Source organism: Streptomyces sp. cg40, from assembly GCF_050320165.1.
GTDB lineage: Bacteria > Actinomycetota > Actinomycetes > Streptomycetales > Streptomycetaceae > Streptomyces > Streptomyces hokutonensis.
In genome coordinates, this window is record NZ_CP190128.1 from 10289160 (window position 1) to 10346008 (window position 56849).

51 protein-coding genes (2 of these 51 cut by a window edge) are annotated in these 56849 nt (G+C 70.1%); 21 read left to right on the plus strand and 30 right to left on the minus strand.

Annotated elements, in window-relative coordinates:
* The 6 genes from ACQHII_RS46345 to ACQHII_RS46370 form a co-directional block, all read left to right on the plus strand.
* A protein-coding gene (locus ACQHII_RS46345; RefSeq protein WP_427924947.1) for a GSCFA domain-containing protein crosses the window boundary here: on the plus strand, positions 1 to 928 show its 3' portion. The gene continues 134 nt to the left of window position 1, outside the view; only the last 928 of its 1062 coding nucleotides appear in the window; the start codon falls outside the window, past its left edge; the stop codon is at positions 926 to 928.
* A complete protein-coding gene (locus ACQHII_RS46350) occupies positions 873 to 1574 on the plus strand; it encodes a hypothetical protein (RefSeq protein ID WP_427924948.1) in 702 nt (233 codons plus the stop codon). Before ACQHII_RS46345 ends, ACQHII_RS46350 begins: the two co-directional genes overlap by 56 nt.
* Before the next feature lie 31 nt (positions 1575 to 1605).
* Positions 1606 to 2484 (plus strand): TauD/TfdA dioxygenase family protein, encoded by an 879-nt coding sequence (locus ACQHII_RS46355; RefSeq protein WP_427924949.1) that lies wholly within the window; start codon positions 1606 to 1608, stop codon positions 2482 to 2484.
* Positions 2485 to 2487: 3 nt separating this feature from the next.
* Positions 2488 to 3159: a hypothetical protein gene (locus ACQHII_RS46360; RefSeq protein ID WP_427924950.1), complete on the plus strand. Its 672-nt coding sequence runs from the start codon at positions 2488 to 2490 to the stop codon at positions 3157 to 3159.
* A gap of 81 nt (positions 3160 to 3240) precedes the next feature.
* The gene (locus ACQHII_RS46365; protein WP_427924951.1) at positions 3241 to 4113 is read left to right on the plus strand and encodes an LLM class flavin-dependent oxidoreductase; all 873 of its coding nucleotides are present in this window, start codon (positions 3241 to 3243) and stop codon (positions 4111 to 4113) included.
* A gap of 73 nt (positions 4114 to 4186) precedes the next feature.
* Entirely contained in the window at positions 4187 to 4960 is a 774-nt protein-coding gene (locus ACQHII_RS46370) for a maleylpyruvate isomerase family mycothiol-dependent enzyme (protein ID WP_427924952.1), read from the plus strand.
* A gap of 18 nt (positions 4961 to 4978) precedes the next feature.
* Here the strand turns inward: ACQHII_RS46370 and dacB are convergent, their stop codons facing one another.
* On the minus strand, positions 4979 to 6298 hold the full coding sequence (dacB, locus tag ACQHII_RS46375; RefSeq protein ID WP_427924953.1) for a D-alanyl-D-alanine carboxypeptidase/D-alanyl-D-alanine endopeptidase: 1320 nt from the start codon (positions 6296 to 6298) through the stop codon (positions 4979 to 4981).
* A gap of 142 nt (positions 6299 to 6440) precedes the next feature.
* Complete coding sequence (locus ACQHII_RS46380; protein ID WP_427924954.1) at positions 6441 to 9413, minus strand: SpoIIE family protein phosphatase; 2973 nt, start codon at positions 9411 to 9413, stop codon at positions 6441 to 6443.
* 332 nt (positions 9414 to 9745) lie between these two features.
* Between ACQHII_RS46380 and rutA the strand changes: the two genes are divergently transcribed.
* Positions 9746 to 10819, plus strand: a complete 1074-nt coding sequence (gene rutA / locus ACQHII_RS46385) for a pyrimidine utilization protein A (protein WP_427924955.1) — start codon at positions 9746 to 9748, stop codon at positions 10817 to 10819.
* A gap of 103 nt (positions 10820 to 10922) precedes the next feature.
* Positions 10923 to 11555, plus strand: a complete 633-nt coding sequence (locus ACQHII_RS46390; RefSeq protein WP_427924956.1) for an isochorismatase family protein — start codon at positions 10923 to 10925, stop codon at positions 11553 to 11555.
* A gap of 17 nt (positions 11556 to 11572) precedes the next feature.
* On the opposite strand, the gene ACQHII_RS46395 is transcribed toward ACQHII_RS46390, so the two are convergent.
* Positions 11573 to 12340, minus strand: coding sequence for a transglutaminase domain-containing protein (locus ACQHII_RS46395; protein ID WP_427924957.1), 768 nt, complete (start codon positions 12338 to 12340; stop codon positions 11573 to 11575).
* A gap of 140 nt (positions 12341 to 12480) precedes the next feature.
* Here ACQHII_RS46395 and ACQHII_RS46400 point away from each other — a divergent pair, with 140 nt between their 5' ends.
* Entirely contained in the window at positions 12481 to 13119 is a 639-nt protein-coding gene (locus ACQHII_RS46400) for a hypothetical protein (RefSeq protein ID WP_427924958.1), read from the plus strand.
* Between the two features lie 9 nt (positions 13120 to 13128).
* On the opposite strand, the gene ACQHII_RS46405 is transcribed toward ACQHII_RS46400, so the two are convergent.
* Together ACQHII_RS46405 and ACQHII_RS46410 are read right to left on the minus strand one after the other, a co-directional pair.
* Positions 13129 to 15147: an ATP-binding protein gene (locus ACQHII_RS46405; protein ID WP_427924959.1), complete on the minus strand. Its 2019-nt coding sequence runs from the start codon at positions 15145 to 15147 to the stop codon at positions 13129 to 13131.
* Between the two features lie 147 nt (positions 15148 to 15294).
* Positions 15295 to 16335 (minus strand): AsnC family transcriptional regulator, encoded by a 1041-nt coding sequence (locus tag ACQHII_RS46410; protein ID WP_427924960.1) that lies wholly within the window; start codon positions 16333 to 16335, stop codon positions 15295 to 15297.
* Positions 16336 to 16489: 154 nt separating this feature from the next.
* Here ACQHII_RS46410 and ACQHII_RS46415 point away from each other — a divergent pair, with 154 nt between their 5' ends.
* On the plus strand, positions 16490 to 16657 hold the full coding sequence (locus tag ACQHII_RS46415; protein WP_427924961.1) for a hypothetical protein: 168 nt from the start codon (positions 16490 to 16492) through the stop codon (positions 16655 to 16657).
* A 107-nt stretch (positions 16658 to 16764) separates the two neighbouring features.
* Here the strand turns inward: ACQHII_RS46415 and ACQHII_RS46420 are convergent, their stop codons facing one another.
* Entirely contained in the window at positions 16765 to 17259 is a 495-nt protein-coding gene (locus ACQHII_RS46420) for a peptidylprolyl isomerase (RefSeq protein WP_019074196.1), read from the minus strand.
* A gap of 254 nt (positions 17260 to 17513) precedes the next feature.
* On the opposite strand from ACQHII_RS46420, the gene ACQHII_RS46425 reads away from it, so the two are divergent.
* Positions 17514 to 18833, plus strand: coding sequence for a DEAD/DEAH box helicase (locus ACQHII_RS46425; protein ID WP_427924962.1), 1320 nt, complete (start codon positions 17514 to 17516; stop codon positions 18831 to 18833).
* Between the two features lie 44 nt (positions 18834 to 18877).
* Here ACQHII_RS46425 and ACQHII_RS46430 read toward each other — a convergent pair whose 3' ends face one another.
* Positions 18878 to 19195: a hypothetical protein gene (locus ACQHII_RS46430; RefSeq protein ID WP_381256981.1), complete on the minus strand. Its 318-nt coding sequence runs from the start codon at positions 19193 to 19195 to the stop codon at positions 18878 to 18880.
* A 265-nt stretch (positions 19196 to 19460) separates the two neighbouring features.
* Here ACQHII_RS46430 and ACQHII_RS46435 point away from each other — a divergent pair, with 265 nt between their 5' ends.
* Positions 19461 to 21428 (plus strand): hypothetical protein, encoded by a 1968-nt coding sequence (locus ACQHII_RS46435; RefSeq protein WP_427924963.1) that lies wholly within the window; start codon positions 19461 to 19463, stop codon positions 21426 to 21428.
* Between the two features lie 18 nt (positions 21429 to 21446).
* Here the strand turns inward: ACQHII_RS46435 and ACQHII_RS46440 are convergent, their stop codons facing one another.
* Positions 21447 to 22463 (minus strand): LacI family DNA-binding transcriptional regulator, encoded by a 1017-nt coding sequence (locus ACQHII_RS46440; RefSeq protein ID WP_427924964.1) that lies wholly within the window; start codon positions 22461 to 22463, stop codon positions 21447 to 21449.
* Positions 22464 to 22730: 267 nt separating this feature from the next.
* On the opposite strand from ACQHII_RS46440, the gene ACQHII_RS46445 reads away from it, so the two are divergent.
* Positions 22731 to 23309, plus strand: a complete 579-nt coding sequence (locus ACQHII_RS46445) for a cysteine dioxygenase (RefSeq protein WP_427924965.1) — start codon at positions 22731 to 22733, stop codon at positions 23307 to 23309.
* 354 nt (positions 23310 to 23663) lie between these two features.
* Here ACQHII_RS46445 and ACQHII_RS46450 read toward each other — a convergent pair whose 3' ends face one another.
* Positions 23664 to 23951, minus strand: a complete 288-nt coding sequence (locus tag ACQHII_RS46450; protein ID WP_427924966.1) for a hypothetical protein — start codon at positions 23949 to 23951, stop codon at positions 23664 to 23666.
* A 420-nt stretch (positions 23952 to 24371) separates the two neighbouring features.
* The gene (locus ACQHII_RS46455; protein WP_427924967.1) at positions 24372 to 24638 is read right to left on the minus strand and encodes a transposase; all 267 of its coding nucleotides are present in this window, start codon (positions 24636 to 24638) and stop codon (positions 24372 to 24374) included.
* 217 nt (positions 24639 to 24855) lie between these two features.
* Between ACQHII_RS46455 and ACQHII_RS46460 the strand changes: the two genes are divergently transcribed.
* Genes ACQHII_RS46460 through ACQHII_RS46470 form a run of 3 tightly spaced genes read left to right on the plus strand, consistent with a single transcriptional unit; the run spans position 24856 to position 28131 of the window.
* A complete protein-coding gene (locus tag ACQHII_RS46460) occupies positions 24856 to 26379 on the plus strand; it encodes an FAD-dependent oxidoreductase (protein ID WP_427924968.1) in 1524 nt (507 codons plus the stop codon).
* Positions 26376 to 27503 (plus strand): hypothetical protein, encoded by a 1128-nt coding sequence (locus tag ACQHII_RS46465; RefSeq protein ID WP_427924969.1) that lies wholly within the window; start codon positions 26376 to 26378, stop codon positions 27501 to 27503. The genes ACQHII_RS46460 and ACQHII_RS46465 overlap by 4 nt, the downstream gene beginning before the upstream one ends.
* 4 nt (positions 27504 to 27507) lie before the next feature.
* Positions 27508 to 28131: a TetR/AcrR family transcriptional regulator gene (locus ACQHII_RS46470; protein WP_427924970.1), complete on the plus strand. Its 624-nt coding sequence runs from the start codon at positions 27508 to 27510 to the stop codon at positions 28129 to 28131.
* A gap of 466 nt (positions 28132 to 28597) precedes the next feature.
* Here the strand turns inward: ACQHII_RS46470 and ACQHII_RS46475 are convergent, their stop codons facing one another.
* Both ACQHII_RS46475 and ACQHII_RS46480 read right to left on the minus strand, forming a co-directional pair.
* Complete coding sequence (locus ACQHII_RS46475) at positions 28598 to 29065, minus strand: hypothetical protein (RefSeq protein ID WP_427924971.1); 468 nt, start codon at positions 29063 to 29065, stop codon at positions 28598 to 28600.
* Positions 29066 to 29431: 366 nt separating this feature from the next.
* Complete coding sequence (locus tag ACQHII_RS46480) at positions 29432 to 30481, minus strand: helix-turn-helix domain-containing protein (protein ID WP_427924972.1); 1050 nt, start codon at positions 30479 to 30481, stop codon at positions 29432 to 29434.
* A gap of 143 nt (positions 30482 to 30624) precedes the next feature.
* On the opposite strand from ACQHII_RS46480, the gene ACQHII_RS46485 reads away from it, so the two are divergent.
* Positions 30625 to 31149 (plus strand): peptidoglycan-binding domain-containing protein, encoded by a 525-nt coding sequence (locus ACQHII_RS46485; RefSeq protein ID WP_427924973.1) that lies wholly within the window; start codon positions 30625 to 30627, stop codon positions 31147 to 31149.
* Between the two features lie 92 nt (positions 31150 to 31241).
* On the opposite strand, the gene ACQHII_RS46490 is transcribed toward ACQHII_RS46485, so the two are convergent.
* From ACQHII_RS46490 to ACQHII_RS46520, 7 genes are all read right to left on the minus strand, one after another.
* Positions 31242 to 33125: a glycoside hydrolase family 5 protein gene (locus ACQHII_RS46490; RefSeq protein WP_427924974.1), complete on the minus strand. Its 1884-nt coding sequence runs from the start codon at positions 33123 to 33125 to the stop codon at positions 31242 to 31244.
* A 208-nt stretch (positions 33126 to 33333) separates the two neighbouring features.
* Positions 33334 to 34167 carry a PIG-L family deacetylase gene (locus ACQHII_RS46495; RefSeq protein WP_427924975.1) on the minus strand — a complete coding sequence of 278 codons (834 nt, stop codon included), beginning with the start codon at positions 34165 to 34167 and terminating at the stop codon, positions 33334 to 33336.
* Positions 34168 to 34415: 248 nt separating this feature from the next.
* The gene (locus ACQHII_RS46500; RefSeq protein WP_427924976.1) at positions 34416 to 35282 is read right to left on the minus strand and encodes a hypothetical protein; all 867 of its coding nucleotides are present in this window, start codon (positions 35280 to 35282) and stop codon (positions 34416 to 34418) included.
* Between the two features lie 98 nt (positions 35283 to 35380).
* A complete protein-coding gene (locus tag ACQHII_RS46505; RefSeq protein ID WP_427924977.1) occupies positions 35381 to 38182 on the minus strand; it encodes a LamG-like jellyroll fold domain-containing protein in 2802 nt (933 codons plus the stop codon).
* A 136-nt stretch (positions 38183 to 38318) separates the two neighbouring features.
* Positions 38319 to 39152: a carbohydrate ABC transporter permease gene (locus ACQHII_RS46510; RefSeq protein ID WP_427924978.1), complete on the minus strand. Its 834-nt coding sequence runs from the start codon at positions 39150 to 39152 to the stop codon at positions 38319 to 38321.
* The gene (locus ACQHII_RS46515) at positions 39152 to 40123 is read right to left on the minus strand and encodes a carbohydrate ABC transporter permease (RefSeq protein WP_427924979.1); all 972 of its coding nucleotides are present in this window, start codon (positions 40121 to 40123) and stop codon (positions 39152 to 39154) included. The genes ACQHII_RS46510 and ACQHII_RS46515 overlap by 1 nt, the downstream gene beginning before the upstream one ends.
* A 7-nt stretch (positions 40124 to 40130) precedes the next feature.
* Positions 40131 to 41423: an ABC transporter substrate-binding protein gene (locus ACQHII_RS46520; protein ID WP_427924980.1), complete on the minus strand. Its 1293-nt coding sequence runs from the start codon at positions 41421 to 41423 to the stop codon at positions 40131 to 40133.
* A gap of 656 nt (positions 41424 to 42079) precedes the next feature.
* Between ACQHII_RS46520 and ACQHII_RS46525 the strand changes: the two genes are divergently transcribed.
* From ACQHII_RS46525 to ACQHII_RS46535, 3 genes are all read left to right on the plus strand, one after another.
* Positions 42080 to 43120 (plus strand): LacI family DNA-binding transcriptional regulator, encoded by a 1041-nt coding sequence (locus ACQHII_RS46525; RefSeq protein WP_427924981.1) that lies wholly within the window; start codon positions 42080 to 42082, stop codon positions 43118 to 43120.
* A gap of 2 nt (positions 43121 to 43122) precedes the next feature.
* Positions 43123 to 44163 (plus strand): LacI family DNA-binding transcriptional regulator, encoded by a 1041-nt coding sequence (locus tag ACQHII_RS46530; protein ID WP_427925554.1) that lies wholly within the window; start codon positions 43123 to 43125, stop codon positions 44161 to 44163.
* A gap of 133 nt (positions 44164 to 44296) precedes the next feature.
* The gene (locus tag ACQHII_RS46535) at positions 44297 to 45814 is read left to right on the plus strand and encodes an alpha-N-arabinofuranosidase (RefSeq protein ID WP_427924982.1); all 1518 of its coding nucleotides are present in this window, start codon (positions 44297 to 44299) and stop codon (positions 45812 to 45814) included.
* A 6-nt stretch (positions 45815 to 45820) separates the two neighbouring features.
* Here the strand turns inward: ACQHII_RS46535 and ACQHII_RS46540 are convergent, their stop codons facing one another.
* From ACQHII_RS46540 to ACQHII_RS46590, 11 genes are all read right to left on the minus strand, one after another.
* Positions 45821 to 46174: a DoxX family protein gene (locus tag ACQHII_RS46540; RefSeq protein ID WP_427924983.1), complete on the minus strand. Its 354-nt coding sequence runs from the start codon at positions 46172 to 46174 to the stop codon at positions 45821 to 45823.
* Between the two features lie 103 nt (positions 46175 to 46277).
* Positions 46278 to 47051: a TIM barrel protein gene (locus ACQHII_RS46545; protein WP_427924984.1), complete on the minus strand. Its 774-nt coding sequence runs from the start codon at positions 47049 to 47051 to the stop codon at positions 46278 to 46280.
* Complete coding sequence (locus ACQHII_RS46550; protein WP_427924985.1) at positions 47048 to 47986, minus strand: sugar phosphate isomerase/epimerase family protein; 939 nt, start codon at positions 47984 to 47986, stop codon at positions 47048 to 47050. Before ACQHII_RS46550 ends, ACQHII_RS46545 begins: the two co-directional genes overlap by 4 nt.
* Positions 47983 to 48594, minus strand: a complete 612-nt coding sequence (locus ACQHII_RS46555) for a nucleoside deaminase (protein ID WP_427924986.1) — start codon at positions 48592 to 48594, stop codon at positions 47983 to 47985. The genes ACQHII_RS46550 and ACQHII_RS46555 overlap by 4 nt, the downstream gene beginning before the upstream one ends.
* Before the next feature lie 14 nt (positions 48595 to 48608).
* Complete coding sequence (locus tag ACQHII_RS46560) at positions 48609 to 50150, minus strand: GMC oxidoreductase (RefSeq protein ID WP_427924987.1); 1542 nt, start codon at positions 50148 to 50150, stop codon at positions 48609 to 48611.
* 34 nt (positions 50151 to 50184) lie between these two features.
* Positions 50185 to 51315 (minus strand): ROK family protein, encoded by a 1131-nt coding sequence (locus ACQHII_RS46565; RefSeq protein ID WP_427925555.1) that lies wholly within the window; start codon positions 51313 to 51315, stop codon positions 50185 to 50187.
* A gap of 26 nt (positions 51316 to 51341) precedes the next feature.
* On the minus strand, positions 51342 to 52235 hold the full coding sequence (locus ACQHII_RS46570; protein ID WP_427924988.1) for a carbohydrate ABC transporter permease: 894 nt from the start codon (positions 52233 to 52235) through the stop codon (positions 51342 to 51344).
* Positions 52232 to 53185 (minus strand): carbohydrate ABC transporter permease, encoded by a 954-nt coding sequence (locus ACQHII_RS46575; RefSeq protein WP_427924989.1) that lies wholly within the window; start codon positions 53183 to 53185, stop codon positions 52232 to 52234. The genes ACQHII_RS46570 and ACQHII_RS46575 overlap by 4 nt, the downstream gene beginning before the upstream one ends.
* A 7-nt stretch (positions 53186 to 53192) precedes the next feature.
* On the minus strand, positions 53193 to 54494 hold the full coding sequence (locus ACQHII_RS46580) for an extracellular solute-binding protein (protein ID WP_427924990.1): 1302 nt from the start codon (positions 54492 to 54494) through the stop codon (positions 53193 to 53195).
* A 222-nt stretch (positions 54495 to 54716) separates the two neighbouring features.
* Positions 54717 to 55760 carry a sensor histidine kinase gene (locus ACQHII_RS46585; protein ID WP_427924991.1) on the minus strand — a complete coding sequence of 348 codons (1044 nt, stop codon included), beginning with the start codon at positions 55758 to 55760 and terminating at the stop codon, positions 54717 to 54719.
* Positions 55757 to 56431, minus strand: coding sequence for a response regulator (locus tag ACQHII_RS46590; RefSeq protein WP_427924992.1), 675 nt, complete (start codon positions 56429 to 56431; stop codon positions 55757 to 55759). Before ACQHII_RS46590 ends, ACQHII_RS46585 begins: the two co-directional genes overlap by 4 nt.
* Before the next feature lie 229 nt (positions 56432 to 56660).
* On the opposite strand from ACQHII_RS46590, the gene ACQHII_RS46595 reads away from it, so the two are divergent.
* Positions 56661 to 56849, plus strand: partial view of an alpha/beta fold hydrolase gene (locus tag ACQHII_RS46595; protein ID WP_427924993.1) — the start only. It continues 858 nt past the right edge of the window; only the first 189 of its 1047 coding nucleotides appear in the window; it begins with the start codon at positions 56661 to 56663; its stop codon lies off the right edge, out of view.

The following is a 56849-nucleotide window of genomic DNA, read 5'->3' on the forward strand; positions in this document are numbered from 1 at the left end:
CGGATCCTGCTTCGCCGCCCACATCGGACGGGCCCTCCTGGAGGAGGGCATGCACTGGTACGACGCCGAACCGCCGCCGCCGGGTCTCACCCGCGCGGAGCGGTCGGCGCGCGGCTACCGCCGCTTCTCCTTCCGCACCGGCAACATCTACACCGCCGCCGCCCTGCGCCAGTGGATCGCCTGGGCGCTCGACGAAGAGAAACCGCCCGAGGAGATCTGGGCGCAGGACGGCGCCTTCCACGACCCGTACCGGCCGAGTGTCGAACCGGACGGCTTCGCCTCGCCCGCCGACCTGCTGCGCTCCCGCGACACCACCCTCGCCGCCGTCCGCACCGCCCTCACCAAGGCCGACGTCCTCGTCTTCACCCTCGGTCTGACCGAGGCCTGGCACGACATCCGCACCGGGACGGTGCTGCCGATGTGCCCCGGAACCGTACGCGGCACCTTCGACCCCGCCCGGCACGTACTGCGCAACCACACGGTGGCCCAGGTGCACGACGACCTGACGTCCCTGCTCGCCCTGGCCCGCACCGTCAACTCCCGGCTGCGTATGATCCTCACCGTCTCCCCGGTGCCCCTGACGGCGACCGCCACCGGCCGCCATGCCCTCGTCGCCACCACCCACTCCAAGTCCGTCCTGCGCGCGGCGGCCGGCCAACTCGCCGACGAGAGCACCGACATCGACTACTTCCCGTCGTACGAGATCGTCACCGGCCACCCCTACCGGGCGGCCTTCTACGAACCCAACCTCCGCACGGTCAGCCCCGACGGGGTGGCCTTTGTGATGCGGCACTTCTTCGAGGCCGTCCAGGGCCGGACCACCACCACGCCCATCACCCCCACCCTCGTCGACGGCGGAGAGGACAACCGGTGTGACGACGCAGTACTCGACTACTACAACCCCCGCCCGCTTCCTTCTGCTCGGTGACTCCCACGCCGGTTGCATCGGCCGCGCCGCCCAGGCGGCCGAACTGTCCTTCGTGGGAGGCCCGTTGGGATCGGGGCGCGACTTCCTGGGGCCCTTCTTCGACACCGATACCGACACTGACGACCTCACCTTCCGGCAGTCCGAGACACAGCGGCTGTACCGCGAGTTCCTCGACACTCTCGACGTGCCCGCGCTCGCCGCACTACGGGTCCCGCTGGTGTGCACCTTCGGCCTGAGCGCCCACACCGTCGCCACCCGGCAGAACTGGGACCTCTACCGCGACCGGCACGGCACCGTCGCGACCACCTTCCTCCGCAGCACCCTCTTCGCCGACCTGATCCGCGCGACCGTCCGGGGCGCGCTCGCCTTCTACGACCATGCCGCCGCCCTGGGACTGCGCGTACTGGCACCCCTGCCGCCGCAGCGCGTCCCCGGCATGTCCGACCCGGACGTCTTCTTCGCCGCGCAGGACATCGTCGTAGACGAACTCAACTCAAGAGGCGCCGAGTTGGTGGATCTGCGTTCCCGCGTCACCGATGCGACCGGCGTGCAGCGCCCCGCCTTCTGCCAGCCCGACGACACCATCCACGGCAGCCTCGCCTTCGGCCGGCTCGTCGTGTCCGAACTCCTCGACCGAGGCCTGTAAACCCCCCTCACCCACGTCACGGAGGTCCCTCATGGAGGACTACGCGCTCAAGGCCGTCGAACGGCTCACCACCCGCCCCGCCGAGCCCTACGACACCCTGTCCGTCGAGCCGATCACCCCGCTGCTGGGTGCCGAGGTCACCGGCCTCGACCTCTCCCAGGAGCTGACGCCCCAGCAGGAGAAGGAACTCAAGCACGCGTTCCAGACCCACCACGTCCTGGTCTTCCGCGACCAGGACATCACCCCCGAGGAACACAAACGCTTCGCGGGCGTCTTCGGCGAACTGCACCCCGTCGCCCTCGCACCCGAGGGATCCGACCCGTACATCCTGGACATCAGGGCGACCAAGGAGTCCAAGGCCGTGGCCGGCAACGGCTGGCACGCCGACGGCACCGCGGACCCCGAGCCCTCCCTCGGCTCACTGCTCTACATCACGACCATCCCCGAGGGCGGCAGCGGCGGCGACACCGTCTTCGCCAACATGCACCTCGCCTACGACCTGCTCTCACCGACGCTGCGCGGCTTCCTCGACGGTCTCACCGCCCTCCACGACGGAGCCCTTCCCTGGACCGCCGCAGGTCAGACCCCGCCGCCCGAGTACGAGGTGCCGCGCACCGAACAGCCGGTCGTCGTCCGGCACCCGGAGACCGGCCGCAAGCTGCTCTTCGTCAACGCCCCCTACACCTCCCACATCACCCAGTTGTCCCGCGCCGAGAGCGACGCCCTCCTCGACCTGCTGTACGCGCACATCGCCCGTACCCCGCTGCTGCACTGCCGGGTCCGCTGGCAGGAGCGCACCCTCGTGCTCTGGGACAACCGCAGCGTCCAGCACCACGCCGTCTGGGACTACTTCCCGCACACCCGGGAGGGCCGCCGCGTGGCCGTCAACGGCAGTTCCCTTCAGGCCTGAGCCGTGCCCACGACCGACATCGCTCCGGCTTGGCTGCGGCAGGTCGCCACGGACCTCGCATGGCAACTGCCGACGGACGTCCGCGACGTCTGGACGGCTCGTCTGCACGACCTACTGGACGAAGTCCCGTACACAGGAGGCCTGTTCGCCGTCCATGTCTGGCAGGCCGGGACGGTCCTGCCGCTCCTCGCGGAGGCGGCGCGGGACGGGGAGGCCGCCGTGTTCGCGGCACCGGGAGACCTGCACCGTGCGGCGGCGCTCGGCAGGACGCCGGACCAGGACACCTGGAGAGCGGCGCTCACCCCCATGCTCCTGCGCCTCTACGACGCGGCCTACGACCGGGCCGGCGCGTACACCGAGGCCCACACGGGCGCCCGCGATTACGCGCTGGCCAACGGCTTCTCCGCGACCGAGGCCGACGAATACGGCCACGAATACGCGCAGTTGAGCAGCGACGCGAACGCGCGCGCCTGCGCAGAGGCCCACGCGCTGGCACTCGGGCCGGCGCTGGCACGGGCGTACGCGACCGGCGGATGCGAGGCGTACGCCGAGACGTTTCCCGCCGCCCAACTCCGGGCCGTCGTACGGGCCACCACGACAGAGCGGGGCGATACGGTCCCCGCCACGCGCCTGGCGGAGGGGCTGATCTCGGCGCTGGTGGCATCGCGGCCGTAGACACTCGGGCCGGTGATCGCGGAGAGTGTTGATGCGTATGCAAGATCGGCGGCGCTCCACGACGGGAAGAGGCCACACCTCATGACACAGCTCCGGATCGGTGTGATGTACAACCGCGACTGGGCCCCGGAGGAGTTGCCCGGATTCGCCCGGCAGGTCGAGGCCCTGGGCGTGGACGATCTCTGGGTGGTCGAGGACCTGGGATGGAACGGAGGGATATCGGCCGCCGCCATCGCACTGGGAGCGACACAGCGGCTGCGGGTGGGCATCGGGATCATGCCGGCCCCGTTGCGCAGTCCGGCACTGCTGGCGATGGAGGTGGCCACGGTGGCGCGGGTGTTTCCCGGCCGGCTTGTCGCCGGGATAGGCCACGGGGTGGCCGAGTGGATGGCCGACGTCGACGCGGTCGCGCGGTCGCCGCTCGCCCTGCTGGAGGAGACGATCCGCTCCGTGCGCGCCCTGCTCCGTGGGGAGCGCGTTGTCATGGAGGGGCGGGAAGTGCGGCTGGCGGGCGTGCAGTTGGTCCATCCGCCGACGGAGCCGCCGCCCGTGGTCGCGGGTGTGGTGCGGCCCCGCTCGCTGGAGCTGTCCGGGCGGGTCGCGGACGGGACCGTGATCGCCGAGGGGCACGGCCCGTCAGATGTCCGGAGCGCTCGGGCCTCGGTCGAGAAGGGTGGCGCCTCCGCGGACCACACCATGATGGTGTTCGCCTTCTGCTGTGTGGGGGACAGCGCCGATCAGGTGCAGCGTGAGTTGCAGCCGCATGTCGACGGGCACGGTGCCTGGCTCGGCCGCCCGGCGGAGCGGGTGTACACCGTCTCCGGCACGGCGGAACAGGCTGCCGAACGGGTCCGTGAGTTGGAAGCGGCCGGAGCGGACACGGTGGTGCTGCGCATGATCGGCCCCGAGCCGGCGGAACGACTGGGGGACCTGCTGAAGGCCCTCGGCCGCTGACTTCGGTGGCGGCGGGTCGGTCATCCCGGTCCGGCACTGGACACGGCGGCCGGGTCCGTACACGATCCCCTGCATGACAGTCGAGGACGCCATCGCCACCACCGCCGACCGGATCGCCGCGCTGCTCCCGGCGGGGACCGACCCGGGGACGCCGCTGCGGGGTGCCGAGTGGACGGTGGGGGAGGCGGCGGCGCATCTCGCGCTGGCCGGGAAGCTGATGCGGGACATCGGGGCGGGCAAGATACGGCCCTACGGCGACGGGACGCCCGGTGGGCTCGCGGTGGCCAACAGCGCGTCCCTGGCCGCCTTTCCGGAGCGGGATCCGGTGGTCCTCGGCACGATGATCGCGGACCAGGCCCGGGCCTTCGTCACGGACAGCGCGGGCCGCTCTCCGCAGGAGCAGGTGCTGACACCCATGGGACCGATGGATCTGGCCACCCTGGGCTCGTACCTGCTCACGCATCTGCTGGGGCACGGCTACGACATCGCGGTCGCGCTGGGCCGGCCGCACATGGTGAGCCGGGACGTCGTCCCGTTCACGGTGCCCTTCCTGCGGCTCGCCATGCCGCGCGTGGTGAGCGCCGCCGCGGCCGGTCACCACGCGTGCTACGTGGTACGGACCGGCCGCGACCGCTTCGCCGTCACCTTCGCCGACGGGGTCCCCACGGTCAGCGACGAGCCGCCCCGGCGTCCCGACTGCACGATCGCCATCGACCCCGTCGCCTTCCTCCTGCTCGCCCTCGGCCGCTGGAGCGCCCCCGCCACCATGGCCCGCGCCAAGGTGATCGCCTGGGGGCGCAGACCGTGGCTCGGGCCGCGCTTCCCGGGGCTCTTCACGGCGCCGTAGCCGACGGCCCGAACGCCCTTACGCCCAGCAGCCGTTGACGGTGGCGGCGAGGCCGTCGAGGGCGTCCTTCGTGGCGGCCGGATCGGCGGTGGAGTTGTTCTCGATGAAGGAGAAGATCTTCCAGTTCCCGTCCGCCGCCTTCGTCAGACCGCTCAGCGCGATCGCGCCGGTGAGCGTGCCCGTCTTGGCCATCACCTTGCCTACGGCGCACTGCGAGTCGGCGGTGTCGAACCGTCCCCACTCGGGTCCCAGCGTCGAACCCGCCTCACCCGCGACGGGCAGTCCGTCGATGATGTACTTCAGCGTCGGGGCGTTGGCCGGGTTGTCGGCCACGTCGAGGATGTCGGCGATGGTCTGGGCCGGGATGCGGTTGGAGCGGGACAGCCCGCTGCCGTCGTGGATCTCGTAGTTGGTCAGCGAGATGCCGTACTGCGTGAGGACCTGGCGGACGACCGCCGTGCCGTCCTCGAAGGTGGCCGGGCGGCCGGAGGCGAGCGCGGTCATCCGGAGCAGGGTCTCGGCGATATCGTTGTCACTCACCTTGAGCATGTGCTCCACGATGGTGGACAGCGCCGCGGACTGGTGCTCCGCCACGGGGACGGCTCCGGTGCCCGCGACGCCGTGCGTGACACTGCCGGTGACCGTGACCCCCTGCGCGGCGAGGAGCCTCGCGAAGGTCTGGCCGGCGTCCAGGGACGTGTCCGTGACGTGGTGGCCGTCGACCACCAACGCCCGTACGGGAGCGATGGAGTCGGGGTAGTAGCCGTCGTTCCAGCCGACGGCGAGGGAGGGCTCGGGGAAGAGGCTGTCGTCGACCTGGACCTTCACCGAGGTCAGGCCCGCGCTCTTCAGGCCCGCGACGACGGTCGTGACCATCGCGCTGAGGTCGGCGGAGGTCAGCGTCCGGTCCCCGCCGCCGACCAGGGTGACCGTGCCGGCGTCGTAGACGACCTTCGTGGTGAAGCGGTGGTCGGGGCCGAGGACCGTGAGCGCGGCCGTCGAGGTGCCGAGCTTGGTGTTGGACGCCGGCATCAGCGCGGTGGTCGCGTCATGGCCCCACACCACGTTGTTGGACTGCGCGTCGATGACCACACCGCTGAGCGTGGTGCCCAGCCGGGTGTCCTGGATGCGGGTGTCGAGGTTGGTCGCGATCTGCTGCTCGGCGGGGTCCAGCGTGGCGGCGGTCTGCCCGGCGGCGAACGCGGACGTGCCGAACAGGATCGTCCCGGCGACGGGAGCGGTCACCGCGATGACGGCGACCCGGCGGAACATCGGACCGACCGTTCTGCTCTTGCGGTGGCGTCCGCTCACGTGGTCGGTGGCGGGGGAGTTGGGCATGGCGGCCTCGGTACGGGGGAGTGCGAGTGGGGGCATACGAAAGATCCGGGGATCTTGAAAGGGGAAAGTAACAGTTCCAACTCACGTTACCCATGGGTACGTTGTGAAGAACGGGAGCCTGGCTGATTTGCGACGGTGCCCGTCAGTCCTCGTCCCCGAAGGGCAGCGAGTCGAGGTCCCCGGCGAAGTCCTCCAGGCTCGGGAACATCAACTCCATTGCGTCGTCCGGGAGTTCCTGCCGGGCGCCCGAGGCGGTCAGCGCCTGCTCCGTCCAGATGCACTTGCCCGTCGAGGTGTACCGCGTGCCCCAGCGCTGGGTGAGGGCGGTGATCAGCTGGAGGCCCCGGCCACCCTCGTCCGTGTCCGTGGCGCGCCGTATGCGCGGCATCGTCAGGCTGCCGTCGAAGACTTCGCAGATCAGCTCGGCGCCGTGCAGGAGCCGCAGACTGACCGGGCCCTTGGCGTGCCGCACCACATTGCCCACCAGCTCGCTGGCCAGGAGTTCCGTGGTCGGCGTCAGTTCCTCCAGACCCCAGGTGCTCAGCTGCTCCCGGACGTGACGGCGGGCCTGGCCGGCCGCTCGCGGGTCGTCGGGGAGCGACCAGGACGCGATCTTGTCGGGGGTCAGGGCGTGCAGCCGGACGACAAGGAGGGCGGCGTCGTCGGCCGTCGGCTGCTCGTCGGGCAGCAGGCCGTCGGTGAGGGTGTCGCACAGCCGCTCCAGCGCCAGCCGCTCCGAGCCCGCCTCCACACCGGAGCCGGACCGGTGCGCCGCGCTCAGCAGCCGCGCCAGATCCGACATGCCCTCGTCCATCTCACGCTTCGACGACTCCACCAGACCGTCGGTGTAGAGGACCAGCAGACTGCCCTCCGGCACCTTCAACTCGACCGTCTCGAAAGGCGGTTCGGCCGCGCCGAGCGGCGGGTCGGCCGACAGCTGAGGGAAGTGCACCGTGCCGTCCGGATGCACCACGGCCGGTGGCGGATGACCGGCCCCGGCGATGGAGCAGATCTGGGTCGTCGAGTCGTAGAGCGCGTACAGACAGGTCACGTACGACTCCTCGCCCATCCCGGCGACGAGTTCGTTCAGGTGGCTCATGATCTCGTCGGGCGGCAGCTCCAGGTCGGCGAGCGTGTGCAGCGCGGTGCGCAGCCGGCCCATCGTGGCCGCCTCCGGCAGGCCGTGGCCCATGACGTCGCCCACCACCAGCGCCACCTGGCCGCCCGAGAGCGGGATGATGTCGTACCAGTCGCCGCCCACGTCCATGCCCTGTCCCGCCGGGAGGTAACGGGCGGCCGCCGTGCACGCCGGCAGTTCGGGCAGCACCCGGGGGAGCAGACTGCGCTGGAGCTCGCGGGAACGGTCGTGCTCGGCGTCGTAGAGGCGGGCCCGTTCCAGGGCCTGGGCGACGAGGGCGCAGATCGTGGCGAGGAGGGTGCGCTCCTCGTCGGTGAGCCGGCGGGGGTGGTCGAAGGCCACGACGCAGACGCCGAAGGTGTGGCCGGACGCGGTCAGCGGCAGGAAGGCCCACGCCTGCTTCTGGGCCCTGGCCGGTCTGGCGGCCAGCTCGGGGTAGCGGGCCGCGTACTCGCCGACAGAGGAGAGGAACAGCGGCACACCGGACGCGATCACGTCCCAGGACGGCTCGCCGGGGGTCCGGGCGCGGCCGTCGACGACACCGAGGAATTCCTCCGGATAGCCGTCCGCTCCCACGGTGTGCAGCCGGTCGCCCTCGATGGCCTGCACCAGAAGCCCGGTGGCGGCGAACGGCGGCAGCACCCGGCGCGCGACCGCCGCCACCACGTCCTGCGAGGTCGTCGCCTTGGCGAGAGCGGCCGTCAGCTCCCCGATCCGGGCCGCGCGCCGGGCCACCGCCAGCTCGGACGCCCTGCGCTCCTCCTCGTGCTGACGCTTCTCGGTGACGTCGGTGAGATAGAGGGTGACCCCGTCGGGCCCCGGCACCAGCCGCAGGTGGTGACGGCGGCCGGTGCCCTCCAACTGGGCGTCGAAGCCGACCGGTGTCTCCTCGGCCGCGGCCTTGCGGCAACGGTCCTCCAGGCCGGGGACGTTCCGTACCGTGGGCAGCTCCCACAGGAGGCGCCCGAACAGCTCCTCCTCGGACAGGCCGAGCGTGCGCTCCGCCTCCAGATTGGCGAAGGTGATCCGCCAGTCGTCGTCCACCGCGAGGAAGCCGTCGCTCATGTGGCGCAGGGCCCGGCTGAGGGAGTCCCGCGCGGACCGGGACTCGTTGCTCTCCCAGCCCACACCGATCATCCGCAGGGGCTCGCCCTGTTCGTCGTAGGTCGCCCGGCCGCGGGCCCGGGTCCAGCCGTACGTGCCGTCCAGGCGGCGCACCCGGTACTCGGCCTCGAACACGTCGTGCTCCCGGATCGCCCGGTCCACCGCGTCCAGCGTCGGCGGCAGATCGTCCGGATGGACGCACACCATCCAGTTCTCGACCCTCGCGGTGTAGTCCTCGGGGCGGGTGCCGTAGAGCTCCAGGGCCGCCTCGTCCCAGATCAGCTCGCCGCTGCGGATGTCCCAGTCCCACGAACCGACGCTGACCTCCTTCAGCGCCTGCCGCAGCCGTTCCCGGTGGCCGGCGGGCTCAGCCGTGGACGGGCCGGAGGGCGGGGGTGCCTGGCTCATGCGCTCCTCGGTCCAGGCGACCAGGTCCCGGAGGAAGGCCCACTGCCGCGGAGTGGGCTCACCCTGCTCGCCCATCAGGACGGTGAGCGCGCCGATGCTGCGGTCCCCACCGGACACCGGCACGGAGGCCAGACCGGTGCCGGGCCACGAGCGCTTCTGGCCCGCGGACCCGCTCACCGGCGCGGGCTCCACCGGAACCCACGGAACCCACACACCACTTCCCTGGTGCAGCGCCCTGGCCGGGGCCGTCGGGCCCTCCTGGTCGATGATCTCCCACGGGCGGGTCAGGGCGGGAGGCAGACCGGTCGATGACACCAGCCGCAGCGCGGACATCGGGCCGCGCAGATGAATCGCTCCACCGAGGGCTCCCAGCTCGCCCACCGCATGCTGCAGTGCCAGCCGGAAGACTTCGCTCTCGGTGACGCCGGGGTCCACAGTGCCGAGCAGAGCCAGACGTGCGTTCATACCGTAAATTTTACCGTTCCCGCCTCACATGACACTGGCTCCGCAGGACTCCCACCCTTGACTCAAGCTGTCGCCCAAGGCACCCAACAGCCAGCATTCCAGGCCGAGTTGCATCGGAGTTCCGCCGACGTTCCCTCGGGTGACAATACTCGGCATCCGGGGCACCCGCGCCCTGTGCGACAGCAGGGACCGCGGACATCGCGCAGTTCACGGAAGGGGTGGGGAGCGGTAACGATCGACGGCTACCTTTGTGGCCGTCCCGGAAACCCTTGATCATGCCCGCGCGTTGTCACCCCGTCAGGCTCACCGCCCACCCGCCAACGAGGAGCGGCATGGACATCGGCGTATTCATCCCCATCGGCAACAACGGCTGGCTCATATCGAAGAGCGCGCCCCAGTACCGACCGAGCTTCGAGCTGAACAAGGCCATCGTGCAGAAGGCCGAGGAGCACGGGCTCGACTTCGCGCTGTCGATGATCAAGCTCAAGGGATTCGGCGGCGAGACGGAGTTCTGGGACCACAACCTGGAGTCGTTCACCCTGATGGCGGGCCTGGCCGCCGTCACGGAGCGGATCAAGCTGTACGCCTCCACCCCCATCCTGGTGCTGCCCCCGGCGATCGTCGCGCGCATGGCCACGACGATCGACTCCATCGCCCCCGGCCGCTTCGGCATCAACATCGTCACCGGCTGGGCCCCCGGCGAGTACTCCCAGATGGACCTGTGGCCCGGCGACGAACACTTCGGCAACCGCTACGCCCGCGCCGCCGAGTACGTCACCGTGATGAAGGAGCTGTGGAGCGAGGGCGTCAGCAACTTCAAGGGCGAGTTCTACGAGATGGACGACTGCGTGCTCTCCCCGCGCCCCGCGGACGGCCACATCGACATCGTCGCCGCCGGACAGAGCACCACCGGGATACGGTTCGCCGCCGAGCACGCGCAGTACAACTTCATCCTGGGCAGCGGCGTCAACACCCCCCTCGCGCTGTCGGGCACCACGGCCACGCTCGTCGAGGCGGCCGAGGACACCGGCCGTGACGTCGGCGCGCTCTCCCTCTTCATGGTCATCGCCGACGAGACCGACGAGGCCGCCCACGCCAAGTGGCAGGACTACCACGACAACGCCGACCACGCGGCGCTGGCGTACATGGCGGGGGAGACGGCCACCGACACGACCTCCGACGGCACCTCGACCGCCCGGACCATCGCGCTGCCCGAGGGCGCGGTGAACTTCAACATGGGCACACTGGTCGGCTCGTACGAGACCGTCGCGAAACTGCTCGACGAGGTCGCCGAGGTCGAGGGCACCAAGGGCATCATGCTCGTCTTCGACGACTTCCTCGAAGGCCTGGAGAACTTCGGCACCCGCATCCAGCCCCTGATGAAGTCCCGGGCACAGTCCAGCTGACCCCTTTCCACGCTGACCCCTTTCCACGCGAAGGCGGCCCGGGAGGGTCGGACACCCCCACTGTCCGACCGCTCCGGACCCGCCAGGACAGGAAGGACGCGCCGTGACCCGCCGTTCCCAGCAGGAGGACTACGAGCGCGCCGGGCTCGACGGGCGGCTCAGCCCCGGCAGCTCCCCGGCGCTGATCCTGGTGGACCCCGCCCGGGCCTACGTCGACCCCGACTGCCCGCTCTACGCCGGCGTCGAGCCGGCGGCCGACGCGATGAGGACCCTGCTGGCCGACGCGCGCCGGGCCGGGATTCCGGTCGTCGTCACGCGGGTGCTGCTGAGGGCGGACGGCAGTGACGGCGGGGTCTTCCTACGCAAGGTGCCGAGCCTGCGCGTATTCGCCGAAGGCAGCCCCTTCGGCGAGTTCATCGACGGACTGGCCCCGACGGCGGGCGAACTGACCATCACGAAGCAGTGCCCCAGCGCCTTCTTCGGCACCGGGCTGGCCGAGCACCTCACCGCCGCCCGCATCGATACGGTCCTCATCGGCGGACTCTCGACGAGCGGCTGCGTCCGCGCCACCGCCCTGGACACCATGCAGCACGGATTCGTCCCGATCGTGGTCGAGGAGGCGGTCGGCGACCGGGATCCCGACATCCACGCGGCGAACCTCTTCGACATCGCGCACAAGATCGGTGAGGTCTGGCCGATCGGGCGCGTCCGGGAGTACCTGGAGTCCTTCGGCTGACCGGGGCGCCGGATGCGCTACGCCGCTCGGTGCCGCCCCATGACGGGTTCGGCCAGCGCTCTCGCCACCGGGCACAGCGTCTGACCGTGCCGCGCGAAGAGTTCGTCACGCGAGTCGAAGCGGCCCAGATCCGCCATGACGTAGGCCGAGAGGTCGCACCCGGTGCCGGCTGTGGGGCAGACCGTCGCCCCGTCCCAGTCGATCGCCGTTCGCGACAGCGCCTCGAAGAGAGTCTCCGAGCCGGAATTGGTGAAACCTGCCTCGCCGTCCTTGCTCAACTCCCCAAGGCTGCCGAAGAGTTCGGACACCGCCAGCCAGGAGCCGGACGTCGCGTCGTCAAGACGGAATTCCGGCCAGGCCAGCAGAACCTGGTCCGGGACGATTCGCCGCAACCGGGGAAAACGCGGATACCAGAACGTCCCGTCCACCAGCAGACCGCGCACCCGGGTGGCCGTCCCGGTGGCCCGCGCCACGGCTTCGAGTACGGCGAGCCGCTGACTGCACGAGCCACGGCCCCGGCGCAGCACCTCGGACACCGGCCGCTCGTCCTGCACCGAGTAGACCGGCCGCACCGCTTCGCTGATCCGGCGGTGGGCCAGGCGCAGGGCCTCGATCCGGCGGACGGTTTCCGACTCCGCCGTCACGTCGATCCCGTCGAGCAGCGAGGCGACGAGCGGATCCCGCCAGTCGAGGATCCGCGTCGGGGCCATACTCCCCGTCGCCGCCACACCGCCGGTCGTGCCGACACGGGAACGCCTTCGCGGGGTGAGCAGCGAACTGGTCATGATCGTGGTCCTCTCGTCGGACACCCTCGACGGTCAGGGGTTTCCTTCAGCGGTGACCATCATGATGGAGAAATTGAACGTGTTCAACTCTGTGTGCGTAACCCGCCCGGAGTTGATCTAGGGTCAGTGCCATGGTTGCCATGAAGCTCTCCGCATCCGCTCGCCGCGTCGTCGAGGCGGCGGAACGACTCGCCGCCACGCTCGGGAGCGACCCGAACCACACCGTGGCCGCGGCCGCGATGGACACGGCCGGGCGGATCCATGAGGCGGTGAACGTCTACCACTTCACCGGCGGGCCGTGCGCCGAGCTGGTCGCGCTCGGCGTCGCCGCCACGGCGGGGGCGGGCCCGCTCGTCACCATCGCCGCCGCGGGGGACCGGGGTCGGGGTCTCATCCCGCCGTGCGGTCGCTGCCGTCAGGCGCTTCTCGATCTGCATCCCGATGTCCAGGTCGCCGTACCGACCGACGACGGGCCGGTGCTGCGCCCCATCCGGGAGCTGCTGCCGGACACCTACTTCTTTCCCGACGCGGACGCGCGCCGCATCGTCCGGCTCGACGGGCACGACTACGAGGCCGTCGCCACCGCGCGGAAGACCACCACCGTCCGCCACGACGGAACGATCGCGCCCGGTCCCGCGATCTTCTTCTTCGAGGGCGACTTCGAGGGCGACGAAGCCCACCGCACACTGAACGGCACCGTCACCGCCGTCGAACGCCGACGGCTCGACGACGGTTCGACCGTCGACCAGTTGACGTTCACCGTCGAAGTACCCGAGTGAGGCCCGTGGTCAGGAGGCCAGCGGGCCTTGCATCACGAGGGCGAGGCCCTGTTCCGCGTCGTCGTTGAGGGCGATGCGGAACGCGCTGTCGTAGGCGTCGTCCCCGACCGCCTTGCGGGCCTGGAGCTCCCATTCCTCGCGGACGGCGGAGAGTTCGGGGGTGCCGTGGTTCGGGTGGCCGAGCATCCGCCAGAAGGTGTTTCCGGTACCGGAAGTGCGCGCTGCCGCGATGCCGTTGCCCTGTACCGCGTTGGCCCCGGTGAGGAGGTCGAGCGCGAGGGCGATGCCGAGATTGTCATGGAGGTTGTGCTTGCTGGTAAGCATGGCCCGGGCATGCAGTTCGGCGTCGTGCGCGCGCCCCTGGAGGAGGTCTATGAAGGCGAGTTGGTGGAACGCGTACGACCGCGCCCAGTGCTCGCCGTACCGCACACTGAGCCGGCGCAGCGCGATGGCCGCCTCGTAGGCCTCGGCGAGTCGGCCCAGCGCGGAGTGGGCGAAGGTGCGGATCACCATGCAGCAGAGCTGCGGCGCGCCCGACGGCGGCGACTGGCCGTGGGTGATCAGGGCGTGGTCGCACACCTCGAACGCGTCCTGGGGGCGGCCGGCCATGAGGTGGGTGAGGCCGACCGTGTGGGCGGCGAAGAGTTCGGACTGCGGGTCGCCGTCCTGGTGTGCGGCGGCGGTGCATTCCTCCCCGACGAGCAGGGCGCTGCGGTGGTCGCCCTGGAGCGTGAGGGTGATGCCCAGGGCCCACAGGGCGCGGGTGCGGGAGGGGCCCTTGGGCGTGTCGAGGGCCAGGGCGCGTTCGAGGTAGTCGCGGGACTCGTGGAGGTGCCCGCAGCAGGGCCAGAACAGGCCGGTGCGGCCGGCCATCTCCACGGCGGTCCCGGGGTCCGTCTCGATGAGGTGGTCGAGCGCCGCGCGTACGTCGCTGTGGCTCGCCGAGATCCGCGCGTACCAGGCGACCTGCTGTTCGCTGAGCCAGCCCGCCTCGGCCTCGCCCAGCATGGTGGCGAAGTGCGCGGCATGGAGGTGGACGAGCGTCTGGTCCTCGCCGAGTTCCGCGAGCCACATGGCGCCGTACTCGCACAGCGTGTCGAGCATGCGGTAGCGGACGCCGGCCCGTTGGAGCACGGACTGGTCGGCCAGCCGGTCGAGGAGCCGGGGGACGGCGTCGGCGTCGAGTGGGCCGCCGGCGCACACGGACTGCGCGTCCGCCGCGTCGAACGGGCCGCGGAAGACGGAGAGTCTCGCCCACAGCAGGCGTTCCAGCGGGGTACAGAGTTCGTGGCTCCAGCCGATCGCCGTGCGCAGCGCCCGGTGTCGCCGGGGCCAGGCGGTCTCGTCGACGAGCGTGTCGAGGCGTGAGGCGAGGCGCTCGGCGATCTCACCGAGGGTGTTCTCCCGCAGCCGCGCGCAGGCCAGCTCGACGGCGAGCGGGATTCCCTCCAGGCGGTGGCAGATGGCGGCCACGGTCTCGGCGGAGGCGGGGGAGTCGAGGGACACGTCCGGTGCGGCCGTGGCACAGCGGTCGCGGAAGAGGTGTACGGCGTCGCTGGCACCGCCGTCGTCCATCGACAGCGGCGCCACCTCGACGAGCTGTTCGCCCCGGACGCCGATGGGCCGTCTGCTGGTGGCCATGACCGTCAACCCCGGTGCGGAGGCGAGGAGTTCGCTCACCAGGAGGAGGCAGGCGGGCAGCACGCGCTCGCAGCAGTCGAAGACGAGCAGCACCTGCCGGCCGGACAGCCACTCGCACAGCGCCTCGACGGGAGCGCGCGGATTGTGGTCCAGGAGATCGACGGCGTCGCAGACCGTGGCGGTGAAGAGCCGGTCGTCGTAGAGGTTCGACAGGTCGACCCACCAGACCCCGTCGGCGTACTCGTCCCGGACCTGCTCCGCGACGCGCAGCGCCAGGCGGCTCTTGCCCACACCTCCGCCACCGGTGAGAGTGACCGACCGATGCTGCGTCAACGCCGTTCTGACTGCGTCGAGTTCGCTTGCGCGGCCGACGAAGCTGGTCGTCACGACGGGGAGGTTGCCTACCACGGTCCCATCCTGCACGGCCCGGGCACGGCGCCAAACCCTCTCGCGGGAAACGGTCACAGGTGATCGGGCTTGGTAATTATTCGGTCGTACCGTTCGTCGCGGCCGGTCCGCCGCGAAGCCGTCGGTTCAGAGGCTGCCGGGGCGGACGAGTCCGGTCCGCTTGACCCCGCTCAGGATTGGGGTCACCTCCAGGGTGGAGATGTGGGGGAGGGCTCCGATGGTCTCGCTCACGAAGCGGTAGAGCGCGTCGAGATCGGTGGCCGCGACCGCCACGAGGAGGTTGGCCGCACCGGTGGTGGCGGAGGCGAAGCGGACCTGTGGGTGGCGGCTCAGTCGGCGACCCGTCTCCTCCAGGCCGCCGGGTGCGACGGTGATCCACAGCAGTGCCTCGGTACGGATGCCCAGCCGGGCCAGGTCGACCTCGGTCGCGAGCCTGAGCACCTGGTTGTCGACCAGCGCCTCCATCCGCCGCCGGGCGGTGAGCGGGGTGGTGTCGGCGCGGCGGGCGAGATCGGCGTAGGAGGCCCGCCCGTCCTCGATCAGGGACGCGACGAGCGCGTGGTCGACGGGTTGAAGTCCTTGGCGGACGGCCGGGGTGGAGTGCTCCGTCCGCAGGCCGGCCAGCTCGCCCTCCGTCAGCAGGCCGCCGCTCCAGTCGAAGGCGGCCGGGAAGACCCGCAGGAGGAGGTGCGAGGTCCACGACTGGACCGCGGGAGTGGCCGGAAGGTCGCGCAGCAGCAGCGAGTTGCGCGCGTCCGGCCCGTCCAGGAACAGGATCGTGCAGATCTCGTCGCCGCCGCCGAGGACGTCCACCCAGACGGTGTCGGCACGGCGGGCCAGGGTGGCGGCGATGGCGCCGATCCGGCTGGGCCGGCACTTGATGCGCAGGGCCAGCGGAATCAGATCGGGAAACCACAGGGGATTGCGTACGGCGGTGGCGCGCAGCGTCCGGTCGTGGAACAGCGGCGCCGCACGACGCACCACGGTGCGCTCCGAGATCCCCAGGACCTGCCCGACCGTGCGCCATGACGCCCGCGGGGAGGCGAGCAGCGCGGCCGTGATCCGACGGTCCGTCTCGTTCAGCGGTTGGTTTGCTTTCGCCGGATTCCCGGGTCTGCCGTCTTCCACTCGTCGTTCCAGCCTCTCCTTCTGGCCCAGGGTGCGCATTAATCCACTTTGTTGCGGCTGGCACTGTCCCAGTCGTGCGCCCGCCCGCTGGGATGGACCCGTCTCCCGCCGCACGAAGCGGTATGAAGCCGTTCAAAAGGCCTTCGATGATCATGCCGCGCACCCGATCGTCAGCGCCGGCCACCCCGGTCTCGTGGACACGGTCCTCGTCGCGGGCCGCGTGGTGAAGCGCGACGGGGTTCTCGTAGGAGTCGACCTGCCCGCCCTGCGGTCCCGCCTTCTCGCCTCCCGCAACCGGATCGCCGAGGCCGCCGGCATCCCGCTCGACGGCACCTGGCGCCCACGCCCGGAGGCGCAGTAGGAGCGTTCAGGGGAGTGTCGAACGACACCCTCCGAGCGCGGAGACAACCCGGGCCCCGGGGACGGACATCGTCCCCGGGGCCCGGTCGTGCGGTTGCCGAGTGCTGCTCAGCCCTCGACGACGCCGGAAGCGGCGATCTCGATCTTCGCCTTGGTGGCGCCCGACTGCGAGCCCAGGGACTCGATCTTGTCGATGATCTCCTGGCCCTCGACGGCCTCGCCGAAGACGACGTGCTTGCCGTCGAGCCACGAGGTGACGACGGTGGTGATGAAGAACTGCGAGCCGTTGGTGTTGCGGCCGGCGTTCGCCATCGACAGCAGGTACGGGCGGTCGTGCTTCAGGTCGAAGTTCTCGTCAGCGAACTTCTCGCCGTAGATGCTCTTGCCACCAGTGCCGTTGTGGTTGGTGAAGTCACCGCCCTGCAGCATGAACTGCGGGATGACGCGGTGGAAGCCGGAGCCCGCGTAGCCGAAGCCGTTCTGTCCCGTGGCCAGCTCGCGGAAGTTGCGGGCGGTCTTCGGGACGACATCGTCGAAGAGGTTGAAGACGATGCGGCCTGCGGGGGCGCCGTCGATGGTGATGTCGAAGTAGACGTTGCTCATAATAAATTCTGTCACTTTCGGTGTGATGCACACTGCCCGGCGCGGCCGTGTGCCGAACGCCGGACCGTTACCTCAGATAGCCCTGATAGCAGAACTCTATCCACAGACCCGGCGTCCTCACTGTCGGTACCGCAGTGAGGACGCCGGGTCTGGGGCCGCTGATAAAGTGGACGAACGCTTCGAGATCGCCGGGGCCCGTACCAAGGGGTGCGGGCCCCGGCGCGTTGCGGGCATCAGACCGAGGAAGGTTCCCCATGAACGCGAAGCCGCCGACCGCTTCCTTCGCCACGCTCGGACTGCCGTCCGAGCTGGTCGGGACGATGACGGACCTCGGGGTGACGGAACCCTTCCCGATCCAGGCGGCGACGCTCCCCGACGCACTGGCTGGCCACGATGTGCTGGGCCGGGCACGGACCGGCTCCGGCAAGACGCTCGCCTTCGGGCTCCCGCTGCTCGTACGGACCGCGGGCCGGCGGGCGGAGCCGAAGCGGCCGCTCGCGCTGATCCTGGTGCCGACCCGGGAACTCGCACAGCAGGTGGACGACGCGCTCACCCCGTACGCGCGGACGGTCGGTGTGCGGCTGGCGACGGTGGTCGGCGGCCTGTCGATCAACCGGCAGACGGCGCTGCTGCGCACCGGTGTCGAGCTGGTCGTCGCGACGCCGGGGCGCCTGACCGACCTGGTGTCGCGCCGCGACTGCCACCTGAACCACGTACGGATCACGGTGCTGGACGAGGCGGACCAGATGTGCGACCTGGGCTTCCTGCCGCAGGTCTCGGACCTCCTGGACCAGGTCCCCTCGGACGGGCAGCGACTCCTGTTCTCGGCCACGCTCGACGGCGACGTCGACCGGCTGGTGCAGAACTACCTCCACGACCCCGTTCTTGCCTCGGTCGACGAGGCGGCGGGCTCGGTCGCGACGATGGAACACCACGTGCTGAACATCCACGGCGCCGACAAGTACGCCACGGCGACCGAGATCGCTGCGCGGGACGGCCGCGTGCTGATGTTCCTGGACACCAAGGCCGGAGTGGACCAGTTCACCCGTCACCTGCGGGCCGGCGGGGTAAGGGCGGCTGCCCTGCACAGCGGGAAGTCGCAGCCGCAACGCACGCACACACTCGCCCAGTTCAAGAACGGCGAGGTCACCGTCCTGGTGGCCACCAACGTCGCCGCCCGCGGCATCCACATCGACGCGCTCGATCTCGTCGTCAACGTCGACCCGCCCGCCGACGCCAAGGACTACCTGCACCGGGGCGGTCGTACGGCACGCGCGGGGGAGTCCGGGAAGGTGGTCACCCTGGTCACGGCCGGCCAGCGGCGCGAGGTGAACCGCATGATGACCGAGGCCGGCATCCGGCCCACCGTCACACAGGTGCGCTCCGGCGAGGAGAAACTGACGGCCATCACCGGGGCCAAGCGCCCGCCGGTGGGGACGAAGCCCACCGGCAACGCCCCCTTCCGCGGCATGGGCACCCGTCCGGGCCGCCCGGCCAAGGAGTCCCGCAAGGCCGCCGAGGCCCGCAAGACCGCGGAAGCCCGCGCGGCGGCCCGGGTACGCAAGGGCCGCTGACCCCATGGACGACGGTGCCGGGCCCGTGAGGCCCGGCACCGGGTTCACGCGCCGCCGACGACTCCCGGTGGGACGAAGCGGCGGTGCAGTGGCCGGAACTCACTTTCGGGCTGACCACTGATGCCGGCCTTCTCGACGGCGGGAGCCAGCCGTTCGGCGAAGAACGTCTGGAAGGCCTCCTCGGAGTCCCAGACATCGGTCACATTGAGCGCCTCGTCGTCGAACCAGGCCACATGCACCTGTGAGCCCGCGGGGGCCGCCTCCTCCCAGCCCACGGTGTCCCGCACGGCGTCGTACTGCTCGGGGGTGACACCCGTCCAGCGCATGAACATCACCACAGCCAATGTCCGCTCCTCGCTCATGTCGTGTACGACCGGCCACCGGCGCCCACGTGCTTCGTTCACCGGTGGTGGCCCGGCCATCGTCCTGCGCGAGAGGGACGGGGCGAAGAGCGTACGGAGGCGCGGCACGGCTGCCGTTCACTCCTCACGCCTGGTAGGCGGCAGTCCGCATGTACGTGCGGACGTCTCCTTCGGCGGCGGGTAACGGTGACCTGTCTGGGATTCACTCGTTTGACGCAACGGCACCTCGCCGCGTCCTCTCCCGTCCCGGAAAGCGTCCCGTTCCATGAATCTTCGTTCGCTCCGACCCCGTACCGGGGCTGTCAGGTCGCGGGTCCGGGAGACCGAGTCCGTCCTCGTCGAGCAGTACGGCGACCTGGTCCGTCTGGCGCACCTCGTCCTCCCGGCCTCGCTCGGCCGGCACCGACGGGTACTCGTGGCGCACGCCCTCGTCCAGCGGGCGCTGCGCCGCGCGGGCACGGCACGTTCCGCGCCCGCCGTCCCCACGCCGCGCGGGGAGTCCGGTGCCGGAGACTCCGTAGAACGCCGTCTCCTCGTCGAGGTGCTGCGCGCCGCGCTTGCCCATGGGCGGCGCCCGCGCATGTGGCCCGCACGGCTCGTCCCGCCGGGAGTGCTACGGCCCCGGCTGCCTCTGGTCCTGGGGCTGCGGCTGTTCCCGCGTTCGGGCGGGGCGGACGAACTCGCCCTGGCCCAACGGTTGTCCGCGGCCCCCGCTGCGGCCCGCGCCGCCTTCCTGCTGCGTACGGTCCACGGACTGCCCCTCGACGCCGTCCAGGATCTGCTGGAATCGGCGGACGCACCGGACCCGGCCGCCGCCCTGCGCACCGCGGCCCTCCTGGAGGAGAGCTCGCGCAGATCGCCCGCCGCCCTGCTCGCGTCGCAGGAGTTCGACGCCTGCGCCCTCCAGGCCGGCCCCACCGACCTGCTGCGCCGCACCCGCCGGACCCGGCTGCTCCTGGGGGCCGCCGCGATCGGACTGCTGACGGTCGTGACCCTGGCCGTTACAGGTGACGGTACGGTGCACCGGCCGGCCCCCGGGACACCGGCGGCCCACAGCATGCCGCGTACGGCGGACCTGGTCCGCACCGCCGCCGGGGTGTGGGACAACACCTCGCGGGTCGACTTCACCGCCTGGCCGACCAGGGGCTCCCGCGCCCACGACCAGGACCTCCTGGACCGCGCTCTGAGCGCGTGGACGCACCCGCGGTCCGGTACCCGCCTCCACCTCGCCCCCGCCACGACGGCGGTCCCGCCGGCGACGGCACCGCAACTGCTCTACGCGGGAGACGTCGGCGACCGCGAGGTGGTGCTGTTCTACGACGGTCAGCGCCTCGCCCGTTACAGCGAGACCCGCTCTCCGGCGCGGGACGCTGAGTTGAGCGTCGCCCGCGTCGACGACGCGGACGTCACCACGGCGGCGGCCGTGACCCTCACCCGGGCGGGCGGCACCGCCCGCTACCTGCTGGCCCCCTGGGTGGCCGAGGCGGGGACCCGCGACTTGCTGCGCCCCGACGTCCTGGCTCACGCGCTGCACGTCTCGAAGGACGGCGTCACGGACCCGGTCCCGACCGTGCCCGCGACAGCGAGCTGCGAGAGCCGGCCGGTCCTGCAACTACGCTCCTCGCCGCGCGTCGCCGAACACCACGCGTTCCTGCTCGCCCCCCTCGGCGACCTGTCGCCGGTGCACCTCACCTACACCCCCTTGCCCGGCCACGGCTCACCGCCCGCCCGCCAGCCCCGCGAGGCCACCGGCCCCCAGGCACTGCTGGCCTGGGCCCACCAGGCCTGCGCTTTGCCGTCGCTGCGCGACACCGGCGTACGCGCCGTCAACAACTGGGACTTCGCCGAACAGGACCTGCCCGACGGAGGCGGCCACGCCGTATGGACCTGCGCCCGCGCCGACACCTGGCGCGGACCCGGCGACGTGACGGTCTCCTTCCGTACCAGCGGCTACGCGCCCGCCGTACCGGCCCGTACGGTCGCCCGGGCCCGTGCGACCGCGGCGTGCAGCCGGTTCGGGCAGCATGTCGTCGCCGCGAGCGGCTGGCGCTCCCCGAAGGGTCACTGGTATGCGCTGGCGGCCGGCAGCCGCGCCGTCATCAGCCTCTCGGTGAGTGGAGACGTGACGGCCACGAAGCAGTCCCGCACCCTCGCCGTACCGGCGTCCCGCAACCCGCGCATCACCGTGCGGGCGCGACTCGCCACGGGCGAAGACCTGGACGCCGTGGGCTGAGCCCTGTGGCCCTCGGCCCTAGGGGCGTGCGGTCCTCGGTGGCGCGACCGACCCGCGAGGCTTCGCCGCCGGAGGCAGGACCTTGCGGCGGCTGAGCTTGTTCTCGTCGATCGCTCTGACCGTGCGTTTGACCACCAGGTCCACCAGCAGGTCGGCCGGCCACCGGTAGCTGGACAGCGGCGGGGTCAGCAGCCGGGACAGCGGGTGGTCGTCGAAGCCCATGACCGAGACGTCGTCGGGTACGTCGAGTCCCAGCTCGCGGGCCCCGGCGTAGACGCCGTAGGCCATCGAATCGGCCAGGCACAGAAACGCGGTCGGCGGATTCGGCGAGCCCAGGACGGTCCGCGCCACGGCCGTGGCGCCGTCCAGGTCGTGCGGTGAGGGGTGGAGTGTGACGTCCAGCCCGAGACTCCGCGCGACCTTGTGGGCGATCACCTCGGCGGGGCGGTCGGGGGTGGTGGGCCGGCTCGGGGTCATGACGGCGATCCTGCGGTGACCACAGTCGACGAGCCGGTGGAAGGCGTCAGTGACCCCGGCCTCGTTGTCGAACACGACCTCCGCCGCGGTGGCCGCCCCCGGCAGTCCGTCGCCGATGGACGTCAGCACCGTCCGCCGGGCGACCTCCTTCCAATGCGCGGCGGCCGGGTCGACCGGCAGGACGATCAGCGCGTCCACCCGCTGGTCGGCCAGCTGGGAGGCGAGCGTGGCCTCGAGTTCGGGGTCGTTGGAGGCGTCGACGATCAGTGCGTGCCGGCCGACACCGAGAAACCTGCGGCCCAGGGCGGCGGCGAGGTCCTGCTGCCAGACGTCGGCGAGCGACCCGCACAGCACGCCGACATACCCCGTGCGGCCGGAGGCCAGGGCACGGGCGATCGGATCCGCCTGATATCCGAGCCGGTCGGCGACCTCGCGGACACGCCGTTGGGTCTCGGGTGGTACCTGAAGTCCGCGGAGCGCGTACGACACCGCGGCGGCGGAGAGCCCGGTCTCCTCCGCGATGTCGCGCAGGGTGATCCGCCGCGGCTGTTTTGGCACCTCGTCAGTGTAACGACTCCATGAACTGGGGCGCCGCTCCTGCCTGTCCGGGGCGGAGCGGCCCTCCGGAGCACATTGACACCGGCTCGACTTAAGCGCTTCACTGGAACGCATCACTGAAGCGCTTAAGCGAAGGGACGGCGTGGGCGAGCACGGTGCGCGGCGGCGGTCGGTCCGGTGCGACACGGTCGCCCGTACCGGTGCGGGTCGCAGACCGGCCGTACCCGCCGGCAATCCACATCACCTCCCACTCGAAGGAGTACGACCATGACCGCGCCGCTGCCGTCCCACGACCTCGACACCGCAGCCGCCCGCGATGCCGAGCCGTGGCGCGGGGTGCGGGCGGCCGTCACTCTCGACACGCTCCCGGGCCGCGACCTGGACAAGCGGGAACTGCTGGAGCTGGCCGCGTCGATCGCAGCCGACCCCGGCAGTTGGCGTGAGCACGTTGCCTACGACGACGACAACCGGCACTACGTCTCTCTGTATCGGGACGCCCATGTCGATGTGTGGGTGCTGTGCTGGACGCCGCGGAACGACACCGGCTGGCACGACCACGATGTCTCGTCCGGTGCCGTGGCGGTGGCCGAGGGAACACTCGTCGAACACAATCTGGCCGTCGGCGTGCCGAGCCTGGCGACCGAGGTACCGGCGGGTCAGGTCTTCTGCTTCGGCCCCGACCACATCCACCGGCTCACCGGACGCGACGCCGGCAGCGTGTCGATCCACACCTACTCGCCGCCGCTGTGGCGGATGGGCCAGTACACGGTCGCCCGCAACGGCATCCTGCGCCGCACCTCGGTCTCCTACGCCGACGAGTTGCGCCCGCTGGACGACATGGTCTGACCCGGGCCGGTCGAGTTCGCCACCGATCCCGTCCCGCAGCATGTCGTGCCGCGGTCCCAGTTCCCCGGGATCTCCCGGTACGCGGCGCTGGGGCGGAACATAGGGCGGGACATGGGGAGCGGAACAGCCGTGTCGGACGGACGAGGTCCGTGGTACGGACATCTGTGGATGGCCGGCGAGCGGGCGCGGAGCCCCTCGTGCTTCGCGAGGCCAGAACGGGATGGTCCCCGTGGCGTTGGCGCGGCAGCGGCTCATCTCGTCCGCGTTGTGCCGAGTGGCGTGCTCGGGCTCAGTCCGGTGGGAGCGCCGGTACTCGTTCGCGGCTGCCGCCCCCGCAACGCGCGAGGCTCTTTGTCAGCCCCGGGAGACGATCCGGTCCGTCTGGTGAATGAAGGACTCGTCTTTGGACCGACCGGCCACGAAGAAGTGCGAGGCCGCCGCATTCTCGGCCTGAGCGTGGATGGCGGCTGTGGTGCCGGCGGCCTGGCTGAAGGGCTGCGGCAGTGTGGTCTCGCCGAGGGCCAACGTCCCGGCATGGATCTGCGTGGCCGGGCCGCCGAGGTTCACTGCGACCACTTTGCCCGGCACGATCCCGGAGGCCGCAAGACCGACCACACTCGAAGCGGACAGCACGAGGTACACCGAGGTGGGGACTTGAGCCGAGGACGATGATGCGGGCGATCGTCGACCGAGCGGACTGTCCAGGTAGCGGCCACAGCAGACCCTGCTGCCGGTCGTGGAGTTCCACACCTGCCGGGCAGACGCCTGTAGTAGCCGATCCACGTCGTCGAACCTGTCTCGGGTGGAGCTGTACTTCGGATTGCTATCGGCTGCGTGTGCAACAGGGGGAGGGGGGAACGCTCTCAACCCTCAACGGAAAGGGATTGTTCAGCAACGCGTTCGCACGGGTGATCAATACGTTCGGGGTCGGGGACTCCCACCGGCCCGGGGTAGTTCCAACCCAGTGTGCTCAACGTGTGACCCAACGGCGGGGCTGAGTCCCAGGCGTCGGCGCACTCTTGACGACAGCCTGCAAGGAACGATCTAGCGGGTGCAGACCGGCTACCGCGGTCCGTAGCGTTCCGGCAGGTCGCGCCAGGAGATCCCGGTCCGGATCTTGTAGACCATCCCGTTGCCGGCTTGCCAGTCCGGCACCCGCGGCCTGGCGGTTGCGGCCCGCCGTATCGGTGGAGCGAGTAACTCCCAGTCCTGATCGGTGCGTTCGTGGCGGCGCGTCACTCCGCCTTGGCTCACCACCGATGATCTTTGAAGGTGGGCCCCAATCCCGTCCCGTGAGGTCGTGCTGCCAGTCCGGGCCCAACTCACCATGGACGTGACGGCGCCGCTGTGCTGGTGGAAGCGGAGTGGCGGGACTTTATGGGGCAAAGGTCACGTTGGCGTTCCGGCTGGCCGTCGTCCCGGCTGGATCTTGGGAGGTTATTCCGCCGGACCCGGGGTCCCGCGGGAAGGCTGGCAGGTTCAGGCCGTACCTGTTACCTTCCGCCCGGTCATACATTCAGTCATGACATGTATGAATGGAGGCGGCGTGCGGAAGACAGCCGTAGTGCTCGGCGGAAGCGTGGCGGGGCTGTGCGCCGCGGGAGTGCTCGCGAGGCATTTCGACGAGGTGATCGTCCTGGAGCGGGACCGGCTCCCGCCGGACGCACAGCATCGGCGGGGCGTGCCGCAGAGCAAGCACCCGCACTTCCTCCTCAACTCCGGGCGTCGCGCGATCGGCGAGATCTTTCCCGGGTTCGAGGAGGCACTGATCGCCGCGGGCGGGATGCGTCTGATGCCGTCGATGGACGCGGCGTACTGCGAGAACAGTGGCTGGGCCCCGCGCAAGGCCGGGTCGATGACGATGGTCTACAGCTCGCGTGTGCTCATCGAGCGGGTCCTGCGCGACAAGGTCCGCGAGCTCCCGGCCATCGAGATCCGCGAGGGGGTGACCGTCACCGGACTTCGTTGCACCGGGGGCGGAACCGCGCGGGGGCGCGTCGGGGGAGTCGAGTACCGCGCGGGCGACGACTCGGGCCACCTGTCCGCCGACCTGGTCGTCGACGCGCTGGGGCGCGGCTCCTCCGTCGCCGACTGGCTGAGCACGGCGGGATGGCCGGCGCCACCGGAGAAGACCCTCGACGCCAAGGTCACCTACACGTCACGGTGGTACGACCTGCCGCCCGCCGACCGGCGTCCGCCGACGTGGTGGTGGAAGCACCTGGTCATCACTCCGACCCAGGACACCGGCGACCATCCCGAGGAACACGAGTTCCTCAGCAACTTCTTCCCCATCGAGGGGGATCGCGCCATCGTGTGCATGGGGGCGTGGGGCATCCGGATGCCGCGGGAGGTCGATACCTTCGAGGCCGCGGTGGATCGCGTGCGGGCCAGGACCTTCGGGCAGGCGACGCATGCCTGCACTCCGACCTCCGGGGTGCACCTCACTCGTTCGACCGGCAACAAGTGGCGCCGTTACGACCTGCTCGACCAGCCTCCGCTCGGGCTGGTCTGCGTCGGTGACTCGATCTGCGCGTTCAACCCGTTCTACGCCCAGGGGATGAGCTCGGCAGCCCGCTCCGCGCTCATCCTCGCCGAGATGCTGCACGGCCACGATGTCCTCGACCTCGCCTTCTTCCGCGAGTTCCTCGCCCGGCAGAAGAAGTCGCTCGACGTGCCCTGGATGCTCGCCATGGCCCGTGACCAGGCATATGACTTCGCGACCGGGAGCGAGGTCGTCGCCCCCTGGCGCCGCAAACTGGCCGCGCGCATCAGCTGGCCGGTCTTCGACGCCATCAATGCCACGAGCCGCGAGGACACCTACGTCGAGCGTACGTTCGCCCAGGTCTTCAACCTCGACCTGTCGCTCAGGGACATGACCACCGATGTGCGGTTCTGGTTCGGCATCGCGCGCTACAAGGTGCGGCAGTGGCTCGGACGCACGGTCGTGCCCGGCGGGTTCGACGACCAGCAGGATCCGCCCGGCACCGACTTCACCGGCCACACTCGCGCCGGCAGCTCGCCGTACGCCGGGACCGACCTCGCCAAGGCCGACTCGAGGAGCAAGGAATGAGCTCTTCATGCGACGCCGCGGCCGAGCGCCTCGCTGAAAGGCTCGGCTTCTCCTGCCATGACGCGCATCCCGTCGTGACCTTCCGCAACCCGTTCAATTTGGCGAACGGCACCATGCCGTTCCTCGAGTTGCTCATCATCGGCGGTGCGGTGTTCGCTCTCGTCCACGCGTGGCGGCGGTGGCGGCGCGACGACGACCCGGTCAACATCTCTCTGTGGTTCGCCTCGCTCGTCTACCTGGCGGTGATCGAACCGCCGCTCTACTTCCCGGGCTGGTTCGGCCTGGAGAAGCACGTCGGGTTCATTTTCTCCCACAACGTGTTCACGGTGCAGTTTATGTATGACCGGTTGCCTCTCTACATCGTGGCCTTCTATCCGGCGCTGTCGCAGCTCGCCTACGAGGTGGTCCGCGCTCTCGGCGTCTTTGCGCGACGTGGGCTCCTTCTCGGCTCGCTGGCGGTCGCGTTCACCTGCCAGGCGTTCTACGAAATCTTCGATCAGCTCGGACCTCAGCTGAAGTGGTGGGCCTGGAACCCCGGCAACGAGAGGATCAACGAGCCGGCACTCGCCTCGGTCCCGATGGGCAGCATGTTCCTGTTCGCCTCGGTGTCCTTCGGCGCGATGGCCTACCTCGTCGTCCGGCTGGTCGGCGTGAAGGACGGCCGGGGCACGCTCACCGGCCGGCAGATCAGCCTGCGCACCGTGGCCGCCGGCGCCCTGACACCGTTGGCGATGGCGGTCGCCGGTGTCCCCAGCAACCTCTTCCGCGGTGGGGACCACCTGGGGATCCAGCGGGCCGTCCTCAGTGCCGAGCTCGCCCTGGTCTGGATCATCGGCCTCTGCCTTCTCGCGGACGCCTGGCGCGCACGGCGGACGGATCCGGCTCCGGTGGCGTCGCCGCTGTTCGCGCGGATCTATCCCGCGCTGTACCTCGGCGTGCTCATCGTCTTCTGGCTGGTCGCACTGCCGGCGTACTTCGCGGCAACCAATGGCCTCACCGAGCAGGGCACACCTATCGGCAGCCTGTGGTACACCACGCTGTGCACAGTCGCCGCAACCGGGCTCATCGTGGCCGTACTCCGCGCGACCATGTCCCGACGGACCACAGAGCCTGTGCGATCCTGAGACCATGGGGCATCACGGCTGGGGAGGCAGGCCTCCCGCATCGGACGCGGAGGCCCGGCAACGCATCATCGACGCGACCGCCCGCTGCATCGACAGACACGGCGTCACGAAGACGACCCTGTCCGATGTCGCCGGCGAGCTCGGCGTCACCCGCCAGACCGTCTACCGCCACTTCGACCGCATCAGCGACATCATCGGCGAAGTGGCTGCCCAGGGCGCCGAGTCGTTCGTCGACCTGATGATCGCGCACCTGCAAGGGATCACCGACCCGGCCGAAGCAGTGGTCGAGGGCATGGTCTTCTGCGTACGGACCATCCCCACCGAGCCACGCCTGAGTCTTCTGCTGCAACTCGGAGACACCACCGCCTTCGGCCGCAGCGCCACCACCAAGGACACCATCGCCTACGGCGCCAAGATGCTGGAGCGCTTCCCCGTCGACTGGTCCGCCGCCGGGATCGGCGAAGACGACCTCAACGGCCTCGCCGAGATCATCATGCGACTCCTGACGTCGCTGCTGCAGCACCCCGGCGAGCCACCGCAGGACGAAACCCGACTCCGCACCTTTCTCAACCGCTGGCTGGCGCCGGCGTTGTCCCGGACATCAGCATCCGCGCCCCCGTGTTCTTGAACGCTCGCCCGGTGGCGTAAGACGCGGCACCGAGTCGTGAGTCGCGGACCAACTGCAACAACACGCAATCCCAGGGTGAGAGCACATCGCCAGAGCGGGGCTCTCAAGCGCGGCACATAGTTCCGAGTCTTGTCCGTGTACGGCCGACAGCGAAGTTGCGGGCCGCGTCCTGGTCGGCCGTACACCGCGACGGGTACCCGGCTGTCGACGTAGGGTGCGCCTCCCCCATGCGCGGCGGCAGGGATACGTCGAGCTAGTCGCCGCCGCGCTCGACGGGGGTTCCCACTCGAAGATCACAAACAGGTCGTGACGTTCGCAGCACGAGAACTTTCCGACTGAAGGATGATCCACCGCCGAGTCACCCGCCCGGCCGGTCTCACTTGCTGTGGCCCCACATCCCTGCGGGCCGTACGTCCTGCCCGGGTTGTTGATGTCTTGGGCACTCGCGTGGACCACGGACGAGCACTTACGCAGCCGCGTCGTAGGCGGCCCGCAACCGGACGTCGCTGCCGGTCCCGGACCGTGGAGTGCCCTCGGCGAACACCGCCAGCCGCAGCACGACATAGCGGCCGATCCCGACGAGCGCGGTGGCCGACAAGTACACCGTCTGCTGAAGGGCGAGTCCGGCGTCGGGGCGGAGCGCGGCCAGCGCGCCGACTGCGGCGGACGTGACCAGCCAGCCGAGGGCCATGGTGGCAGCACTCTTCAAGTGGCCGGCCAGACCGGGCCGTCCGTGGCGGAACGAGACGCGGGCGTGCAACTCGGTGGCAACCACGGTGGAGGCGACGGTGGTCAGCGCGTTCGCCGCTGTCCACGGAATCCACTGCGAGAGCAGGACCAGGGCCGCAGAGGCCGTCAGGGTGAGCCCACTGCCCAGCCCGGCGAAGCGCCCGAAGGCCACAGCGTGCCGACGGACCAGTCGCAGGCTGTTCATGGTGATCCCCTCCCTGACCGCTGCCCCTGGCGGGGCCGTCGTCGTCATGCCGCACAGGGTGACTGCCTCCACATTCAGCGCGGTTTCAGGGCGTTCTCAGGGGTGCCGGAGGTGATGAAACGGAGACCAGGGCCGCTGCATCATCGCGGCCGTGATCTCGGTGGAGTGGCACAGGACGGGATCGTCGAGCAGCCGAAGGCGGAAGGCACGACTCGCGCACTCTTCGCTGGCGTGGGCTGATCAGCCAGCCCGCATAAACGCCGCCGGCGGCGTCGGTTCAGTGCCTCAGGGCGCTCGGAATCTTCAGCACTAAACACTCTTCGACGGCACAGTGTGAGCCTGCGGCACGTGCGCAGCGGCGGGTATTCACGGTCGTAGGGCTCGATGCCCCTCACGCAGGGGCAGGGACTGAGGGGCATCACGGTTCTCGGGCCCCGTGCCCCGTGCCTGCCCGAGCAGCGCGGCCCCGAGCGGAGTCAGCGTGTGCAGGACCGTCGGGCCGATCTGCCTGCTGGTCGTCAGCCCGGCGTCGCGCAGCACCGAGGCGTGTCGGCTGGCGGCGGACTGCGAGATGCCCGCGACCTGGGCGAGTTCTCCCGTGGTCAGCCCGTCCGCGACGTACCGCAGGACCCGCGCGCGTGTGCTCCCGAGCAGTGCGCCCAGTGGCACGTGTTCCGCCAGGAGTGCTCCCTCCGGCACCGCCGGATGGTTGAGCGGGTACGAGAGCACGGGCGGCAGGTCGGCGTCGGCCAGAGCGACCGGCGTTCCCCACGAGAAGTACGTCGGAACGATTCTTATGCCGCGTTCGCGCAGATGGAGATCGCGGTCCGTCCGGTAGTCCACCTCGAGGACGGGCGGGCGCCAGTGAAACCGGGGCCCCAGGCTCGACAGGAGCCCCTCGACGCCCCCGGTCAGCAGCGCGCGGGCAAGCAGGGCGCGGTGCGCGACGATCCCGCCGGCCACTCGTTCCGTGAACGGCGCGACGGCCACCTCGTGGTACCGGCGGATCAGCTCGGTCAACTCCCTGCGCTCGGCACCCTGATCCAGGCGCAGCGCCCAGGACGGCACCGGAGAGACCCGGTCCAGGAGCCTCAACTCGGCCCGCACGTCCCGCGCGGGCATACGGAGGATGCCGTCGAGGGCCGCGCCGATCCCGTCCTCGGACTCCGGCGGCGTAAGGAAGTCGGGCAGGTACGGCCCCAGGGCGTACAGCGGGAAGAGCACTGTGCGTACGGGCCGGGCCAGCCCGGCCGCGTCCAGGTCGGCCCGGACCGTTCGGTGCCAAGCGGCGAACTGCCAGCGGCCGCCGCGCGACTGCAGCCGGTGGAGTGTCGAGAGCACTTCCCACATCGGGTCGGGCTCCGCGGCGACGTGGACACGGGCGAGGTCGACCTCGGTGAAGTGAATACGGAGCACGCGATTCCCCCCGAAGAGCTCCACATTTGCGCTCAGGCGCAAGAGTGTGTCGCCGTTGGCGTGGCCCTGCCAAGGTTCCGCCAGGCCAAGAAGGCGCCATGGCCGATTCCGACGCTCGACCGCTCGAACCAGGAGGAACCCGCGTGTTTTCGAAGAGAGCCAAGGCGACCGCCGGCACCATCGCGGCCCTGACCGCCGGAGTCCTCGCCCTGAGCGCCAGCCCCGCGTCCGCGAGCGGTACCTACAGCGGCCTGGCCTACGTCTACGGTGCGGGAGTCTTCACCGACGACTGGGACAACGAGGGCATCGTGGACACCAGCCACAACACCGAGTCCAACGCGACCTGCCTGTGGCAGAAGGTCCTGTGGGCCGACGGCGAACTCACCGCGGCCGACATCGACGGCGACTTCGGGCCCGTCACCAAGGCCGCGACCGAGAGGTGGCAGACCAAGTTCCAGGTCACCAGCGACGGCTCGGCCGGGCAGAACACCTGGACCGCGGCCGGCAACTGGCTGCGCAACTCGTCCAACGGATTGGACGGCACCGTGGCCCGGTACATCGGCACCGAGTTCATCATCGACGTCACGCGCGACAGCAACGGCTACTACCACTTCCTGGACGGCACCGGCGCCGGCCGCATCGCCGGATACAACTACCTGACCTGCTAGGCAGTACCCGCGAGGCCGAGGCCGGCCGTGCCCGTGATCGTCACGGACACGGCGGCCGCACCCCAGAGTGTCGCCGTCGTCTCACGCGCGGGTCAGAGCGCCAGTTTGCGGCACAGCAGAGCCGCCGGCCCCGGTGAGCTGCCGATGCGGGTGGTGTACGCGATGCCCGCGGCGTACTCGTCGTCCGCGCACTGGCCCTTGTAGTCGCCTACGGCGAAGTCGCCGGCGTCGCCGGGCCGGTTGTCGGAGCGGTCGAACCAGACCGTGCGTCCCGCTCCCGCCAGGGCGGTTGCGGCAGGCGCGCACAGGGCCGCCGACGTCCGGACGCCCCGGTGGCTGTAGCCGATGAGGAACTGGCCCTGGGCGCACTGGAGTTTGGTGTAGCCCGATGCCCAGTCGCCGCCCTGGGGGACGTTGCGTTCGTCGGTGACGACCGTCTGGGCGCCGTCGGTGGCACGCAGGTTTCCCGCGGTGATGTCCGTGCACAGTCCACGACCGGAGGTGTGGCCGAGGCCGATCAGCCGCAGCCCGTCCGGGCAGGCCGCCTTGGACGCGCCCGAGTCCCAGTCGCCGGTGGCGCGCACCCGTACGGACTGGACGTAGTCGCCGTGGTCGGTGGCGAGCATCTGCCAGGCGGGGACCGGGGCGACCGGACCGCTGAGTGAAGCGGCGGACATCAGTCGCTGCCAGCCGGTGGCGCGCCAGTCCGAGTCGTCCAGGAGGCAGTGGCGGGTGCCGTCCGTGTCGTAGCGGAGCAGGGCCCAGTCGTCGTGGCCCTGCCAGCCGACCAGGGGCCAGTAGGCGAAGTCGGCGTCGTGGTCGGCGAAGTAGTCGGTGATGTTGCCGAACCAGGTGCGTGCCGCGGAGCCCGTCTCGCCCGCTCCGATGCCGAACTCGCTGATCCACACAGGGGCGGTGTAGTGCTTGCCGCTGTCCTGTGCGACGAAGAACGCCTCGTCGTACAGGGCCTGGAACAGGTCGTCGCGGCTGAGGTCCTGGTAGCGGGGGTCGCTGGTCTCGCCGATCCCGGTGGCTCCGCTGTGGTGGGGGCCGGTGTAGCCGTAGAAGTGGGCCGAGTAGACGAGTTTGTGGGTGGCGACCAGGGTGTGCGACAGCGTGCGGGCGGGGGTGAGGAGGGGGCGGCCGTGGGCGAAGCCGTCGACGGGTATGCCGGTCCAGTTGATGCCCTCGACGACGATGAGCAGGTTCGGGTTCGCCTCGGTGAGGATGCGGTCGGCGGCGAGTTGGGCGGCTGCGTACCAGTCGTGCGCGTCGCCAGTGCCCCAGTTGGGGTCGTCCCAGACGTCACGGCGTACCTCGTTGTAGAGGTCGGCGCCCACCACGCGGGGGTCGGCGGCGTAGCGGCGGGCCATGAACACCCAGTCGTCCGCCCACTGCCCGGTCGGCTGACTACTGTTCCACCGCTCGTTGCCGTCGACTCCGCAACACCAACGGGAGGTGTTGGTGTGGTTGTTGAGGATGACGGCGAAGTCGGCCGACGTGAGCGCGGAGACGACGGCGTCGAACACCCCGAGCGGTGTCCGGCCGCGCAACTGCGGGTTGGCCGCCACGGCGGCGTCCGGTACGGCGGCGGTGTCGTGGATCATCGCGTTGGAGAACGGCAGCCGGATGCTGTTGATGCCCAACTCGTGGAAGTCGGCCATGAGTTGGGCAAGGGGAACGCGGTCCAGTCCCAGGGGGATGCCGTAGGAGTTCTGCCCGGCGTGGTGGTTGGCGCTGTCGGCCGCGCTGCCGCTGCCTGTCCAGGAGCCCTGGGCGCCGTCCCAGTTGGCGGACTTCAGCCGGAAGCGGTTGCCGTTCGCGTCGACGATGTAGCGCCCGCGGGTGGACAGGGGCGGCTGCCAGGTGCTCTCGGCGGCGGGGGCCGCCGGAGCCGCGGAGGCTGCCCCCGTGGACGGGTACAGCAGGGAAACACCCAAGACGAGTAGTGTCAGGTACCGGACAAGTTTGGTCATGGGGGCGCCCTCCGTACTGATCCCGATCCCGACAGATGGCAGCGCTCCTGAGGTCCCGCAGCAGCCGCCCGGGGGACACTACCCGTGACCTGCGGACCCGTCGACGGACAAAGCGCGCACTCGACGCGCACTCGACGCGCGCTCGTCCGTGCCCGGCCGGGAGACAGGCGGAAACGCGCCGCGCTTCCCGGCCGGGCGGACGGACGGGTCAGCGCAGTCCGGCGAAAAGATCGTTCTCGGGTACGGTCGCACCGGTCGCGTCCTGGACGCGCAGGAAGGTCTCGATGCCCATCAGCTCGCCGAACCTCTCCTTGCCCATCTTGAGGAAGAAGATGTTGTCGCCCTGACTGGCGTGCGCGGCCAGCGAGTCGAACTTCTGGCCGCTGAACGCGGTGGTGTCCACCCAGGTGCTGATCTCGTCGTCGGGGAGCCCCATCTCGGCCATTTGGGCGGCCTCGGCGGGATCCGGCTCCGGCATGTCCGGGTTCAGCTCGCGCATGACCTCGCCGAACCGCCGCATCATCGAGCGGGGCATCGTGGTCCAGTACACCTTCGGTGTCAGGTCGGTCATCTCCACGGCCGCCATCGTGATGCGGTGGGCCTGGATGTGGTCGGGGTGGCCGTAGAAGCCGTTCTCGTCGTAGGTGACGACCACATCGGGCCGGTAGTGCCGCATGAGGTCCGCGAGCCGGGCCGCGGCTTCCGGCACGGGGGTCTGCCAGAAGGCTCCGGGGGCGTCGTTGCCGGGCCAGCCCATCATCCCGGAGTCGGCGTAGTTGAGGAGTTCCAGATCGCTGATCTTCAGGACCTCGCAGCTCGCTTCGAGTTCCTGGCGGCGCATGAGGGCGACGGCCGCCGGATCGTGGCCGGGATCACCCGGCTTGACGCCTCCCGGTCCGTCACCGCAACTGCCGTCGGTACAGGTCACGAGCACCGTACGGATGCCTTCCGCCGCGTAGCGCGCGAGGACTCCTCCGGTTGTCGTGGCCTCGTCGTCGGGGTGGGCGTGTACCGCCATGAGCGTCAAGGGCCGGTCGGTCATGAGAAGTCCTCCAACAGAAATACGTCGCGGTCCACCGAGCGTGGCGGCTCTACCGCCATCCTGGGGCCCTGCGCCCGGGTGGGGCGGACGACCTCGCGGTCGCCCCGTGTTCCCCGCCCGTACGGCGCCGGTCCCTCGGCCGGTGCAACCGTGCCGACCGGACCCGCTGTTCCCGACGTGGCGGATCGGTCCTCCGATCGGCACGATCGCCTTCAGGTTCCGGACCGGAACACGGTGGGTCCAGTTACTCAGTCCACGGGGACCGCGGCGAGGACGGAGGGCACCACCTTCACCTGCGCGGTCCGCACGAGGTCTGTCAGCATTGCTCCGTACTGATCGCTGACGTAGGCCTGGCTGACCTGTTTGCGGGCCTCGGCGAAGGTCAGCGTCCGGACGCCGGAGCCGCGGGTGGTGGAGCTCGTGTGGTGTCCGAGCTGGAACTCGCTCCTATGGGCCGTGTAGTAGGCGCGCAGCGCGCTGTCCGGGGTCTTGATGACGCCGGTCCGCGACAGTTTCTCGGCGAGGTCGAAGTCGATGTTGCCGAGGACGTAGGTGAAGTAGTTGGGCTCGGTGTACTGCACCGGTCCGTAGATGACCTGGTGCGCGGCGACCGCCTTCTGCCTGCGGGAGTTCTCGGACCGCCAGTCGACCAGGAAAGCGGCGTACGAGGGGTTGTCGAGCAGGCCGTAGCGGTGGGCGAGGCGCAGTTGGACCGTGGCCTTGGTGACGTCGGCCAGAGCGTGCTTCTTGAGGTAGTCGGCGGGGGTCTGGCCATGGTGGGAGGTGGTCCAGAAGCCGGGACCGTCGGAGGCGCCGTACTTCTGCTGGAAGTGGCTGAAGGTGGCGGCCCGTTCCTGGGCGAGGTACAGGTTCAACTCCCTTACGGGGACGGCCTGTCCGTCGATCGTGGCGACGGTGGTCGTGAGCGCGGCGGCCACGGGCCGTTTCGGGGTGTCGTGCGCAGCCGCCAGCAGGGAGACGGCGGTGATCAGCGCCGCGAGGCCCAGTGCGGCGGAGGCGAGCAGCCACCACGGCAACAGGCGCCGGCGTGGGCGGGGCGGCGCCGGCCTCGGGCGGGTCGCGGGCCTGTGTGTCTGGCGGACCTTCGTGCTCATCCCCGGCTCCTCCAAGTCGCCATGGGCGGTGGCGGAGTCCGGCCCGCCGTACGGGCCGGACCGGACTCCGCCACCTGGTGCGGTGCTCGTAATCGCCGTCAGCCGGCGGCGAGTTCCGAGATCTCGGTGGTGGTCAGGGCTCGCTGGTAGAAGTGGACGTCGTCGATGTAGCCGTTGGTGAAGTCCACCTCGTTGGTGTTCCACCAGGCGCTGCCGATCTGCGTGGCGCCGACCGCCTTCCAGGCCGAGGAGAACGAAGTGCTCGACTGGAGCGTGCCGTTGACGTACAGGCTGATCGTGCCGGCGCTCGCGTCGTACACGCCGGTGACGTGGTACCAAGTGCCGGTCGACGCCGAGGAGGTGGCGACCACCTGGGTGTAGGCGGCGGATGTCGAGTCGCTCGCGCGCTCGGTGAACGCGAACTTGCCGCCGGTGAGTTGGAGGTAGAAGGGGCTGATGGTGGTGCCGTTGATGCTGGCGATCGTCTGGTTGCCGCTGACGCTGTTCAGCTTCACCCAGGCCGCCACCGAGTAGCTGGCGCTGGTGTCGATCACGGTCGCGGGGATGGTGACCTGGCTGGCGGTATTGCCGGACAGGCTCACGGAGTTGGTGCCCACCTTGCCGCTGCCGGTCCAGGTGGAGTCGCCGACGAGGCCGCCGGGCGCGCCCAGCCCCATGAAGTTGGCGGTGCTCGCGCCGCTGCCCTCGTCCAGTTCGTAGTAGGCGGTCGGTACGGTCGCCAGGGCGACGGCCTCCTGGCCGGTGATGGCCTTGGAGTACATGCGTACGTCGTCGAGCGCGCCGTTGGTGAAGTCGACGTTGGCGCCGTTCCACTTGCCGCGGCCGATCTCCGTGTCCCCGGTGGCCTTCCAGGCCGAGGAGAACGAGGCGGAGCCCTGGAGCACGCCGTTGACGTAGAGCTTGATCGTGCCGGCGCTCGCGTCGTACACGCCGGCCACGTGGTACCAGGTGCCGGTGGACGCCGACGAGGTGGCCAGTACCTGGGTGTAGGCCGCGGACGTCGAGTCGCTGCTGCGGACGGTGAACGCCAGCTTGCCGCCGGTGAGTTGGAGGTAGAAGGGGCTGATCGTGGTGCCGTCGATACTGGCGAAGGTCTGGTTGCCGCTGACGCTGTTCAGCTTCACCCAGGCCGCCACCGAGTAGCTCGTGCTGGTGTCGATCGCTGTGGTGGGCACGTCGACGTAGCTCGTGCTGCCGCCGGTCAGACTGACCGCGTACGAACCGACCTTGCCGGTGGTCCACGACGCCCCGGCTTGCAGGGTCGCGGTGTTGGCGTGGTTGGTGGCGTCCGCCGAGGTCGTCCCGGTGCCCTCCTCGAAGGGCCAGGCCGCGCCGTAGCTCTGGGTGGTGGAGGCGCCGCTGCCGTTGTAGGCGCCGATGTTGGGCGCGGCCGTGGAGGAGACGGTGTTGCCGAAGAAGTCGGCGCCGCCGTTGCTCGATATGAGAGTGCCGGCGCCGATGACCGGCGAGGTGGACTTCACCTTGTACGCGACCGCCGTGCTGATGCCCGTGCCCGCGCCGCCGGGGGCGATGAACTGCGGGTCGGTGGTGATCGCCGAGGAGTCCGTCGGCTGGGTGCTGTCGTGGTGGCCGTAGAAGTCGTTGTGTGTCCAGGTGCCGGAGGAGGAGTAACTGCCGCCGGAGCCCTGGTTGTCGATGATGTTGTTGGAGAAGGTGACGTTGTTGCCGGCCGCCGTGGTGTTGGTGACGGCGCCGTTGTCACCCGGCCCCATGTAGATGGTGTTGTTGTACACCTTCGTGGTGCCGCTGGAGGCGATGCCTTCCAGGGTCGGCAGGACCGCTCCCATCGCGCCGTCGTTCTGGCTGATGTTGTAGCGGACCACCGAGTTCGTGGCGCCGAACGTGCTGGAGCAGCAGTACTCCTGGAAGCCGAACGGGTTGTCGTGGCTGTAGTTGTACTGGATGACCACCCCGTTGTTGTCGTGGTCGATGTCGAAGGCCTCGCCGTCCCACAGGGCGCGCCACTGGCGGGAGACCTCGTTGTTCTGCCAGACACCGCCGTTGTTCAGCGCCATCCAGTAGCCCGCGCCCGAGTAGCGGTAACCGCTGTTGGTGGTCGTGTTGTTCTGCACCACGGGGGAGTCGCAGTAGATGCACACCACGTCGTTGCCGCCGAGGTCGGACATCGTGTTGTTCTGGATGACGACGTTGGTGGTGACGATGGAGTGCCCGGTGCCGTTGAGCGAGCCGATGTAGATACCGCCCGCGTCGTCGCTGGTCAGGGTGTTGCCCTGGATCAGCAGGTCGTTCCAGCCGTTGGTGGTGTACGAGTCGCTGAGGTTCGCGGCGATGCCGGACGAGGTGCTGGGCTGGACGCTGCCGTTCACGGTCCAGTAGCCGAGCACGTTGTGGATGTTGTTGTTGAGGATGTGGATCCCGTTGAGGATGCCGCTGGTGTCGTTCTGGATCTGGATGCCGCTGCGCAGGGCGGCGCTCGTGGTGGTGTTGGTGATCTCCAGGTTCTGGATCGTCCAGTACTGCTGGTTGTCCAGGTAGACGGCCGCCGAGGCACCCCCGCCCGCGATGATCGGGGCCGAGCCGGTGCCGTAGCTGGAGACGACGATCTGGCTGCCGCTGGCGCCCGAGCCCTGCGGTGCCAGCTTCCCGGTCCAGGAACCGCCGGCCTGGAAGAGGATCTGGTTGCCGGCCACGAACGTGGTGGCGTTGACGTTCGTCAGGGTCTTCCACGGAGTGCTCGAACTGCACCCGTCGTTGCTGTCGCTGCCTGCGGACGAGGAGACGTAGTACGTGGTGCAGGTCGTCGCCGCGTGCGCCTCGGTGGTGGGTACGATCGCGAGGCCCACGGCGGCTGCCGCGCTCGCCGCCGCCGCCAGTAGGCGGTGTCGCCATCTTCGCATTGCGTTCCTCTTTGAACGTGAGCGGATGTGTGGGGTGGTGCAGACCGGTGGTCACGGCACGCGAAACCGGGCAGGTGGGAGCGTGCGGTGGCCACCGGCCGATCGGGGAGGGGAGGGCGACGACCCGGGTCCGGGCTCAGCCCTTGACGGCGCCGCTGAGCAGACCGGACATGATGTGCCGCTGCACGGCGAGGAAGAAGACGACCATCGGGACCAGCGCCATGACGCTGAGCGTCAGGAAGGCCGGCCAGTCGACCTGGAACTGGCCCACCGAGGTGTAGACCTCCAGCACGATCGTGCTCTTGGCGGGATCGCTCAAGTACACGTTGGGCGTGAAGAAGTCGTTCCAGATCCACATGGTCTGGAAGACCGCGACCGTCACCAGGATCGGCCGGATCAGGGGCAGCACGATCCGCCAGAAGATCTTCCACGGGCCGCAGCCGTCGATGCGGGCGGCCTCGATGATCTCGAAGGGCAGGGTGGCCATGTACCCCTGGATGATGAACCAGCAGAAGATCGAGCCCGCGCTGTAGACCAGCACCAGTCCGTTCAGGCTGTCCACCAGGCCCAGGTGGACGAAGAGTTGGTAGACGGGGATCAGGGTGGACTGGGTGGGGATCACGAAGGCAATCAACAGCAGTTTGCCGAAGCGCTTGTTGAACCTGGTCGGCCGCATCATCAGCGCGTAGGCGGCCATCGCACCGATCAGCACCATCAGGGCCACCGAGACCACGGTGACGTACGCCGTGTTGGCGAAGGCGGCGGCCACCGGGACCTGGTCCAGGACGCGCCGGTAGCTGGAGAAGTCCGGCGAGGTCGGCAGGCCGAGCGGGGAGGCCGCCGTCTGCTCCTGCGTCTTGAGCGTGTTGACCAGGACGTAGTAGAAGGGCAGCGCCATCACCGCGGACAGCGGGAGCATGTACGCGCTGGTCGTCCAGCCGCGCCGGCGCAGCCAGGTGAGTACGGCCATCAGCGGAACCTCCTTTCCAGCCGCCGGGTCGCGGCCAGCTGGACCGACAGCACGGCGGCGACCGCGAGCAGGAAGAGCATGCTCAGGGCGGCACCGAGGCCGTAGTTCCCCTCGCTCACACCGCGCTGCACGAGCACCTGGGTGAGGGTGTAGGTGGAGTAGCCGGGCCCGCCCTTGGTGAGCGTGAACGGCAGGTCGTAGACCCGCAGGCCGTTGATGAGCAGCAGGAACTGACTGACCGTCATGGCCGGTGCGAGCAGCGGCAGGGTGATGCGGAAGAACTGCTGGCGGGGGGTGGCCCCGTCGATGGTGGCGGCCTCGTAGTAGTCCTTCGGGACGGACTGGAGGTAGGCGAGGTAGAGCACGGCGTGCCAGCCGACCTGCGCCCAGACGCCGACGAGGATCACCGAGACCTTGGCCAGGTCGTTGTCCGACAGCCACGGCACCGGGCCGACGCCGAACAGGTGCCCCAGCACGGAGTTGATCACCCCGGAGGACAGCGGGGACAGTACGAACGTCCACACCAGGCCCAGGATCGCCATGCTCGGCACGGCCGGGAAGAAGAACGCAGCACGGACCAGGTTCCGCCCGAGGAAGCGGCGGTTGAGCACGGCCGCGAGCGGGATCGCCAGCACGGTCACGACGACGGTGGTGGCGATCGCGTACAGCAGGGTGAAGCCCAGGCCGCCCAGCATCGTGGGGTCGGTGAAGATCGCCCGGTAGTTGGCCAGCCCGATCCAGTGCCGGTCGGGGGAGAAGCCGCTGTAGTCGGTGAAGCTGTAGTACACCGACTCGGCCAGCGGCACCAGGAACAGCACCACCAGCACGACGGCGATCGGCAGCAGGAACGCCTGGGTGACCAGCCGCTCGCGCATCCCGCGGCGGGTGGCGGGAGGGCGGGCCGGGCGCGCGGAGGGGGCCGCACCGGTGGCGCGCGCCTCGCTCCGGAGGCCGGAAGTCTCGGTCGCCATGGTGCTGTTACTTCCCGTCGAGCTGCTTGAGCTTCTTGTCCAGAAGTGCGGGGATGGCCTGCGGCTTGATCTTGCCCTGCACCATGGTCTGCATCCGGGCGTTGAGTTCCGCGCTCAGCTCGCTGGAGTGCCGCGGCCAGGCCACGACCGGCAGGTAGATCTTGCCCGAGCGGGCTCCGGCGGCCTGGTTGGCCAGCGCCGCGGCGAACGTCGGCGTGTAGTCGCTGGTGGTGGTGATGGCTCCGCTGGAGGCGCCGTACGCCTTGACGCCCGTCGCGCTCGCCATGAACTCCAGGAACTTCAGGGCGGTTTCGGGGTTCTTGGCCTTGGCGTTGACGGCGTAGCCGGGGCTGGCCGCACCGGTCCAGTAGGTGGTGCCCGTCTTCATGCCCGGGATCGCCTCGGTCGCGAAGGACAGGTCCGGCGCGCTCTTCTGCACGGACGGGACGTTCCAGGTGCCCGCGCCGAACATCGCCACCCGGCCGGCCGCGAACTCACTGACCACCTGGTCGCCGGTCAGCCCCAGGATGCTCTTGGGCGTGAGGCCCTCGGTGTAGAGCCTGCTGTACGCGACGAGGGGCTCGGTCCAGGTGTCGGCGAAAGTGGTCTTGCCGTCGAAGATGTCCTGGTCCGGGAAGCTGCCCTGGTCGGCGAAGTAGCCGCCGAGCAGCCCCCACAGGGACATGAAGTTCCCTTCCTGGACGGTGTCGTAGTACGGCGTGATCCCCTTGTCCTTGAGCTTGCGGCACAGGGCGAGGAACCCCGTCCAGCTGTCGGGGAGTTCGGTCGCGCCGACCCTGGCGAGCAGCGCCTTGTTGTACATGATGCCGCCGGCCCAGGAGGAGATGGACAGGCCGTAGACCTTGCCGTCGACCGTCATGAAGTCCCGGTTGGCCGAGTTCATGGTCTTCAGGAAGCTCTGACCGGAGAGGTCCTTGACGAAGCCGCCGCCGACCGTCTGCTTGTCCTCGGCGGTGAGGATGAAGACGTCGGCCGCCGTCCTGGCCTGGAGCCGGGTGGTGAGGGTGGAGACGTACTGCGGGACCGGCGGCGCGTAGGAGAAGGAGACGCCGAGGCCGGTCTCCTTGGTGAAGGCGCTGAGCACCGGCTTCATGACCGTCTGGGTGTCCCAGGAGAAGAAGGACACCGAGCCCTTGCCGGCGCCGGCCGTCGCCGTGCTGGTGGAGCAGCCGGTGGTGGCGAGCGCGCTGCCACCCAGGAGCGCGGCGAGCGCGCTGCCCTGGACGAAACGCCGTCTGCTGAGGTTCGCGGGGCCGGACCCGGCGCTGTTGACGGACATGGCTTCCTCCTGAAGGAGACGTAAGGGGGAGGTGATACGGGGGAGGTGATGAGGGGTGGTGCGGATCGGGCAGCGGCAGGGTGTCGGGGTGGCGGTGTCCCGGTCGAGCGGCGGCATCCGGTCGGCTCGGCGCCGTGGAGGACGCGGTCGGTGGGTGCCCGGGTGTCCCGGTCGGTGGCCCAGGCGTGGGATCCGTCGCCCTCGTCCTGGCCGGCGCCGTGCGGGATCTGCCGCTCGTGGTCTGCCCGCCGGTCCGGTACGCCTCGGACACGGCCGGCGTACATGGGGAAGCGGCATCAGCATGTCCGGCTAGTACATCGTCGTCAATACCCTTGTGTCGGCATTCTTTCCGCGGGGTTTCACCGATGGGCGGGCGATGTCGACGTCGTTCCCTCGGTTTGCCCAGTTCGAAGGGGAGGTGTGGGGTCACTGGCAGAAGGAAGGATCCCACTGGACGGCGTTTCCCGGATACCTGCCACGACACGAGCCGTTGACAACGTTGAATCTGCGATGCGATGCTCACGCCGCCCCAGACCTCACACAGACGAGGAGACGCCACCGTGCCTCACCGCATCGGCTCCGGCCGCCTGCCCCGCGCCGAGGGCGAACGCGCCACGCCGCGCCACCCGGCCCAGGACGGAGCATAGAGTTCTGCCATGTCCACGATGCATGACGTGGCCCAGCGGGCTGGGGTGTCCCTCAAGACGGTTTCCCGGGTGGTCAACGAGGAGCCCAGTGTCAGCGAGCGGACCCGGCAGCGAGTCACCGCGGCCATAATCGAGCTGGACTTCCGTCCCAACGCGGTCGCCCGCAATTTGCGCACCGGCCGCACCGGCCTGGTCGGACTGGCGCTGCCCCGCCTGACCCAGCCGTACTACTCCACGCTCGCCGAAGCGATCATGCGCGAGGCCGAACGCCATGAACTGACCGTGCTGATCGAGCTCACCGACGGGGACGCGGAGGCCGAACTCGCCCTGGCCCGCGAACACGGGCCCCACCTGGGCGGGTTGCTGATGTGCCCGCTCGGTCTGTCGGACGCGCAGGCCCGGACCGTCGCCCAGACCGTCCCGACGGTCTTCATGGCGGAACGGTCCTACGACGCACCGGTCGACCGCGTCGCCATGGCCAACCAGGAGGGATTGCGGGCCCTGGTCGCCCACATGGTCTCGCTGGGCTACACCCGGATCGCGGTGCTCGGGGCCGACCACTCCGGCCGCCCGGACCAGGCCGCCGCCCATCTGCGCCTGGCCGGCTACCGGGACGGCCTGCGCGACGCGGACCTGCCCTACCTGCCCGAACTGGTCCACGAGGTGGCCACCTCCGACTGGAACCGTGAGGCGGGCGCGGCCGGGGTGCGTCTGCTGATCGAGCGCGGCGTCCGGTTCGACGCGGTCGTGGCCTTCTCCGACTCCCTGGCGCTGGGCGCCCTGCACGCCGTGCAGGAGGCGGGGCTGAGAATCCCCGCCGAGGTGGCCGTGGCGGGCTTCGACAACATCGACGACGCCCGCTACTCGTACCCGGCACTCACCTCGATCGGCCCGGGCACGGCGCAGATCGCGCGCGAGGCGCTGACCCTGCTGATCGACCGGATGAACAGCACGGCCTCGGCGGACACGGGCCGGCTGATCGTCGCCGACTTCGAACTGACCGTCCGCGAATCGACGTTGGGAGGGATGTCGGCATGGGGCGGGGCGTGACGATGAGCACCGTGGCCGAACGCGCCGGGGTGTCGACGAAGACGGTCTCCAACGTCGTCAACGGCACCGGCTCCTTCAGCCAGGAGACCGAGCGGCGGGTGCGCGCGGCCGTCGAGGAACTCGGCTACCGGATCAACCCCTTCGCCCGCGGCCTGCGTTCGCGGCGCACGGGCACCATCGCCCTGGTGATCCCGAACGTCTACCAGCCCTTCAACGCCGAACTGGCCGAACAGATCATCAGCGCCCCGGAGGCCCAGGGCCTGAAGATGGTGCTCGCACCCACCCGCGGGGACGCCCGCCGCGAACGGACCCTGCTGACCACCTCCCACGGCGAACTCGTGGACGGGGTCATCTACGTCCCCCACGCGCTCACCCCCGAGGAGTACCTGGCACTGCCCGTCGCCCAGCCCACGGTCGTCCTCGGCGAGCGCCCGGCCGAGGCCGCCGGGCTGAACCTGGACTACGTCGAGATCGCCGACGAGCGGGGCGCGCACGCGGCCGTCGCCCATCTGCTCGCCCAGGGGCGGCGCCGTATCGCCGCCATCTGCGAACAGACCGGCCCCCGGGCCGGCGGCCGGCGTCTGCACGGCTACCGCCGGGCCCTCGAAGAGGCCGGCGTCGTCTACGACGACTCGATCGTCCTCGGCGTCGACAACGCCGACCTGTGGTCCGCCGGCGTAGGAGCCGCGACCCGGCTGCTGCGCACCCGCGTCCGCTTCGACGCCCTCTTCTGCTACAACGACGTCGTCGCCATCGGCGCCCTGTCCGTACTGGAACGGAGCGGCATCGCCGTCCCGGACGACGTGGCGCTGACCGGCTTCGACGACATCGAGGCCGCCCGCTTCACCTCACCGCCCCTCACCACCGTCGACCCCCAGCGCGAGTCCATCGCCCGCAAGGCCGTAGGGCTGCTGCGTTCCCGCATGGCCCTGAGCGACTTCCGGGAACTGCCCGGCCGGACCGATGCCGCCGGCTTCGAGCTCCGCGTCCGCAAATCTTCGTCCGTGCGGACAGCGGCCACGGGCGCCGGCCACACGCCCTGACCTCCGGCGACAGCAAGGCAGCCGCCGGAAAACCCCCAGCACACCACAGCCCCGGCTGATCCGCGCCCGCGCCCGTGCGCGGACCCGGCTCCTCGGCAACCACCCACCCGCGCAACACCCCTGGAGGACGTCCGTGTCCATCGCCACCGCGGTCATCAACCTCGACATCGAGGGCCCGAAGATCAGCCGTCACCTCTACGGCCACTTCGCCGAACACCTCGGCCGCTGCATCTACGGCGGATTCTGGGTAGGGGAGGACTCTCCCGTGCCCAACGAGGGCGGCATCCGCCTCGACATCGTGCAGGCCCTGCGCGCCCTGAACATCCCCAACCTCCGCTGGCCCGGCGGCTGTTTCGCCGACGAGTACCACTGGAAGGACGGCATCGGACCGCGTGAGCAGCGGCCCCGGATGGTGAACACGCACTGGGGGAACGTCGAGGAAAACAACCACTTCGGCACCCACGAGTTCATGGCCCTGTGCGAACTCCTCGGCGCGGAGCCCTACATCAGCGGCAACGTCGGCTCCGGCACCGTGCAGGAGATGAGCGAGTGGGTCGAGTACCTCACCCGCGACGGCGACAGCCCGATGGTCCGGCTGCGCAAGGCCAACGGCCGCGAGGAACCGTGGCGCGTGAAGTACTGGGGCATCGGCAACGAGACCTGGGGCTGCGGCGGCAACATGCGCGCCGAATACGCCGCCGACCTCTCCCGCCAGTACGCCACCTACTGCCGCGACCACGGAGACAACAAGCTCTACCGCATTGCCTCGGGCGCCTCGAACGACGACTACAAGTGGACCGAGACGCTGATGCAGCAGATCAGCTGCTTCGGCTGCGAGGCCACCCCGAAGAACTTCTTCCAGGGCCTCTCCGTCCACTACTACACGATGGCCGGCCCCTGGGAGGCCAAGGGCAGCGCCACCGACTTCGACACGGACGACTACTACCGGACACTGTCCGCCGCCCGGAGGCTCGACCGCATCCTGACCGGCCATTCCACCGTCATGGATGTCTACGACCCGGGCCGTACGGTCGGCCTGGTCCTGGACGAGTGGGGCACCTGGTGGGACGTCGAACCGGGCACCAACCCCGGCTTCCTGTACCAGCAGAACACTTTGCGCGACGCGCTCGTGGCCGGCATCCACTTCGACATCTTCCACAAGCACGCGGCCCGACTGCACATGGCGAACATCGCCCAGACCGTCAACGTCCTCCAGGCGATGATCCTCACCGATGGCGACTCCCTTGTCCTGACGCCCAGTTACCACGTGTTCGAGATGAACAAGGGCCACCAGGACGCCACTTCGCTCCCCGTCCACCTGCGCACCGAGAACGCCCGCCGTCAGGTGGCGGACACCGAACTGGACACGCTCTCCGCCTCGGCCAGCGTCAAGGACGGCACGGTCTTCATCTCGCTGACCAACCTGGACGCCGACGAGCCGGCCGAGGTGACGCTCGACCTGCGCGGCGGCATCCTCGGCGAACCGACCGCCCGCCTCCTCACGGCCGACAAGCTCCAGGACCACAACAGCGCGGACACACCGGAAGCGGTCTCCCCACGCCCCTTCGACGCCCTGACGGCCACCGACGGGGGACTGGCCCTGATCCTGCCGCCGCACTCCTTCCTCACCATCGAGGCCAGGTTGGCCTGACCGCCGTCAGGCGCCGTGGTACAGCAGGCCCAGCGTCAGGGCAGCCGCCGCCGTGGCGAGGAACACGATCCCACCGACGATGTTGCGGGAGCCCACCCTCAGGTGGGCGAAGATCGCGCCGATGAAGTACAGCACGAGCCCGGAAGCGGCGAGGGTTCCCAGGAGCGGCACGGCGAGCCCGGCCAGCAGTCCCACGGTGCCCGCTGCCAGCAGCATGCCCAGCACAGGCACGTACTTCCGCGGTATGCCCTTCATGTCCGCCTGGGTCTTGGGGTATTCGTGGCCGATCAGGTAGGTGACGGCGGCGGCGCCGTTGAATACCGCGCCGAGGATGGTGACCGTGATGTAGGCGGCGAACACGTCTTCTCCGGTTCTGTCGGGACAGCGTCCTGGACATCCCGTCGCGGGATGTCGATCTCCTGGACGACGAACCGGTGCTCCGATTCTGTGACATCGGCTGCCGTCAAAGGAGGGCGCGGGCGGCGGCGCAGACCTGGCCGCTGTCGCCGAGTGGTGTCGCTTCGATGCCTACGTAGCCGTCGTAGCCGGCCTTGTGGAGCCAGGCGAGTTCCGTGGCCCAGTCGATGGTCCCGGTGCCGAACTCGTGGCGGCCCGGGACGTCGGCCGCCTGGACGTGCCCGATCAGCGGTACGGCGTCCTGGATCTCGGCTCCGAGCGGCTCGCCGTTGAGGATCGCGTGGTAACGGTCGTAGAGGAAGCGGACGTTCGGGAGGTCGATCGCGCGGAGGAGGGAGAGCGCCGAACGTGAGTCGGGGATCAGCGCGTTGGGGCCCTCGTGGGCGCGATTGACGACCTCCACGAGCAGTTCGAGGCCGTGTCCGCCGGCTTCCTCTCCCGCCCTTGCGAGCACCTCGGCCGTGCTGCGGAGCTGGGTGGTGGGCTCGATTCCGGGGACGACGTCTCCGGCGAGGACCACGAGCCCCGGTGTGTTCAGCTGTCGGGCCGCCTCGGCGGCCGCCCGGACGCGGGTGAGGAACTCGTCGTGCGACGACGGGTCGCCCAGATCGCACTTGTCCCGCCACGACTCCACACACAGGGTGATCAGGCGTGTGCCGGTGGAGTCCAGGGCGCGGGTGAGGCGGGGCAGGTCCTTGTCCCACCACTCCCAGATCTCCACCGCGCGGAACCCGGAGTCGGCCGCGGCGCGTACGCGGTCGTCGAGGGGCCGTTCGTTTTCCAGGAACAGCATCTCGATGCAGGCGGAGAAGTCGATCACGGGTGAACCGCCTTTCTCGCCACGGCTGTTCCGGCTCTGAGGGCGGCGATCGGGTCGGGTGCCTCGTCCAGTTCGATGAGTACGGTGTCGGCGCCCGGGGTGCGGGACATGGCGTCGGCCCAGCCCTCCCAGTCGACAATGCCCGAGCCCAACTCGGCCATGTAGGGCTGCTGTTGGGCGAAGACCGTTTCGTCGACGGTGAGTTCGACGTCGATGGGCCTGACCGCGTCCTTCCAGTGGGCGAGGGCGATGCGCGGGGTGTGCCGGCGGGCCACCGCCACCGGGTCGCCGCCGCCGAGGGCGATGTGGCAGGAGTCGGGGCACAGCCAGACGTAGCGCGGGTCGGTCAGGGCCATGAACAGGTCGATGTCCCGCTCGTACCAGAGGGTGCTGTTGGACTCGGTGTGGAAGGCGAGCTTCACGCCGAGACGCGACACGGCCTCTCCGACCGCGTGCGCGATGTCGGCCATGCGCGTCATGTACGGGGCGTCGACGAAGAAGGGTGGCCGCGTGCCGAATGTCGTGCGCATGGGGAGGCCGGCGATGAGGAGTTCCGCGCCCACCTCGGCGAGGAAGGACGCGCGGCGTTCGGCGTCGGCGACGATCGCGGGCAGGCTGTCGCTGTCCCGCCAGCCTGGGGCGTCGCTGTCCGCGATGAACGCGCTGACGACGGACAGGCCCCGCGCCGCCAGTTCGCGGCGGAAGGCGGGCGCGCTGCCGAAGGCCCGCAGGGCCGAGTCGATGTCGCCCGGCGCGAAGGTCAGCTCGATGCCCGTCACACCGGCCTCGACCAGTGCGTCCATCACCCGTGCCCAGAAGCGCTCGGGGTGGGCCAGGGCCCAGTCGCGTACGGCGTCGGAGGAGGGGAGATCCCAGAAGTCCGGGTGGTAGAAGGTGATCACGTCGGTGGCGAAACGCGGCGCCGTGGCGCTCATTCGGCACCTCCGCGGGCGTTGTAGACGACGATCCCGTCGGCCGCGTCGACCGCCTTGCGGTAGTTCCGGAACACGGCCAGCGCCTCGTCCCGGAGGACGTCTCCTACGACCTCGATCCCGCGCGCCTCGAACTGCTCGGCCCAGTCCGCGCCGAGGGGGCCCTCGTCGAACGTGGTGATCTCCTCCAGCTCGGGTCCTTCCCCCGCGACCACGAGCGCGCGTACCCCCGACCACATCGTGGCGCCGTAACACTGCACGCAGGGGCGCCAGTTGACGACGAGTTCATGGACGGGCGATCCCTCGGCACCCAAGTCCCAGCCGCCGATGGTCTTTTGGGCGAGCCCCAGCGCCACCACCTCCGCGTGGGCGCTGGAGACACCGGAGGCGAGCACGACGTTCACGCCGACGGAGACGATCCGGCCGGTGTCGCGCTCGGCTACGAGGGCCGCGAACGGACCGCCGTTGCCCTCCCGCCAGTTGCGGTCGGCGAGGCGGTGCACGAGCCGCATCCGGTCGGCGCGGTCGGGGACGACGGCGGGCACGTCGGCCACCTCGTCGTCGATCCAGGCCGGTAGCGCCACGCGGTATTCCTTGACTGTGCTGATCACGGTCGAACTTCCTTTCAGCGTGCGGCGAGTGGCGCGGTGCGGGTGGTGACGACTCGGTCGGCGACTGCTCGGGCGGCCCGTACGGCGGTCACCGCGCCGGTCAGGGTGACGTTGGCGGCCATCGGGGTGGGGATCACACCGTTGCCGGCGAGGTACAGGTTGTCGTAGCCCCACACCCGGCCGTCCGGGTCGCAGACGGTGGTGCCGTCGTCGGCGGTGCCCGCCCGGACTGTGCCGGTCAGGTGCAGGGAGGACCCGGGCGGCAGCAGTGCCAGTTCGGTGTCGGGGTCGAACGGGCCGAACTCCTGCGCCAGTGACCGGACTTCGGCCGCTGCCCGGTCGATGAGCGCGCGGTCGGTGTCGGAGTAGTCGAACTCGACGCGGATGCGCGGCAGTCCGGCGAGGTCGGTCTCCGACTCCGAGAAGACGAGACGGTTCTCGGGGCGCGACTCGACAGGGGCGTACAAGGTGAGTCCCACGGCGTGTGCGAGCGGGCGGCCGTTGTCGTCGACGTAGGTCCGGTTCATGATCTGCCCGTGGAAGGGCTGTGCCGTCCCGTTCTGCGGCAGCCAGAGCGAGTCCGTGCTGAACTCCCCGGTGCGCGGCAGGGGCAGGTCGTCGAGGGCGATGCCGAACCGGTCCAGGTCGAGCAGCACCCGGGCGGTGATGAACGCGTGCTCGTTGAGGCGGCGGCCCAGGGCCGGGGGACGGATGCCCGAGGCGAACAGCAGCTGCGGGGTGCGCAGCGCGTCGGCGCACACGACGACGGTGTCCGCGTGGAGTTCGGTCTCCGTGCCGTCGGCGACGCGGCGCAGCCGGGCGCCGGTGATCCGGCCGTCCGATCCGAGCAACCGGGTGGCCAGTGTGCCGGTCAGCAGGGTGAACGCCGGGTCTCCGCCGGACGCGACGGGCGGGAAGATCGTTCCCGGCGCGGTGCGTGGCAGGGGGCCGGACGGCGCTGTCGCGACGGCCATGGGCATGGGCTGCGGGCGTCGGTCGGCCGGTGCGGTGGCGTCGTAGCGCCTTCGCAGGACGTCGAGGACCAGGCGGCCGACCTCGGTGGGGCCGATGGGGGAGGGTGTGACGGCGAGCAGTCGGCGCGCGGTGTCCAGGTCCGCCGCCCATCCGGCCGGGTCGCCGAAGTCGAACACCTCGTCCTCGGCGGGCCACGGCGTCGCGGCGGTCCAGTGCACGCCCATGCCGCCCGCGTTCCACGCCAGTGCCGTCGCGGGCATCGCCTCGGCGTCCTCGCCGAAGGCCAGGGCGTGGAACATGCCGGGCGTCAGGCCGGTGAGGCTGTCCGCTGCCTCGCGCACCACCTCGGCGCCGGTGTACATGCCCTGGATGCCGCTGACGACCTGTTCGTTGTAGCGCGCCCAGAGCACCGGGTCGTCGACGTCGTGCAGATGCAGCCCGGGCTTCTCGCCGATGGCGCTGCCGCCGTCGACCATCGTGATGCCCAGCCCCGGATCGCTGTCCCGCAGCAGCCGGGCCACGGCGGATCCCATGATGCCGCTGCCCACGATGAGGACGTCGGTGTGCGGGGTGTCGGTCACAGGGGAACTCCAAAGTCGTCTGGTGTGGGGGGAGTTACGCGCCCGGGACGAGCGGGCCGAACAGCTCCGTGTCCATGCGGTCCAGCGCCATCTTCACGGCGCCGATCAGGGCGGCGTCACGGCCGAGGCCGGTGGCGCGCAGTTCGATCGCGGGGGTACGGGCGAGGCGCATCGCCTCGCGGACGCGGGGCAGCAGCACGTCGGCCGCGTCCTCCAGGCCGCCACCGAGCACGATCAGCGAGGGCGCCACCGTCCACGACAGGGTGGTGAGGATCGAGGTGATGTTCTCGACGAGCTCGTCCACCTCGGCGAGCGCTTCCGCGTCCCCCGCGCGGGCCGCGTCGAAGCGGTCCAGAGCGATACGGCGCCGATCCGCCTCGGGTGAGGTGAGCCAGGCGACCGGGTGGTTCTCGACCGAGCCGACCGGTATCGAATGCGCCTCGATGATCTCGCCCGCGGCCCCGTCCAGGCCCCGGTGCACAGCGCCCCGGATGAGGATGCCGAGGCCGGTCCGGTTGCCGAGGACCGCCCAGACGACGTTGTCGTGGTCACCGGCCACGCCCCGCCAACGCTCCGCCAGCGCACCGAGGTTGGTGTCGTTGTCGGCGAACCAGGGCATCCGGACGCGCCGCCCGAGCTCCTCGGGCAGACACACGCCCTCCCAGCGCGTGGTGTGCACCAGGCGTCGTACGACACCCTCGTCGTCGATGGCGCCACCGGCCGCGACCGCACCGGCGCGCAGCCGGTCCGGCGAGCAGCCCGCGTCGTCGAGGGCCTCCCGTACGAGGGCCGCCGCGTCGTCGAGCGTGGCCTGCGGGTCCTGGTAGGCGCGCAGCGGGCGGTGCGCCCGGCCGAGGATACGGCCGCGGACGTCGGCCACCACCGCGGACACGTCCAGGGTGCTGATACGGACGGCCGCCAACAGGGCGTGCTCCGCGCGCAGTTGGTACCGGCGGGCGGGACGGCCGGCGCAGCCGCTGGTGGGCACGCGGTCGAGTTCGGTCACCCAGCCCGCCTCGATGAGCGAGTCCAGGATCAACTCGTTGGTGCGGCGGGAGAGTCCGGCCTGCTCGGCGAGCTCGGTCAGGGTCATCGGCCCGGCCGACACCGCCAACGTGCGCAGAATGACCGACGTGTTGACGCGGCGGACGGCGCTCTGGTTCATCCCGTTGGTCGCGGACTTCAGCCGGCTCACCTCATTCCCGTTCCGGCGATGCCCTGCACGAAGTACCGCTGAAGGAACAGGAAGAGCACGAGCACCGGCAGCATGACGACGACGGCACCGGCGAGCATCAGGCCGTAGTCGGTCACGTGGGCGGCCGCTTGGCTGGTGGCCGCGAGGCCCACCGGGAGCGTGTAACTGGACGTGCTCTGGGCGACGATGAGCGGCCAGATGAAGTAGTTCCACGAGTTGAGGAACGACATGATCGTGATCGTCGCGACCGCCGGACCGGCCAGCGGGAGGAAGATCCGGAAGAAGATGCGGAACTCACCGGCCCCGTCGATCCGGGCCGCCTCCAGCAACTCGTCGGGGATCGAGGACGCGTACTGCCGCATGATGAACACCGACATCGGCAGCGCCAGGCTGGGCAGCGCGATACCGGCGAGGGTGTCCGCCAGGCCCATGTCCACGGTGAGCACGAACTGCGGGACGAACACCGCCGTGAACGGCACCATCATCGCCGCCATGACCGCGCCGAACGCGAGCCGCCTGCCCGCGAATTCGAGCTTCGCGAGCGCGTAGCCCGCGGCCGACGCCGCCACGATGTTGCCGGCCACCACCATCGCCGCGACCACGATGCTGTTGACCATGAACCGGCCGAAGCCCTGGGTCCTGAACAGCCGGGTGAAGTTGCCGAGCGTGAAGTGGTGCGGGAGGAGGGAGCCGGGGTCGGAGCGGATCTCGTCGAGGCTGCGCAGCGAGCCGCTGATCCCCCAGACGAACGGGAGGAGGGTGAGCAGCGCGCACAGGACCAGCGCGGCGTAGAGCAGGGGCTGCGCAACTGGTCGCGCCCGTACGGCACTTCGGGCCGTGGCGGAGCGTGCGGCCATGTCGGTGTTCTCCGACGCGGTGACGGCGGTCATGCGCGGGGCCTCAGCAATCGGAACTGGACGACACTCACCAGGGCCACCAGCACCAGCGTCACGAAGGACGCGGCCGAGGACACCCCGAACTCGCCGACCCCGAACTGGTGGTAGGTGTACAGCGCCACGGACTCGGTGGAACCGAGCGGGCCGCCGTTGGTGAGCAGATAGGGCTCGTCGAAGACCTGGAGATAGAAGACGGTGAGCAGCACCGACACCATGAGGGTGGTGGGCAGCAGCAGGGGGACGGTGATGTGCCTCAACTGCCGCCACTTTCCTGCCCCGTCGAGGGCGGCGGCCTCGTAGACGTCCTGCGGGATCGACTGGAGGCCGGCGAGGAAGAGGACCATCGCGGTGCCGAAGTTGCGCCAGACGCCAAGCAGGATGACCACGGGCATGGCCAGGTGCTGGTCGTCCAGCCAGTTCGGTCCGGCGAAACCGAACGTTCCGAGGACCTTGTTGACGGTGCCGCTCGGGTTGAAGGCGTACTGCCAGATCAGGGCGGCGGCCACGATGTTGGTGACGACCGGTGCGAAGAACACCGTACGGAAGAGGCCGCGCAGCCGCCGGATGCCGGAGTTCAGCGCCAGGGCCAGCGCGAAACCGACGCCCATGGTGAGCGGCACGCCGACGGCCACGAAGACGGCGGTGTTCAGGATGTCCCGCAGGAAGGTCTGGTCCCGGAACAGCCGGAGGTAGTTCTCCAGGCCGGTGAAGTCGACGGCGAAGGGATGCCGGAGATCCGCGCCGTGCAGGTCGGTGAGGCTGAAGCCGAGCGCGGCCACGGTCGGGATCGCCGTGTAGAGCAGGAAGACGACGATGAACGGGGCGAGGAACAGCCAGGCGACGGCCGTGCGCCGCAGGCTGCGGTTGCGAGCACGCGCGGGGGCCGTGACCGGTCGGCCGCGCGGTTCCGTGCGTGGCGCCCGTGGGGTGAGGGTGGTGGTCATCGGCGGCTCACTTCGTGCTCGTGCCGACGCTCTCGGCGTACGCCTGGATGTTCGCGGCGGCCTTCGCCGCGGTCTCCTTGCCCTTGGCCACGGCCTCCATCTCCTTGCCCAGCCGGGTCGCGACCTGCTGCCAGGTGCTCACCTGTGGGAACGCCCGAGCCTTCTTGAGCTGCGTGAAGAACGCGTCGAGGAGCGGCTGCCCCTTGATGGCCGCGTCGTCCCAGGCCGACACGACCGCCGGCAGCGAGCTGTACGCCTTGAACTGCGCGACCTGTGTGCTCGGTTGCGAGACGTGGCGGACGAACTTCCACGACGCGTCCGCGTTGCCGCCCGTCGCGAGCACACCCCAGCTGCCGCCGCCGGAGAAGGAGGCACTGCTTGAGGCACCGGCCGGCAGCGGCGCGGTGGCGACGTGGGACGCCGTCCAGCCGGTCTTCTTCGCGGCGGTGTCGAGCTGGCCGACGACCCAGGGGCCGGTGATCATGCAGCCGGTCCTGCCGGAGACGAAGTACGGCTGGGAGTCGAGGAAGGTGGGGGTGGCGGTGTCGGCGGAACCGGACGTGAAGAAGGACGCGTTGTACTTGATCGCGTCGACCATCGCCGGTGTGTCGAGCGTCCACTTGCCGTCGGCGGAGAGCAGGGAGCCGCCTGCCTGCCAGGCGTACATCGCGGCGTCCTGGCCGTTGAAGACGTCCCAGCCGTTGTCGGCCCCGAGCCCGTGCACGGCTCCGGCGCCCTCCAGCGCCTTGAAGAACGGCACCATCTCGGCCCAGGTGGTCGGCGCCTTGACGCCCGCCTTCTTGGCGAGGTCGGCGCGGTAGACGAGGGCGTACGTGTACGCGTACCAGGGCACCGTGTAGGCGACGTCCTCGGCCACACCGGCGTCCCACAGGCTCTTGAAGAAGCTGCCGGAGTCGACGAGCCCGTCCGGCACGGGCCGCAGGATCGCCGGGTCGAGGAACTGCGCCTGCGACTCGGGGAAGAACTGGGCCACGTCCGGGCCCTTGCCCGCCGCGATCGCCGCCTGGAGCTTCGTGTAGTAGTCGGAGTTCGGTATCAGCGTGAACTTCAGCGTGACGTCCGGGTTCGCCGCCTTGAACGGCTTGATCACCTTGTCGAGCACGCTGGCGTCGTCCTGGGTGGCCCAGACATTGACGGTGCCGGTCGCCGGGGCGGTGCCGACCGGCTTGGCGGAGGTCTTCGCGGCGGTGGTCTCGTCGCCGCGCCCGCAGCCGGTCAGGGCGAGGGTGCCGAGGAGGGCTGTGCCGGCGGTCAGTCTGAGGACGCCGCGACGGGAGGGGTTGGACACTCGGTGGCTCCTGTCTCATGACATCACCGAGGGCAGTGATGTTTTTTGTGAGAAAGCACCTCTTGCGGTTTGAGGGACCCAATGGGTGCGATGACGCCTATGCGACTGGCAGTAACGCTAAGAAGTACCTATTTCGACGGCGTGGCGGAGCCGTCACGAATAATTTCGGAACTTGTAGCGAAATCGGGTGCCGGTCTCGCTCCCCGACTCACGGGGTGGGACCTACCGGCTGGAACGGCGCTTGGCCTGGCGGGGCAGCAGGAGCGTGACGCGGGTTCCCCCACCTGGGGCGGAGCCGACATCGAGGCGTCCGTTCAGCAGATGGCCGCGTTCACGCATGGCCGACAGCCCGGTGCCTGTCGAGACCCCCGCGGGGAGCCCGGACCGGTCGACCGGAGTGGAAGGCCGCTGGTCCATCCCGCGGCCGTTGTCCCTGACCGTCACGCTGAACGCCTGGTCGTCGCTGTCCAGTTCCACGAGAAGCCGGTCTGCCCGGGCGTGCTTGACCGCGTTGTTCACCGCTTCCTGCACGATGCGGTAGACGTGGACCTGGGCCTCCGGCGACAGTTCGGTCTCCAAACCGCGCCACTCCGCTCCGACACGCAGCTCGACGTCCAGCCCGAAGGTTTCCTCGGTGCACCGGCAGAGCGTCTCAAGGGCGGGCGCGAGTCCGAGCTGATCGAGGGCGAAAGGCCGCATCTCCACGATCAGGTGCCGCAAGGACGTGATCTGGTTCGCGATCAGGCTCCGCGCCTGGCCGATGGCCTCGTCCATGGCGTCGAGCCGTCCCGTGCCGGCGGCGCCGGACAGGACGAGCTGAACGGCGACCAGTTCCTGAAGGGTCTCGTCGTGCAACTCCCGCGCCCAGCGCCGACGTTCGCGTTCCTCGCCGTCGCTGCGCGCCTGGGCCCGCTCCCGGGCGAGACTCTGACGGCGTGCCACCGCACTGCGGCCCAGCATGAAGGCGCAGCCGATCAGCAGCAGGGGCACGATGTTGAGGCCGTTGAAGAGCGGCTGGTCGGTCATCCGGACCAGCTGTGACACGGAGAGGATGAGCGCGAGTCCGCACAGCGCCGCGAGCCAGGCCCTGCGGACGGCGTTGCTCAGTGCCGCCGCGACGATGAGGACGACGGCGGCGCCGAGCGAGAAGCGCATCACCCAGCGAGGCTGCTGCTGGAGGACCTCGACCGCGAAGGCGACGACGAGCAGCGCGGCACCCGTGGCCTCCATGATCGGGCCGGCCTTGGCGCGCAGCGTGCCGGTCATCCCAGCAGCCCGCGCTCGCGAGCGGCGGCGATGAGGTCCGCCCGTGTCTCGGTCCCGAGCTTGTCCCGAACCCTGGCGCGATGGGTTTCCACCGTCCGGACGGAGACGAAGAGACGCCGTGCGACCTCCTGGTTGGTGTGACCCAGGGCGAGCAGGGACAGCACTTGAAGCTCACGCGCCGTCAGCGAGGCGTCCCCATCGGCACCGGGAGCCCCGGCGCCCGCGACGGCCAGCCGGGCGCCCATGGCGGGCTGCAGATAGGTGCCTCCCCGCGCGATCTGGTGGGCCGCGCCGAGCAGTTCCTCCGCCGCCGCCTCCTTGAGCAGATAGCCCGCCGCCCCGATCCGCAGGGCCGCGCGGGCGAACGCGGGATCCTCCTGCATCGTGAGGATCAGAATGCGGGTGCCGGGTGACGCCGCGAGCAGGTCGGGGATCGACGGCAGACTGGACTGCCCCGCCATGGTGAGGTCCAGGACCAGCACGGACGGCTGTTCCTCCGCCACGACCCGTACGGTCTCCGGGACCGTCGAACTCTCGCCGACGATCTCGAAGGACTCGTCCCGGGACAACAGCGCGCGCATGCCCGCACGGACCACCGGATGATCGTCGGCGATCACCACGCCGAGACGTGACACGGCCTGTACCCCCTGCTCAGCGTGGTCGCCCTTCATGGAAGCAAAGGTACTGGGTGCGGCCGGCGGGCCTGGCTCCCCGGGGCCCGCGGAGCGATCGGGTGAACTCCCGGGCGGCGGGTACGCACACGCCCGGTGCGGGAAACCCGAAGGACGACTGCGGGCGGACACTGAGGCCCCCTGGGCGTCGGAGCCCCAGGATGACCGGTGAGAGACCCCGGCCGGGCGGAAGTGCCCGACCGACCCACACGGACGGAACGGTGCACAGATGATCGACAGGCGTACCTTCGGCAAGGTCGTCGGCGCGGGCGCTGCGGGCACGGCCGCGGCATCGCTCATCGGCCTGAGCGGCTCCGCGGCGGCAGCGTCCTCGCCGCCCGGGCCGGACGCCGCGCCGGCACCGCACGCGGGATCCGGGTCCTTCCCGGCGCTGAAGCAGGTCAGGGCCGGTGAACTC

Excerpts from the sequence above, each read along its gene's own strand:
- ACQHII_RS46355 (WP_427924949.1), top strand. The coding sequence starts at position 1,606 with ATGGAGGACTACGCGCTCAAGGCCGTCGAACGGCTCACCACCCGCCCC.
- ACQHII_RS46365 (WP_427924951.1), top strand. The coding sequence starts at position 3,241 with ATGACACAGCTCCGGATCGGTGTGATGTACAACCGCGACTGGGCCCCG.
- ACQHII_RS46370 (WP_427924952.1), top strand. The coding sequence starts at position 4,187 with ATGACAGTCGAGGACGCCATCGCCACCACCGCCGACCGGATCGCCGCG.
- dacB (WP_427924953.1), bottom strand. The coding sequence starts at position 6,298 with ATGCCCAACTCCCCCGCCACCGACCACGTGAGCGGACGCCACCGCAAG.
- ACQHII_RS46380 (WP_427924954.1), bottom strand. The coding sequence starts at position 9,413 with ATGAACGCACGTCTGGCTCTGCTCGGCACTGTGGACCCCGGCGTCACC.
- rutA (WP_427924955.1), top strand. The coding sequence starts at position 9,746 with ATGGACATCGGCGTATTCATCCCCATCGGCAACAACGGCTGGCTCATA.
- ACQHII_RS46395 (WP_427924957.1), bottom strand. The coding sequence starts at position 12,340 with ATGACCAGTTCGCTGCTCACCCCGCGAAGGCGTTCCCGTGTCGGCACG.
- ACQHII_RS46400 (WP_427924958.1), top strand. The coding sequence starts at position 12,481 with ATGAAGCTCTCCGCATCCGCTCGCCGCGTCGTCGAGGCGGCGGAACGA.
- ACQHII_RS46410 (WP_427924960.1), bottom strand. The coding sequence starts at position 16,335 with ATGCGCACCCTGGGCCAGAAGGAGAGGCTGGAACGACGAGTGGAAGAC.
- ACQHII_RS46420 (WP_019074196.1), bottom strand. The coding sequence starts at position 17,259 with ATGAGCAACGTCTACTTCGACATCACCATCGACGGCGCCCCCGCAGGC.
- ACQHII_RS46425 (WP_427924962.1), top strand. The coding sequence starts at position 17,514 with ATGAACGCGAAGCCGCCGACCGCTTCCTTCGCCACGCTCGGACTGCCG.
- ACQHII_RS46430 (WP_381256981.1), bottom strand. The coding sequence starts at position 19,195 with ATGAGCGAGGAGCGGACATTGGCTGTGGTGATGTTCATGCGCTGGACG.
- ACQHII_RS46435 (WP_427924963.1), top strand. The coding sequence starts at position 19,461 with ATGAATCTTCGTTCGCTCCGACCCCGTACCGGGGCTGTCAGGTCGCGG.
- ACQHII_RS46445 (WP_427924965.1), top strand. The coding sequence starts at position 22,731 with ATGACCGCGCCGCTGCCGTCCCACGACCTCGACACCGCAGCCGCCCGC.
- ACQHII_RS46455 (WP_427924967.1), bottom strand. The coding sequence starts at position 24,638 with ATGGTGAGTTGGGCCCGGACTGGCAGCACGACCTCACGGGACGGGATT.
- ACQHII_RS46465 (WP_427924969.1), top strand. The coding sequence starts at position 26,376 with ATGAGCTCTTCATGCGACGCCGCGGCCGAGCGCCTCGCTGAAAGGCTC.
- ACQHII_RS46470 (WP_427924970.1), top strand. The coding sequence starts at position 27,508 with ATGGGGCATCACGGCTGGGGAGGCAGGCCTCCCGCATCGGACGCGGAG.
- ACQHII_RS46475 (WP_427924971.1), bottom strand. The coding sequence starts at position 29,065 with ATGAACAGCCTGCGACTGGTCCGTCGGCACGCTGTGGCCTTCGGGCGC.
- ACQHII_RS46490 (WP_427924974.1), bottom strand. The coding sequence starts at position 33,125 with ATGACCAAACTTGTCCGGTACCTGACACTACTCGTCTTGGGTGTTTCC.
- ACQHII_RS46495 (WP_427924975.1), bottom strand. The coding sequence starts at position 34,167 with ATGACCGACCGGCCCTTGACGCTCATGGCGGTACACGCCCACCCCGAC.
- ACQHII_RS46500 (WP_427924976.1), bottom strand. The coding sequence starts at position 35,282 with ATGAGCACGAAGGTCCGCCAGACACACAGGCCCGCGACCCGCCCGAGG.
- ACQHII_RS46505 (WP_427924977.1), bottom strand. The coding sequence starts at position 38,182 with ATGCGAAGATGGCGACACCGCCTACTGGCGGCGGCGGCGAGCGCGGCA.
- ACQHII_RS46510 (WP_427924978.1), bottom strand. The coding sequence starts at position 39,152 with ATGGCCGTACTCACCTGGCTGCGCCGGCGCGGCTGGACGACCAGCGCG.
- ACQHII_RS46515 (WP_427924979.1), bottom strand. The coding sequence starts at position 40,123 with ATGGCGACCGAGACTTCCGGCCTCCGGAGCGAGGCGCGCGCCACCGGT.
- ACQHII_RS46520 (WP_427924980.1), bottom strand. The coding sequence starts at position 41,423 with ATGTCCGTCAACAGCGCCGGGTCCGGCCCCGCGAACCTCAGCAGACGG.
- ACQHII_RS46525 (WP_427924981.1), top strand. The coding sequence starts at position 42,080 with ATGTCCACGATGCATGACGTGGCCCAGCGGGCTGGGGTGTCCCTCAAG.
- ACQHII_RS46530 (WP_427925554.1), top strand. The coding sequence starts at position 43,123 with ATGAGCACCGTGGCCGAACGCGCCGGGGTGTCGACGAAGACGGTCTCC.
- ACQHII_RS46550 (WP_427924985.1), bottom strand. The coding sequence starts at position 47,986 with ATGAGCGCCACGGCGCCGCGTTTCGCCACCGACGTGATCACCTTCTAC.
- ACQHII_RS46565 (WP_427925555.1), bottom strand. The coding sequence starts at position 51,315 with ATGAACCAGAGCGCCGTCCGCCGCGTCAACACGTCGGTCATTCTGCGC.
- ACQHII_RS46570 (WP_427924988.1), bottom strand. The coding sequence starts at position 52,235 with ATGACCGCCGTCACCGCGTCGGAGAACACCGACATGGCCGCACGCTCC.
- ACQHII_RS46575 (WP_427924989.1), bottom strand. The coding sequence starts at position 53,185 with ATGACCACCACCCTCACCCCACGGGCGCCACGCACGGAACCGCGCGGC.
- ACQHII_RS46585 (WP_427924991.1), bottom strand. The coding sequence starts at position 55,760 with ATGACCGGCACGCTGCGCGCCAAGGCCGGCCCGATCATGGAGGCCACG.
- ACQHII_RS46590 (WP_427924992.1), bottom strand. The coding sequence starts at position 56,431 with ATGAAGGGCGACCACGCTGAGCAGGGGGTACAGGCCGTGTCACGTCTC.